General features: G+C 68.5%; 37 protein-coding genes, 1 tRNA gene and 2 pseudogenes (2 of these 40 cut by a window edge). 17 read left to right on the top strand and 23 right to left on the bottom strand.

Going from position 1 to position 57,671, the window contains the following annotated elements:
* On the bottom strand, positions 1-16,673 hold the 5' portion of the coding sequence (locus tag ACQ4L4_RS28315; protein ID WP_431102088.1) for a C80 family cysteine peptidase. 91 nt of this gene lie to the left of the window's left edge; the window shows 16,673 of its 16,764 coding nt (coding positions 1-16,673); its start codon is at positions 16,671-16,673; its stop codon lies off the left edge, out of view.
* A 271-nt stretch (positions 16,674-16,944) separates the two neighbouring features.
* On the opposite strand from ACQ4L4_RS28315, the gene ACQ4L4_RS28310 reads away from it, so the two are divergent.
* From ACQ4L4_RS28310 to mdoH, 5 genes are all read left to right on the top strand, one after another.
* Entirely contained in the window at positions 16,945-18,393 is a 1,449-nt protein-coding gene (locus ACQ4L4_RS28310; protein WP_431102086.1) for an ATP-binding protein, read from the top strand.
* Entirely contained in the window at positions 18,351-18,992 is a 642-nt protein-coding gene (locus ACQ4L4_RS28305; protein WP_431102085.1) for a hypothetical protein, read from the top strand. The genes ACQ4L4_RS28310 and ACQ4L4_RS28305 overlap by 43 nt, the downstream gene beginning before the upstream one ends.
* A gap of 79 nt (positions 18,993-19,071) precedes the next feature.
* Entirely contained in the window at positions 19,072-20,433 is a 1,362-nt protein-coding gene (locus ACQ4L4_RS28300) for a sigma 54-interacting transcriptional regulator (protein WP_431102084.1), read from the top strand.
* A 244-nt stretch (positions 20,434-20,677) separates the two neighbouring features.
* Positions 20,678-22,186, top strand: coding sequence for a glucan biosynthesis protein G (locus tag ACQ4L4_RS28295; RefSeq protein ID WP_431102083.1), 1,509 nt, complete (start codon positions 20,678-20,680; stop codon positions 22,184-22,186).
* Between the two features lie 11 nt (positions 22,187-22,197).
* A complete protein-coding gene (mdoH, locus tag ACQ4L4_RS28290) occupies positions 22,198-24,375 on the top strand; it encodes a glucans biosynthesis glucosyltransferase MdoH (protein ID WP_431102082.1) in 2,178 nt (725 codons plus the stop codon).
* A gap of 317 nt (positions 24,376-24,692) precedes the next feature.
* Here mdoH and ACQ4L4_RS28285 read toward each other — a convergent pair whose 3' ends face one another.
* The 6 genes from ACQ4L4_RS28285 to ACQ4L4_RS28260 all read right to left on the bottom strand — a co-directional run bounded on the left by ACQ4L4_RS28285 (position 24,693) and on the right by ACQ4L4_RS28260 (position 31,217).
* On the bottom strand, positions 24,693-25,097 hold the full coding sequence (locus ACQ4L4_RS28285) for a GFA family protein (RefSeq protein WP_431102080.1): 405 nt from the start codon (positions 25,095-25,097) through the stop codon (positions 24,693-24,695).
* Positions 25,098-25,264: 167 nt separating this feature from the next.
* Positions 25,265-26,161 carry an urease accessory protein UreD gene (locus tag ACQ4L4_RS28280; protein ID WP_431102078.1) on the bottom strand — a complete coding sequence of 299 codons (897 nt, stop codon included), beginning with the start codon at positions 26,159-26,161 and terminating at the stop codon, positions 25,265-25,267.
* A 28-nt stretch (positions 26,162-26,189) separates the two neighbouring features.
* Positions 26,190-27,788 (bottom strand): ABC transporter substrate-binding protein, encoded by a 1,599-nt coding sequence (locus tag ACQ4L4_RS28275; protein ID WP_431102077.1) that lies wholly within the window; start codon positions 27,786-27,788, stop codon positions 26,190-26,192.
* Positions 27,789-27,971: 183 nt separating this feature from the next.
* Entirely contained in the window at positions 27,972-28,889 is a 918-nt protein-coding gene (locus ACQ4L4_RS28270; protein WP_431102076.1) for an SDH family Clp fold serine proteinase, read from the bottom strand.
* 189 nt (positions 28,890-29,078) lie between these two features.
* A complete protein-coding gene (locus ACQ4L4_RS28265; protein WP_431102075.1) occupies positions 29,079-30,350 on the bottom strand; it encodes an HD-GYP domain-containing protein in 1,272 nt (423 codons plus the stop codon).
* A 144-nt stretch (positions 30,351-30,494) separates the two neighbouring features.
* Positions 30,495-31,217, bottom strand: coding sequence for a c-type cytochrome (locus tag ACQ4L4_RS28260; protein WP_431102074.1), 723 nt, complete (start codon positions 31,215-31,217; stop codon positions 30,495-30,497).
* Positions 31,218-31,304: 87 nt separating this feature from the next.
* Between ACQ4L4_RS28260 and ACQ4L4_RS28255 the strand changes: the two genes are divergently transcribed.
* The 4 genes from ACQ4L4_RS28255 to ACQ4L4_RS28240 all read left to right on the top strand — a co-directional run bounded on the left by ACQ4L4_RS28255 (position 31,305) and on the right by ACQ4L4_RS28240 (position 35,385).
* A complete protein-coding gene (locus ACQ4L4_RS28255; RefSeq protein ID WP_088406056.1) occupies positions 31,305-32,147 on the top strand; it encodes an AAA family ATPase in 843 nt (280 codons plus the stop codon).
* A gap of 112 nt (positions 32,148-32,259) precedes the next feature.
* Complete coding sequence (locus ACQ4L4_RS28250) at positions 32,260-32,484, top strand: hypothetical protein (protein WP_431102073.1); 225 nt, start codon at positions 32,260-32,262, stop codon at positions 32,482-32,484.
* A gap of 73 nt (positions 32,485-32,557) precedes the next feature.
* Positions 32,558-33,166 carry a GNAT family N-acetyltransferase gene (locus ACQ4L4_RS28245; protein ID WP_431102072.1) on the top strand — a complete coding sequence of 203 codons (609 nt, stop codon included), beginning with the start codon at positions 32,558-32,560 and terminating at the stop codon, positions 33,164-33,166.
* Positions 33,166-35,385 (top strand): prolyl oligopeptidase family serine peptidase, encoded by a 2,220-nt coding sequence (locus tag ACQ4L4_RS28240; protein WP_431102071.1) that lies wholly within the window; start codon positions 33,166-33,168, stop codon positions 35,383-35,385. The genes ACQ4L4_RS28245 and ACQ4L4_RS28240 overlap by 1 nt, the downstream gene beginning before the upstream one ends.
* On the opposite strand, the gene ACQ4L4_RS28235 is transcribed toward ACQ4L4_RS28240, so the two are convergent.
* Positions 35,294-36,043 (bottom strand): MHFG family PEP-CTERM protein, encoded by a 750-nt coding sequence (locus ACQ4L4_RS28235; protein WP_431102070.1) that lies wholly within the window; start codon positions 36,041-36,043, stop codon positions 35,294-35,296. The two genes, ACQ4L4_RS28240 and ACQ4L4_RS28235, sit on opposite strands and share 92 nt — an antisense overlap.
* A gap of 482 nt (positions 36,044-36,525) precedes the next feature.
* Complete coding sequence (locus ACQ4L4_RS28230; protein WP_431102069.1) at positions 36,526-37,818, bottom strand: EAL domain-containing protein; 1,293 nt, start codon at positions 37,816-37,818, stop codon at positions 36,526-36,528.
* A 131-nt stretch (positions 37,819-37,949) separates the two neighbouring features.
* On the opposite strand from ACQ4L4_RS28230, the gene ACQ4L4_RS28225 reads away from it, so the two are divergent.
* From ACQ4L4_RS28225 to ACQ4L4_RS28210, 4 genes are all read left to right on the top strand, one after another.
* Entirely contained in the window at positions 37,950-39,143 is a 1,194-nt protein-coding gene (locus ACQ4L4_RS28225; protein ID WP_431102068.1) for a vWA domain-containing protein, read from the top strand.
* 59 nt (positions 39,144-39,202) lie between these two features.
* Positions 39,203-41,110: an autotransporter assembly complex protein TamA gene (locus tag ACQ4L4_RS28220; protein ID WP_431102067.1), complete on the top strand. Its 1,908-nt coding sequence runs from the start codon at positions 39,203-39,205 to the stop codon at positions 41,108-41,110.
* Between the two features lie 4 nt (positions 41,111-41,114).
* Entirely contained in the window at positions 41,115-45,437 is a 4,323-nt protein-coding gene (locus ACQ4L4_RS28215) for a translocation/assembly module TamB domain-containing protein (RefSeq protein WP_431102066.1), read from the top strand.
* Positions 45,438-45,653: 216 nt separating this feature from the next.
* Positions 45,654-45,728: transfer RNA gene (locus ACQ4L4_RS28210), tRNA-Arg, on the top strand.
* Between the two features lie 53 nt (positions 45,729-45,781).
* Here the strand turns inward: ACQ4L4_RS28210 and ACQ4L4_RS28205 are convergent.
* The gene (locus tag ACQ4L4_RS28205; RefSeq protein WP_431102065.1) at positions 45,782-46,129 is read right to left on the bottom strand and encodes a cupin domain-containing protein; all 348 of its coding nucleotides are present in this window, start codon (positions 46,127-46,129) and stop codon (positions 45,782-45,784) included.
* A gap of 359 nt (positions 46,130-46,488) precedes the next feature.
* On the opposite strand from ACQ4L4_RS28205, the gene ACQ4L4_RS28200 reads away from it, so the two are divergent.
* Positions 46,489-47,934, top strand: coding sequence for a S41 family peptidase (locus tag ACQ4L4_RS28200; RefSeq protein ID WP_431102064.1), 1,446 nt, complete (start codon positions 46,489-46,491; stop codon positions 47,932-47,934).
* 295 nt (positions 47,935-48,229) lie between these two features.
* Here ACQ4L4_RS28200 and tatC read toward each other — a convergent pair whose 3' ends face one another.
* From tatC to argB, 13 genes and pseudogenes are all read right to left on the bottom strand, one after another.
* Entirely contained in the window at positions 48,230-49,024 is a 795-nt protein-coding gene (gene tatC, locus ACQ4L4_RS28195; protein ID WP_431102063.1) for a twin-arginine translocase subunit TatC, read from the bottom strand.
* Positions 49,021-49,170: pseudogene (gene tatB / locus ACQ4L4_RS28190) on the bottom strand (Sec-independent protein translocase protein TatB); the annotation flags it as partial. The pseudogene tatB (ACQ4L4_RS28190) and the gene tatC, both read right to left, overlap by 4 nt.
* A 143-nt stretch (positions 49,171-49,313) precedes the next feature.
* Positions 49,314-49,506, bottom strand: a pseudogene (gene tatB / locus ACQ4L4_RS28185) (Sec-independent protein translocase protein TatB); the annotation flags it as partial.
* 11 nt (positions 49,507-49,517) lie between these two features.
* Complete coding sequence (gene tatA / locus ACQ4L4_RS28180; protein ID WP_431102062.1) at positions 49,518-49,748, bottom strand: Sec-independent protein translocase subunit TatA; 231 nt, start codon at positions 49,746-49,748, stop codon at positions 49,518-49,520.
* Between the two features lie 193 nt (positions 49,749-49,941).
* A complete protein-coding gene (locus tag ACQ4L4_RS28175; protein WP_431102061.1) occupies positions 49,942-50,289 on the bottom strand; it encodes a histidine triad nucleotide-binding protein in 348 nt (115 codons plus the stop codon).
* A 64-nt stretch (positions 50,290-50,353) separates the two neighbouring features.
* Entirely contained in the window at positions 50,354-50,755 is a 402-nt protein-coding gene (locus ACQ4L4_RS28170; protein ID WP_377157015.1) for a DUF4870 family protein, read from the bottom strand.
* A 10-nt stretch (positions 50,756-50,765) separates the two neighbouring features.
* Positions 50,766-51,122 (bottom strand): phosphoribosyl-ATP diphosphatase, encoded by a 357-nt coding sequence (locus ACQ4L4_RS28165; protein ID WP_431105034.1) that lies wholly within the window; start codon positions 51,120-51,122, stop codon positions 50,766-50,768.
* 92 nt (positions 51,123-51,214) lie between these two features.
* Positions 51,215-51,607 carry a phosphoribosyl-AMP cyclohydrolase gene (gene hisI, locus ACQ4L4_RS28160; RefSeq protein WP_377157018.1) on the bottom strand — a complete coding sequence of 131 codons (393 nt, stop codon included), beginning with the start codon at positions 51,605-51,607 and terminating at the stop codon, positions 51,215-51,217.
* Positions 51,608-51,665: 58 nt separating this feature from the next.
* The gene (locus ACQ4L4_RS28155) at positions 51,666-52,151 is read right to left on the bottom strand and encodes an NUDIX domain-containing protein (protein ID WP_377161521.1); all 486 of its coding nucleotides are present in this window, start codon (positions 52,149-52,151) and stop codon (positions 51,666-51,668) included.
* A 7-nt stretch (positions 52,152-52,158) separates the two neighbouring features.
* On the bottom strand, positions 52,159-53,118 hold the full coding sequence (locus ACQ4L4_RS28150; protein ID WP_431102060.1) for an ATP-binding protein: 960 nt from the start codon (positions 53,116-53,118) through the stop codon (positions 52,159-52,161).
* A gap of 57 nt (positions 53,119-53,175) precedes the next feature.
* On the bottom strand, positions 53,176-53,814 hold the full coding sequence (slmA, locus tag ACQ4L4_RS28145; protein WP_297525826.1) for a nucleoid occlusion factor SlmA: 639 nt from the start codon (positions 53,812-53,814) through the stop codon (positions 53,176-53,178).
* Positions 53,815-54,039: 225 nt separating this feature from the next.
* Entirely contained in the window at positions 54,040-54,729 is a 690-nt protein-coding gene (locus ACQ4L4_RS28140; protein WP_067276757.1) for a response regulator, read from the bottom strand.
* 277 nt (positions 54,730-55,006) lie between these two features.
* Complete coding sequence (gene argB, locus ACQ4L4_RS28135) at positions 55,007-55,921, bottom strand: acetylglutamate kinase (protein WP_431102059.1); 915 nt, start codon at positions 55,919-55,921, stop codon at positions 55,007-55,009.
* A gap of 95 nt (positions 55,922-56,016) precedes the next feature.
* On the opposite strand from argB, the gene ACQ4L4_RS28130 reads away from it, so the two are divergent.
* The 3 genes in view from ACQ4L4_RS28130 to ACQ4L4_RS28120 are tightly spaced (at most 46 nt apart) and all read left to right on the top strand, a layout consistent with a single transcriptional unit that may run on beyond the window.
* Positions 56,017-56,985, top strand: coding sequence for a cation diffusion facilitator family transporter (locus ACQ4L4_RS28130; protein WP_431102058.1), 969 nt, complete (start codon positions 56,017-56,019; stop codon positions 56,983-56,985).
* Complete coding sequence (gene dtd, locus ACQ4L4_RS28125; protein WP_431102057.1) at positions 56,982-57,419, top strand: D-aminoacyl-tRNA deacylase; 438 nt, start codon at positions 56,982-56,984, stop codon at positions 57,417-57,419. Before ACQ4L4_RS28130 ends, dtd begins: the two co-directional genes overlap by 4 nt.
* A gap of 46 nt (positions 57,420-57,465) precedes the next feature.
* Positions 57,466-57,671, top strand: the 5' portion of a protein-coding gene (locus tag ACQ4L4_RS28120; protein WP_377157031.1) for a VOC family protein. The gene runs 178 nt beyond the window's last position; 206 of the gene's 384 nt are visible here — the first part of the coding sequence; it begins with the start codon at positions 57,466-57,468; its stop codon lies off the right edge, out of view.

Below are 57,671 nucleotides of genomic sequence, written 5' to 3'. Positions count from 1 at the left end.
GACGACATGGCCTGCTTGAGCAGGTTGGCCTGGCGCGCGGAGTCGCCACCATGGGCGTGGTCCGACGCCGCATCCTCCGCACCGTGCGTGCTGTCCCCGTCCTGAGCTTGAGCGTCAGGTGCATCGGAGACGGACGGCTCGTCGGTCGCTCCGGCGGAGACATCGGCCAGGATGCTGGCCTTGAGCAGTCCCGACGACTGGAGCTCTTCCAACGAACGGCGAACCGACCCCGCCCTCTCCTGGAGATCACCGACTCCCTGGGGACCGACCTCCGGTGGCTGCAAGTCGACCCGCTGGCCCAGCGCGGCGGCGCGCAGCACCTGCAGATGGAGATAGGACCTGTTGAGCATCGCGCGGAAGCCACTGTAGGCGTGCGGTTCGATGGGCAGGGAACCGACCGCATCGATGAGACGCTTGAGACCCTGGAGAACGATGTAGTCCGAAGCCGTCATCGTGACGCCCTTGACCTGCTTGTCGGCGGCGACGAGCTTCGCATGGCGAGCCACGGACTCCGGCACCCAGTCGCCCGCGTCGATCACGGTGGCCTGACCCTGATGCCGCAGCTGCAGTCGCCTGCCGCTGACCAGTGCCGCCGTCAGCGCGCTCAGGTCCCCCTTCACCGCGAAGTACACGTTGGAAATGAGCGTGCTGATGGACGCATCGTCGGACGACCACTCCGGAGACTGGCACTCCGACAGCCAGTCGCGGAACTGCTCGCGAAGGCCACTTTCAGTCTTCTCGTCGAAGTAGAAGCGCCAATCTGCAAACGGCATTGCGTTGGCGATCAGGACCACTGGTGCGATCCCGTCCACGCCGCCGCGGACGAGCCCCAGCGCGTCGACCTCGTAATGCCGCGACAGCTTGCCAAAACGCCACGCCAGATCGAGCTCCCGCGGGCTGAAGGGCGCAATGGTCAGCACGTCCTGCAACACGTCCCTGGTCGGCAGACCACCGAAGAAGCCGCGCAGCTGAATCGCACGCTCGACCTGCTCCACCGTCCGGATGCCGCCGTCAAGCAGCGCCTGCGCGTCGTCCTCGCCGTAGCCTGCGGCCATCAGTCGCGGTATCGCCTGAGCCGCCTTGGCGCCGCCCCACGCTGCCTCCAGCGGCACGTCCGGCGACAAGTGCCAGGTCTTGCCGTCCACAGCCTCGATCGTCCACGGTTCAAGCGTTTCGGCGGGAGGCATCGACGAGGCGATCTTCACGTCGAGGAGCTTCCTCTCCTTCGCAGTTTGAAGTGCCGGGAATCTCGCTTCGAGCATGGTCTTGAACGCCTGCTCCTGCGTCGACTCTCCCGGCGGCACGTGCAGCCGAAGCTGATGGCCACTCGCGGCGGCGCGGAGCACGGCCAGATCGAGATACTTCGGTCGCAGGGCCTCGGCCACCTGCGCCTCGCCATGCCCCTGCTTCCGGAGCTTGCCTCCCAGCGCCTCGAGGAGGCGCTCGTAGACGGCAAGGACGATGTAGAGCGGCGCATCGAAGGACGCCTCCGGCGTGGCGCCTCCCGTCGGTGCCAGCGAGGCGAAACCATGCAGCACTTGCGGCGCCCAGGGCGACGATTCGACCACCGTCGCCTCTCCGAGGCGGCGCAACTTCGCCTGGGCGGCGAGCTCGACGGCGTCCTGCAGCGCCCGGTGGAACCCGCCCGCGGCCTGAGCCAGGCGCAGTGCGATCGAGCTGTTCGCGGACGACATGGCGCTTCGCGGATCGGCGCTCTGAGCCTCATGCAGCCATGACTTCGCCTCCGCCACAAACGGCAGGAGCATGGACATCGGAATCAACCGATGCATGCCGCCCGGCAGCAGTCCACCGATCAACTCGGTGCGTTGCTCCGGCGTGAAACCGTCGCGGACGGCGGTGACGCCGGCCTCCGGTCGACGGTCCCACGCGGGCAGCGAGCCCAGGTAGCTCGCCAGGTTGCGCTGCTCGTCATCGAGGGGGCGCCGGTGAAGCACATCCTCGGCAATGATCTTCCAGGACAGGCGCTTGAAGAGCTTGCGCCATTCGATCGCACGGGTCACCTGGTCCAGCGTCCGGACGCCGCTGGCGAACAAGGCTTTCGCATCCGACCCGGTGAAGCCGCCGGCCGTCAGACGCGGCAAGGGCAGGCCAGCCTGCCCCGCGCGGTACTCGGCCGCGAGGTCTGTTCCGGGGGACACGTACCTGGCCCTCCCTTGCAGCGTGGGCGGCGTCCACGGTGCCGCTTCGCCGACAGGGGGCAACCGCGATGCGATCGCCACCGCGATCAGGCCCTCGTCCATCGCGGCCTGCAATCGGGGAAGGGCGTCCTCTATCACGGCATGGACGACCACGTCTGTGCGGGACATCAGGGGCTGCACCGGCAGACGAAGTGTCTGGTCGCCGGCAGCGGCCTCCAGCGCGGCCACCTGGGCATACCACGGCACGGTCATGCGCAAGGCTTTCTCCTCTCCGTGGCGCGCCTGAAGGGTCTCGCGCACCTCGTCCAGAAGGAGCCGGGCGGATTCGAAGGAGAAATGAGCGGTCTTGCCACCGGTGGTCGCATCCCCATGGCCCTCCTCCGCGGACGGCTCACGCCTGAGCGCCAGGGCGTCCTTGATCCGCGACACGACCTGGCGATGTTCATCGTCCTCGATCGAGGCGGCATTGAAGAACGGCAACTGCGCGTTGAGCAGATCAATCTGTCGCTCCGCGGCGCGAACCCGCACCGCATTGAGCAGGCGCTGCGGAGACCATCCCCCCGCATCGCTCGTGCTGCGCTTCACCTCGCTCAAGATCCTGATTTCCGCCTCGCTCAGAGCATCATGACTGCGCACGTCGTCCATGAGCACGGGCAGCGGCAGTCGGCCGAAGTGGCGGCGCAGGTCGATCGCCCGCGCGGCCTGTGCTTCGGTACTCAGGCCAAGCAGGAACAAGGACCGGACATCCTCGTCACCAAAGCCGGCGCTTCGCAGCACATCGACGACGGCATGCGGGCTCGCGCCGGCGTCGACGGTGGTGAAGGTGACCTCGCCGAACCAGGCTTCCAACGGAAACGCGCCGCTGACTCCGGTGAGGCGGTAGTGGCGGTAGGGAACGCCTCCCGTGTCGATCTTCGTCATGCGTTCCTGCTGACCGTGCTCGATGTCGCGAAGGATCCAGGTGGGAGAGACACGGACCCACTGCCCACCAGGACGCCGGGCCTCGACCACCCATTCAGGGTTGGAATGAAGCACCTCGGACCAGACGGGGGACGCCAGCGTCGACGAGGAACTCAGCGTCAGACTGTCCAACGCGATCGGGTGCGCAAAGTCGAACTGGATGAACTTGCCGGGATCCAACAGGATGCGCGGCTTGCCTTGATCGCCCTTGAACAGATGCTTTGTCGCGGCCGGTCGCCACGCGGCGACCTCGTGATGCCCCTCGAAGCCGTCGACCAGATTCCCTGGCGTGGACCGCCCATCCCAGGCGGCTTCCATCTTGAGCTCCTGCACGGTGGCGAATCCTTGGTGCTTGAGGCGCACCACGGAGGAGAGCGGAGGGATGTTCTCGGCAATCATCATCGCTTCAACGAGCGACCCGCCCGAGGGAGCGCCTCCGACGGTCGGTATTCTTGCCTTCTCGTCGAACGCGGCGGCCTTCTTCCGCTCCTTCGCCCTCAATTCTTGGTAGGTCCGTTCCCACTTCTCATAAGCCGCATCGGGGTCCGGTGACTCACCGTTCTGGTCGACGATGATGCCGGGAACAAGGTCGTACTCAATGCCGGCCAGAGGCGTCTCGTCGGCTCTTTCAAAGTCGGTACCCGCAGGGTTGAGCTTGAGGTAGCGCGTCAACGTGTACTGGAAGGCAATGCCCGGCGCGCTTTTGAAGGACTCCGAGGTTTCGACGGCGATCAACGCCGAGCGATCTCCCGACCCCTCGTAATGCCGGCGATTCGCATTGCCAAGCGCCACGTCCCGCGGCGACACGCGGGCCTCCCAAAGGCGTTGCAAGGCGCCGTGATGGACAACACCCGCCTGCAGCATGCCTGCCGTCCACTCGTCATTCATGGTCTTCGCGGCCAGCATCGCGAGTGCCAGTTCTCGAGCCACGGCGGCCGGGCGTCCTTTCAATTCGAGGACCATCGTCAGCAATGGCAGGTCGGGCGGTGTCAACGGCATCTCGCCATCCAGCAGACGGATGAAGTCGTCCAGCGCCGCGAGAGCGTCTTCCCCCCACCGCTCCCGGAAACGGGCCGCCCCCCACGATTCGAAGACCTCGAGCTGCGCCATGGCGAGGTTGCGGCGCAGGACCCGCTCGTCATAGGCCCACGGCGAGCGGCGTGACGCCAGATGCCTGAGCATGGGTCCCTGGGACGGAGACGGCATCAGGTCGCTCGACGCGTAGTCGTTGATGAAGGTCGTCGGCAGATTCCAGCCATTCCTGTCGAGCGCAACGGCCAGCAGCGCATGCAGGCGCCGCAACTGGTCTGTGGTGTTGATGCGAAGCGCCGTGGCGATCTTCCCCGGCATCCCGCGGGCCTTCAGATAGGCCACGACGTCATCGGACGAATGGTTGGCAGACCCGACGAATCGGACCGCACGGCCAATGTCCTTGACCGATTGGGGAAGCGCGTCGGCGTGCTCGACGACTTCTGGGAGGTCCAGAGTCATCGAAGGATCGGACCGCCACAATGCCCACCCCTCCGGGTTGAGGTAGTAGTCCTGCAGCAGGACGGTCGCAGGGCGGGCTCCCTCGATGATGGCCTCTGCCATCGCACCGTGCCTGCGCCACGCGCCGACCTTGCCCAGCCGGACAGTTCTCGTCGGTTGACGGAAGTTCCACGGCGCATCGTCGGAAGGGAGGATCAGGTGTGTCCCGGGCGCCGTTGCCAGCACGGTCCCTTCAGTGTCGGAGGGTCGATGCACCATGACGCCATCCTGGATGACGGGCAGTGCATAGCGCTGGCCGGCGATGGCCAATGACAGGTGGCGCGCATGCGGCATCGTCGCGTGCCTGCGGATGAGGATCGTGGCGCCGGCCAAGTGGATCCGGAGATCGTCCTCCAGTCGCGAGAACCGGATGTCCTCCAGCAGCGAACGCAGCTTGATCACCAGATCGTTCGGAGCCGCGGAGGCTCGATCGTCCGGCAACGACAGGCCGGGAAGACCCTCGACCTCCACCGCCAGGACATCCAGCATCGCATCGGACGCGCTGTTGTCGATGATGACCGACTGCCCCGCCCGGATCCGATAGGTATCCGCACCGCTGCCGCCGCGGAGGACGGTGCCGTCCGGGAAGTCCCAGGCGTCGATCACGTCATCCTTGTTCGTGCCGTGGCCTGGGATCGCCTTCGGAACGGAGGTCTTCGACGAGGCCGTCCCAGGCTTGTCCTTCGCGGGAGTGCTGACCGCCTCGAGCCCGGTGTCAAAGCGGACCGGTCCATCGACGACCGGTTCGCCACGCCCCGGCAGCACCAGGATGACGGGCGTCTGATCCTTGCCCTTCGCCCACACCGTGATCCCCGCCGGCCCCACCTCCATGGAGGAACGCCGCTGCCCCGACAACCTCAAGCGCAACGGAGCGAAATCGGTGCCGGGATCGATCGGCGGCGTCTCGACGATGATCAGGTCTTCGCCCTCCGCGAGTTGCGTCAGGCGTTCCGCGGGAATGTCCAGGGAGAGGTCCATCGGCAGCCCCGTCATTGGCAGGACGCGGATGTCACCTGCACCGGAAGACAGGTGGAAACGGCTGTAGGCGTTGTCGCCGGAGAGTGTCCTGCTCGACGCGGGAAGCGCGGTGCTGAACACCACGTGCTTGTCGAGCTCCGTGAGGGCGACCTCCTCCTTGATCACCTCGGGATTGATCAGGGTGATGACCGTCCCGAACGCGTCGACGACCACCACCGCCGGCGCGGAGGGTTGGCGCGACGGCTCTCGCACCGCGCCGGTCTCCGACGCAGAGGTCGCGGGCGGCGACTTGAGCCGGTCGAAGTAGCGCTTCAGCTTCAGCGACTCCTCTCCGATGAGAACGTTCAGATCCTGCCCACTGCGGCGCAAGGACAGAGACTCATACGGCACGTGGACCTTCAGCAGCAGACTCGACCTGCTGTCTGCCCCCAGGTCCACGCTGGCGTCCTTGACGCCTCGCGTCCAGATGGCCACGTCGCTCGATGTCGACAAGATCTTGTTGCCGTCGCGCACCAGATAGGTGTTGCGTCCTCCGTTGCCACGGATGTCCGCGTCCTTGGCCGAAATGTCGAACCGTTCGTCTTGCTCGGAGCCGCTCACCTCGGCCTTGGCGGCGTTGCGGACCACGAATCGACGAATGCCGACGAGCTGGGTCTCACCGCTGCCCCAGTACTTCAGCTTCATCGGACTGAAGGGCCGCGGCGCCACCGGCGATATCTCCAGAGTAGCCCCCTCGGCATCGATCTGGATCTCGTCCTCTTCGTCGCGAAGCGGGTCTGCCTCTTGGTTCCCCCAGATTGAGCCCAGATTCGTCTTCTTCACCTGGAAGACATCGGCCTTGTCGCCGCCCACCACCGCGCCCCCCCTGGCCAGATTGCCTATCTGGAACAGTTGGCGATCTTGCCTGTCGCTGGTTGAAAACAGCCGACTGTCCACCATGTGCACCTTGTCCATCGACAGCCAGGCCGTGCCCGGCGGGAGATCCGGCCGCTTGCGCGCCATGACGACCTCGCCAAACTTCTCTGCCGTTGCCGGCTTCGGCTGAAGGGCGTAGTTGAACTTCTGACTCGATTGATGATCGGCGAAGACCACGTGCTGCACCGGATGCGTGGTGTCCGGCACCATGAACCTGTCGTAGCCCTGTTTCGCCAGTTGTCCGGCCTCGAAGGTCGTGGAATCCGAGAACTGTCCCTTCAGCGCGCTGGACAGCTGGGCCGCAGCATCGCGGGCGGCCTTCTCCACCTCGGCCCGCAGCGTGACATCGGTCGAGAAGCCGAAAGCCTTGGCGAATGCGGCCAGGACGCTGTCCCCCACGGTGGTCGACTCGCGGATGTACTGGCCGAACGCGTCGAACCAGAGCGAGGCCTGGGTCACCGCAGTGGCGACGAGCATCACGATCGCGATGGGACCCGCCACCTTGCTCATGATGGCCGACGCTGCGGCGAGGGCGGTGCTGACGATCGCACCAGTCATGCCCGCCACGAACACCGCCGTACCGATGATTGCGCTCGTCAGCATGATGGCGGCGGAGAGTGCCGTCATGGCCGTGCTGGCGATCAGGGACTTGCCGGCATAGCTGTCGAGTGACTGCCCGCTCGCATTGAATTCCTCCCACTGCAGGACACATGACGCCATGTTGACGGCGGCGAAGGCGACATTGGCCGCGCCGCCCGCCAATCCCGCGCTGATCCCGCGCAGCACCCCGGAGCGCACGACCGGAGAGAGCTTGCTCAACGCCCTGCCGGCCATCATGGCCAGTGGCGACACGACGAGGCTCAGGCTTTGCGTAACGCTCAGGCCCTTCACGGCAGGGGTCATCTGATCCCAACTGGAGAGGATCTGATACATGCCCATCAGCGTGTCCACATAGTCGATCGCACCGTCCAGCTTGTCGGCGAAGACGGCCACGGATTTCCGGCTCGCCGACGGCCGCTCGCGTGCCTGCGTCATGAAGGGCCGGACGCTGTCCGGCGCCGCGTCGACCAGCGTTCGATAGACCTTGTCGGGCAGCTTGTGCAACGCGAGATACGCATGGGTGAGCTTGACCCCATCGCCCCTGTCGATGAACGTCTGGAGCCGCCCTGGATCCAATCGCAGCCCGCGGCCGTCGGCCGTCACCACGCCGATCTCCTGGAGACTGGCGAGCGAGTTGCTCCTGTTCAGGCCCTGCATCTTGTCGAAGTCGATGCCATCGTCGTTGCTGGCTCGTCGGCCGATCTCCCTGGCGACTTTCTCGATGGGCGTGTCCGCCGCGTGGGAGCCCCTCGGCGGCGCCATGCCCGCCACGTCGTCGATGCGCTGACCGGTCCTTGCCAGCCAGTCGTCGAAGCCCGCGCGCGTCTCGGGCGACAGGTCCCGCAGGATGTCGCCGAGCAGGCTGGTGGGGGCGGCGTCGTCGCCGCGCGCCGCCTTGAGCAGCTCGGCATCGCTCGCGAAGATCCCATCGGCGTCGGGGGTCGTGGCCGCCGTCAACCTGTCCGCGATCTCACGGGCCGTCGGCGAGGGCTCGTCGATGAACGCCGATCCTGCGCCGGACTGCGTCTCCCGCGCGCCGATCCATTCGCCCATGGCGCGCAGCCGGTCGGCGATCCCGGCGTCGGGCCGGTCGGTCAGCAGCGTCACCCATTGCTCGAAGAGGTCGGCATCGATCTTGAGGCGAGCCACGGGATCGCCCGGCAGATCGGCGATCGCGCGCAGCAGATCTCGCGTCAAAGGCTCGCCGTCGATCTGCGCTCCCAGCGTGGCCAGGAAGTCCATCGGCACCTCGATGCCGTCCACATGCAGCACGCGACCGGCAAGTCCGTCCGCCACCGATGCCCGCGTCCCCGCGTGCCGGTCGTCCAGATGCTCCGCGAGGCGGTTCCACGCCCAGTCCTCATCGTCGGCCTCAGCCCCGGCTCCCGGCCCGCCGTCCGGATACTTGTCGATCCGCTCGATCCGGCCCGTGTCGGGATCCTTCCTGAACATCCACGTCACGCCGCGCGCATGGTTCGTGGCCGCGCCCCCCGGATACCTGACAGTCCTGCGGGACGGCTCCTTCCCTTCGAGCTCGAGCTTGCGGGTCAGCACTTCGCCGTACGCCACCATGGTCGCGTCCTTGCGAAGGATGCCCTTGTCGATTGCCGCCGCCATGAAGGCGTCGGCGAAGCTGTCCGCCAGCACCGGCGTCTCGATCGCGCAAGAGACGAGCGTGAGCTTGCCTGCCCTCGACGTCAGCCCGATGTCCTCGATCACCGAGGCCACCCGATCCGCCAGCGCCGTGGCGCCGTAGCCCGACAACTGCTGCGTCCGCGTGGCGTGATCGTGGCTGCCGTGGCCGCTGATCTCGATCTTGACGGGCAGGGCGGCGTCGGCCCGTTCCAGGAGGTCCTTCCCGTACCGGATCACGTGATGGCCGGCCCGATCCACCTGGATCCACACCGTCTCGTCGGGATGGCTGCGGAGGGTCCGATGCGCGCCCTTCCACATGACGAGGTCGTCCTCCATCTGCAGGTGGACGAGCAACCTGGCCCCTTCGCCGGCGCCGCGCATGTCCGGCAGCGCGCCGTCATCGGCGGGGCGCCACGACGTGGCCGGTTCCAATGCCCTGATCGGCAACTCCCGTGGGTCCAGAATTCCGTGAAGCTCCTGCAGCGCCGGGACGTCCCACCGCCACTGCCCCTCCTTGCGTTCGGCGAGCACGGACCGCCCCGCCGTCACCCGGTCCTCATGGATCGTCAGTTCGCCGGGCACGCCATTGCGCACCAGGCCAGGCGAGTGGCCGAACTCGGCGACGATGAACTCATCGAGCATCCGCAGGTCGGCGTCCTGCAGCCGTCGGCTTTCCGGGCCGCTCCCGGCATCGGACGGCCTGAACCTCAGCAGCGAGTCGGCCTGCGGGCCGTCCTTCATCCCGGGCCAGACGATCCGTATCGTCCCCGCCGCCCGGTCGAGCGTCTGTGTCGCCTGGGGCATGAACCGGGCCAGGCGCGCCAACGGGGTCGACTCGTCCACGCCGACATCGATCGGGGTCCGCAGCGAGGCCATCCTCGCCTGCCGTTGTGGCAGCAGGCTGGCCAGCAGATCGCCGCGATGGACCCGGCTGCCATCAGGATACGAGGTCCATCCCACGCCCGGGGCCGGGGCCGGGGCCGGGGCCGGGGCCGGGGCATCACTCAGATAGATCGGCGTCTGCAGCAAATGGCCGCGGGCCAGTTGCATCGCCGTGCCGTGCACGACGTCCAGGACGTCCAGTGCCGCGTGGTCATTCGCGTCGTCCGACAGGGACATCCGGATCACGGCGTCCGCGTCGACGGCGAACGGGCGTTCGCTCAGCATGACCTCCAGGAGCGCCAGGGTCTGCCGCGCATAGGACCGCCCGACGGGATCGGGCCGGGTCTCGAGGGGCAGCCTGTCCATGGCGCTCACCGCGCTTTGCACACCGAAGAGCAGGGCCGCGTCGTGAAGCGGGACGTCCATCGACGGGTCGAAGCGCTGGAGCAACTGCGACGGCATCCGCGCCCGTTCGACCAGACCCGTCGGGAGGCCGCTCCAGGACAGCTCCGCAACATCCCGGCCAAGGGGATCGCCGATGTCGGACAGCTGGAGGTAGGCCGCGCGGAGCTTCTCTGGATCCCGCTGCCAGACGCCGTCGGCGATCAAGCTCGCCACAGGGGGCAAGGCGCCGACCGGGATGTCGTCGTCCAGTTGGGAGAACAGCGCTGCCAGGTTGGCCCGCGTGTTCTCGACCACGGCGTCGGGAGCGCCGGCCGTCAGTGTCATGAGGCCGCCCCTGGCTTGAGTCGATGCCAGCGTGGAGAACAGCTCGGAGAGCCTGCCGGCCGCGCCCGGTCGAAGATCCCGGACCTCGGACGGCTCGACGGTCTGGATGGCGGCCAGTCCGTAGGAATCGCCCTCCCCGGCGGGGTACTTGTCGGTCCGGACGATCTCGCCCGTGCCGGGGTCCTTCTTGAAGACCCAGGTCACGTCGGGCGCACGGGTCGTCTCGTCCGCGCCCGGATACCGTCGCGTGAACCGGGACCGCGCCTCTTCGCCGGCCTCCAGGTGCATCTTCAAGTGCTCGCTGTACGAGACCAGTGCGGCGTCCGGGCGGATCACGCCCTGGCGGATTGCATGATCCAGGAATTCGGCGCCGAAGCTGTGCTGGACCGACGGCGTCTCGAGCGCGCAGGAGACCAGCGTGACCTGTTCGGCCCGGCCCTTCAGCTGGAGCTGGTCGAGCACCTGGGCTACCCTGTCCACCAGCGTCGTGGAGAGATAGCCCGACAGGGCCTGTGACCGTGTCGCCAGGTCATGTCGTCCATGGCCTGTGATCTCGATCTTGACGGGGAGATCGGCGGCGGCCTGCCGCAGCAGGCGCGCTCCCCACCGGATCACGTGGTTGCCGGCGCTGTCCACCTGGATCCAGACCACCTCATCCCGATGGCGGACGATGCTCCGACGCGCATAACGGAGCATGACCGGATCGTCCTCCATCTGCAGCAGCACGCGGAGCTTCGAAGCGCCTCCGCGCGGGAGTCTTTCCTTCGGCCAGCGCAGGCCGTGGAGATCGAAGTCCCACGACGACACCGGCTTCGATCGATCCGCCGAACCTCCGCCGTGCCCCACGGCCGACCCATGTTGGCGGAGCGCTTCATGGACCGGCACCCACCCGCCGTCCTTCCGCTCGGCAAGGGTGGCGCGGCCGGCGGTCAGCGCGATCCCGTCGAACCTCAAGTCGCCGGGCACGGCGTTCAACGACGACACGGACGAGTCGAAGAACGCGCCGACGAGGAACTCGTCGATCGCGCGGATCTCGGCCTCCTGAAGGCGCTGGCTGTGCGAGCCGGGCATGGCATCGGCCGCCGCGAACCGCAGCACCGAATCGGCCTGCGGTCCCTCCGGGGTCCTGGGCCAGACGATCGTGATCGTGCCCGCGCCCCGGTCAAGCTGCTGCTTCGCGTCCGGCATGAACGCGAACAGGCGGGACAGCGGATGAAGCTCGTCGAAGTCGGCGCTGCCGTTGGTCCGCGCTCGCGTGATCTGCGCTCGACGCCCCGCCAGCAGGTCCGGCAGGAGATCACCGTGATGGACGCGACTGCCGTCCTCATGGCGCGCCCATCCGGCGTCGGATTGCTCCCGCGCGAAATCCGTCAGGTAGACCGGCGCTGGCATGACGCCCTTGCGGGCGAGCTTCATCGACGTGCCGTGCACGATCTCGAGGACGCGCAGTCGCGCGCGATCAGCGGCCTCTCCGGACGCGGCCAGGGCATCCAGGTGATCCGCATCGACCGTGAACGGCCGTCCGCTCAGCGTGGCCTGCAGCAAGGCCAAGGTCTGTCGCCCCAGCTGAAGACGGACCGGATCGTTCGCGGTCCCGGCGGCCCCCCCGTCCAGCGCGCGCACGCCGGCGTCCACGCTTTCCATGAACGCGAATTCCTCGATCGGGAGTGCCAGGGTCCTGGGGGAGCGCGACAGCAGCACCGACGGCATGCGCCCTCGATCGACGACACCCATCGGGCGATCGTCGACCTGCCAGTGACCAGGCGCCTGCGGGAAAGGGTCGTACGCACGGGAGAGCGCGACGAACCCGTCGTGCAGCAGGTCCGGGTCCTGTCGCCAGAGGCCGTCGGCGATCAACCGCGCGGCGCGCGGCAGGAGGTCGGCGTCCGCCTGCGGCTGCTCGGCGCCCAGGTCCCCCAGGCGGCGCAGGACCGCCGTCGCGATCGCATCGGGCGTCTCGCCGAGGAGCACGGCCTGGAGTTCCTGCGTCGCGTCGATCGGCACCTTCTTCAACGTGCCCTTCAGCGTCGAGAACAGCTCGAACAGCTTGCCGGCCTGACCGGCCTGGGGAATCCCGCGTGCTCGCTCCGGGGCGACGTCGACGTCATCGGCACCGTCGAACGACAGGGCCGATCGCTGATGTTCCGGTGAAAGATCATCGACCTCTCCCCGCCCCAGCCCCAGCCCCAGCCCCAGCGCCAAGGCTGGGACCGGCATCGCCGGATACTTGTCCCGGACCGTGATTTCTCCGGTCTCCGCATGCCGCTGATAGATCAGCGTCACATCGGGCGCGCGATGGCGTCTCTCCGCGCCCCTGAACGGCGACGAGGTGCGCCGCCGGTGTCTCTCGGGGACGTACATCAAGTGCCTGTAGGCGGTCACGGACGCCGAGGGGGTCACCAGCCCGTCGCCGTAGGCACTGCGAAGAAACGGCTCGGCAAAGCCGGTATCGGCTGCCAGGGATTCCAGAGCGCAGGAAAACAGGACGACATGATCCGCCGGCCGGTGTATCCCGTACCCGCGCAAGGTGTCCGTGGCCAGTCGCGACAACGCCGTCGGGCCGTGGTTGCCCACGGTGATGGTTCCACCGTCGTTCCACACCCGGAATCCGTGACCGGCGATCATCAGCTTGATGGACGTTTCGGGTCCGACAAGCTGCGCGAGCGCCTCGCCGTGAACGATGCGCGACTCCCCGGAGGGGCCGCGTTGAATCCAGATCGTGAAGGCGGGCGCCTTGTTGGCCAGCGCGGTGCCCAATGCCTGGCTGGCGTCGTCCGCCTGGACCTGAAGGACGATGCGCAACTCGTCCAGGATCCCTGCCGTTCGCGTGACACCCGGCGACTTGCCGGGCAACGACCATTCCGACAGCGCAGGTTCCTCCGTGATCCAGTACGTGCCGAAGGAGGAGATGGCTTCCCGGACTGCCGCTCGATCGAGGCGCCAGCCCGCAGGGGAATGCTCGGCCAGTGTCAGGCGCCCGGCCCTGATGCGTCCGGCCTCCATGACAAGGTGGTCGGGCAGGTTCCAGGTACCGTCGAAGTGAGCGACGGCGAACGCCTCCATCGAACGGAGCGTCTCGTCCTGGCGCATTCGCGCAGCTTCTCCGTCCTCCGCTTGCCAGGGTTCGAACCGGATGGTCTTGGTATACGGTGCGCGCGCGTCGGTCAGTGCGAGCGTGGGCGTCCCCTTGCCGCGATCCAGGATCTGATCTGCTTCGGAAGAGCGCATCGCAAAGATCTTCCAGGGCTCGCGGTCGTCGATGAGCGGTGGCTCACGCCGGACCGGCTGGCCATCGGGTCCGGCGGCACTGGACACCACCGCGCCATCCTTCCAGGACATGATCGCCGGCGGCGCCAACGCGCCCTGCCCGGCTGCCCATTGCGCGTCTGGAAAGACCTTCCAGAACGCCTCCAGACGCGCCTGATCACGGGGTGCCGAGGAGCCGGTCAGCGCCTCGATGGTCTCCGCGTTGACCCTGAGCGTGTGTCCGGCCATGGCGGCTCGGAGGACCTCCTCGATCAGGTGGGACAGCTGCCCCCGCACGCCGGGTCCGGCAGCATCGGCCGGAAACTCTCCCGACGATGCCAAGTCACGGATCCGTTCGTTCACGGCCTGCACAGCCTGGAGGAAGAAGGCGGTGACGCTCGACAGCTTCGCACTCTTCGGTTTGTGCGATGAGAACGCGTATTTGACGGATTCAGGATCCACCTTGGCACTCACGTCGGTGCCGCTCAACATCTCATCGGGCAGCAGATTGACGTACTGTTCGGACGTCGTGCCGATGGCGTACGTCTCCGGATGGCTCTTCCCGACGATCTGCCGGATGACGTCGTACGCCCGATGGAGTTGTTCAGGATCGGCTTCCCAGAGCCCTCGCGCGAGCGCCGAAGAAGCCTCTTCCAGCAGCCGCGCATGCGAAGGCCCCGAACGGGTCACGTCCCGCTTCGGTCCGAGGATCTGCCGGGCTGCCTCCACCAGCGCCGGTGGGCAGAGGGGGATCGTGGTGGACGACGCCCCGGTCGCCCACGACGCCTTCCATCGCTGCGTCAACAGGAGCAAGGCCCCTTCCGCCTCGATGCCGGACGGCCCGTTGTCGTACGGGTTGGTCCGGTGCATGAAGCGCGCCCCGGTATCAGGCAGCCCGTCCCAGTCGTCCTTGAGGACCGGGAGCCGACGCGACCCCTGGTCGGCGGCGCCGTCCGTCCGATCGCCCGGCGGCATCGACGGTCCGCCGATCGGTTCAACCTCGGGGGGGAACTTGTCGCGCCGGGTGACCTGCCGCGTGGCCGGATCGAACTCGTACACGAAGGTCCCTTCCGGGGCGTGCGTTTCGTACGGGCCGCCCATGTAGGACTGCATTTCGCGCGATCCGCCCGTCGCCACCCGGAGCGCATGGGCATAGGCGGTCAGCGTCGTGACGCCGGGGCTGAGCAGGCGCTCGCCGTGCGCCGCGCGGAGGAACTCGCTGCCGTAATCATGCGGGAGGACCGGGGTGGCAAGGACGCAGGCGTCCAGGGTGATCTGGTCGACCAGCCCGGTGGGCAGTCGCAGCTCCCAGAGTGCCTTGCGCACCCGCTGAGCCAGCGCCTTGGGCGAGTAGCCGGAGAGCGCCGCTTGCGCCCCTCGACCTCGCCGGCCGCCGTGACCGACGATCTCCAGCTTGACGGTGCCGTCCTTCGCCAGATCGCCGAGGAGTTCCTCGCCGGACACGACCCGCACACCGTGGGCGCGATTGAGCTGGACGTGGACCGACTCTCCCGGGTGCTTCGCGATCAACGCCGCGGCAGTGCCCTGCATGTCGACTTCGCCGCGCCCGTCGGGTTCCAACTGCAGGATGAGGCGCAGACGGGGCAAGGCGGGATCTCGAGAAGGGCGCCTCCGGGCCACGCGCGACTGCATGTCTGCAAAGGACCCGGCGACATCGTGCGAGGCCAGCACGGTGAGGGCCTGGTTGATGGCGGCGGCATCGGCGGACCAGCGTCCCCCTGTCCGGGTGGCGACGACCAGTTTTCCCGCCAGGATCCTGTCTCCGTCCAGTTGCATCTCCGGAGGGAAGACGACCGACGGATCGACGATGTCCGGCGTGAAATGCGCTCGCACGAAGTCGTCGAGCAGCCGGATCTGACGATTCTGATTCGCGCGCGCTTCGGCGGAGCCCTTGTCGGGCAGAGGATCGAATCGCACGATCGACTTGAACGCGCCGATGCCCCCGGCGGCGCCACGTTCAACGACGATGCGCCCCTTGGCGCGATCGAGTCTCTGCGACACGGTCCCCTGATCGGCCCAGAACGCGCGCAGGGGGGTCTTCGGATCGACCGGCGCATCCGGTCTCATCGGCAGCGGCGGCGACAACGGCGCCGACAGCGTGCCCAGGATGTCCGCGTCCGTGAACATCAATCGGCTGCCAGGGAGTTCGCTCCACCCTGGCCGGTTGAAGTCGGAAACGAAGCGCGGTGCCTTCGACAGGCCACGCCTGGCCAGCCGTTGCAGCATCGGATAGACCGACCGCAGCGCGTCGAGCCGGGACCGGTCCACGTCCGCCGTCGAGGCGGCCATGGCCGTGACGGCTCCGGCGTCGATCATGAACGGTTCGCGCAGAATGGCCGCCCTGAACACCTGAGACATCACGCGCGCCGACTCCAGCCTCGCGCGATCGACGCCCGGGGCGGTGGCCAGCATTTCCAGCGCGTCAGACATGGCGACGAGCCATGCGGCCTTGTCCCGTCGCACCGCGCGTCCGACCTGCAGTGCCGCTCGATCGACGAGCTCGAGTTCAGGTTCCGCCGCGAACCATCCCGGGGCCTCGCTGCGCAGCATCACGAGCGCCCTGAACTGGTGGCGCGTCATCCTGAAAGCCGACTCGACCTTCAGGTAAGCGTCGTAGAGCTTGCGTGGATCCACGTCGCGGAGCGCCTCGACGAGGATTTCGCCCGCTTGGCGCAACTGCGCTTCCATCTGCGCCGCGATCGGCATGTCCGGCTTGGACCTGGAATTCGACTTCGTCCTCGACGTCATGTCCGCGATGGCCGACCGCGTCGCGACCTCCGGAGAAGCGTCCGCCTTCACATCCGCATCGAGGGTCAGGACGTTCCAGAGCGCGGCGACCGAGCGATCGACGGCCGTCGATTCGAGGCCGCTGCCGCCCGCGAACTTCGGAAGCACCCGCTCCAGATCCTGCGAGAGCAGGTCGAGCAGACCCTGGTTCGCCCGGGCTTCGAGCCGATGCGGCTCCGTGCCCGCCGCGCGGATCAACGCTTCCGTCTTGCGGCCGAGGTGGCGTCGCATCGGTGGCGTCCACGCCGTGGCGCCGGTGAGCGACGGCGTAACGCCTTCCTGCTGGGGAAGGGGAGACGGCGCGTCGAGGGCAGCAGTCGACGGAGCGGAGGGGTGCGTTTGGGAAGTCATGAAAGCTGTCGCAGGAAATCTGAACGGCGCTTCAGTGACAACCCCCGTCGTCCGGTTGTCGTGTTCGCCGACGGTTGCCGACGGCGAACCCGCGCATCCGCAAACCGGACCTCAGACCGGGCCTCAGACCGGCCCACTACACTGCCGCCCGATGCTCAACCGCATTTCCTTCCGCCAGATGCTGCTGATCGGCTTCCTGTCGATCGCCGGCCTGCTCGCCGCCGCGTCGCTGGGCGGCCTGCTGACGCTCGAGCGGCTGACCGTGCAGAGCCGCGAGGCCGTCGTGCGCGCCGCGCGCATGAGCAGCGAGGTGCAGCAGCTCGGCGACCGCGGCGTCAGCATGGAACGCGCCGCGCGGCAGTACGCCGTCCTGGAGGACCACGTGCTGCGCCAGCGCTTCGAGGAGGACGCCGACGACGCCGAGCGGCTGCTCGGCCTGCTGCGCGCGCAAGGCCTGACCCCCGCGCCGCTGGACGCCTGGAAGACCAAGCTCGACGAGATCCGCGCGCTGATGGACACGCCCCGCGGCGCCAATCCGCGCAAGCGCGAGACCGACCTGATGACGCGCTTCCGCGAGCTCGGCGGCCAGACCGGCGGCCTGGCCGAGGACGTCCGCAAGCACGCCGAGACCAGCAACCGCGTGCTCCAGGACAAGCTCGAGAACGGCCGCGTGCTGCTCGGCCAGCAGGTGCTGGGCGCGATCGGCGTCGCGGCGCTGCTGTCGCTGGTGTTCGGGATCTTCCTGACCCGTCCGCTGCGCCACCTCGCCCGCGCCATCAAGGGCCTGGGCGAGAACCGCCTGGACGACCGCATCGAGATCCGCGGCCCCGCCGACCTGCGCGTGATCGGCCAGCGCCTGGACTGGCTGCGGCTGCGGCTGGCGGAACTCGATGCCGACAAGGCGCGTTTCCTGCGGCACGTCTCGCACGAGCTCAAGACCCCGCTGGCCGCGCTGCGCGAAGGCACGGCGCTGCTGGAGGACGAGGTCGCCGGACCGCTCAACGACAAGCAGAAGGAAGTGACCCGCATCCTGCGCGACAACACCGCCGTGCTGCAGCGCCAGATCGAGGACCTGCTGCGCTTCAACGCCGCCGCCTTCGAGGCGCGCGACCTCAAGCCGCAGCGCACCGAGCTCATGTCCCTGATCCAGGGCACGATCGACCACCAGCGGCTGCAATGGCAGGCACGCGGATTGCATCTCTCGCTCAACGGCGGACCGTTGGAGGCGGACGTCGACCCGGCCAAGATCGCGGCCGCCGTCGGCAACCTCCTCTCCAATGCGATACGCTTCGCCCCGCCCGGCGGCCACGTCGACATCGACCTCGCGCGCCAGGGCGGCCAGCTCACCATCGACCTGCGGGACGACGGACCGGGCGTCGCGCCGGCGGACCAGGCCCGGATCTTCGAGCCCTTCTACCGCGGCGAACGCCAGCCCGACGACGCCCTGAAGGGCACGGGCATCGGCCTGTCCATCGTCACCGAATACATCGCCGCCCACGGTGGTCACATCGACCTGCTGCCCGCCGACCAGGGCGCCCATTTCAGAATCACGCTGCCATGCGCCCACACGCCCCGGTTCCTCAAGTCCACCAACGCCTGACGGCCCGCGCCGCGCCGGCCGGCCCGCGCGGGTCCGCGCCCGTCGCCGTCCGCCTTGCCGCCTGCTTCGCCGTGGGCCTGTCGACGATCGTGGCCGCCGGCTGCGCGCAGCAGCCGCCCCGGACCATCGTCAAGGAAGTGCGCGTGCAGGTGCCGGTGCAGGTGCCCGTCGTCGCGCCCACGGACAACGCGGCGCGCATCGTGCTCAACCTCAACGACCGGCTGCGCCAGATGAGCCCGCTCGAGCTCGCGCAGGAAGTCGCCCCGCGCGACGACGGCGCGCTGCCGCCCGGCAACGCCGTGCAGCTCGCGCTCGCGCTGATGTTCAGCCATGCCAACGGCGAGACCTTCCGCGCCCAGACGCTGCTCGACCAGGTCTTGCGCGACGCGCGTCCCGAGGCCGACGAATGGCGCCCGATGGCGCAGTTCCTCGTCGACCGCGTCGCCGAGCAGCGCCGCATGGAAGGCGAACTCGACAAGACCCGCCTGGCCCGCGACGACCTGCAGCGCCGCCTCGACGAGGCGAACCGCAAGCTCGAGGCGCTGAAGGCCATCGAACGCAGCCTCGGCGGGCCGCGCTCGGCGTTGGACAAGCCATGAGCGCCGCGCAGGGCCGTCCCAGGCAGGCTCGCCTCCCCTCGGTGGACCGGCCGCGGCGTGCCGCGGACGAGGGGCACCCATGAGCGGCGGCGCGCGCCTGCTGATCGTCGACGACGACGCCGACCTGCTCAAGCTGCTGTCGATGCGGCTGGAGGCCGCCGGCTACGACGTCACCGCCGTCGGCAGCGCCGAGGCCGCGCTCGCGCAACTGGACGTGCAGCGGCCCGCGCTGGTGCTCAGCGACGTGCAGCTGCCCGGCATGGACGGCCTGGCGCTGTTCAACACGATCCGCGAACGCCACCCCGCCCTGCCCGTCATCCTGCTGACCGCGCACGGCACCATCCCCGACGCCGTCGCCGCGACCGCGCAGGGCGTCTACACCTACCTGACCAAGCCCTTCGACGGCCGCGCGCTGCTCGACACCATCGCGCAAGCCCTGACCCTCACCGCCGTCCACCAGGACGACAGCCCCGACCAGGCCTGGCGCGAGTCCATCGTCAGCCGCTCCAACGTGATGGCCGAGGTGCTGGCCGAGGCCCGCCTGGTCTCGGCCTCGCAGGCGCCGATCTTGATCCGCGGCGAGAGCGGCAGCGGCAAGGAGCTGCTCGCCCGCGCGATCCACGCGGCCAGCCCGCGCGCGAAGCGGCCCTTCGTCGCCGTCAACTGCGGCGCGATCCCGGAGCCGCTGCTGGAGTCCGAGCTCTTCGGCCACGTGAAGGGCGCCTTCACCGGCGCGCTCGCGAACCACCGCGGCCTGTTCCAGGCCGCCGACGGCGGCACGCTGCTGCTCGACGAGATCGGCGACATGCCGCTGCCGCTGCAGGTCAAGCTGCTGCGCGTGCTGCAGGAACACCAGGTGCGCCCGGTCGGCGCCAGCGCCTCGGTGCCGATCGACGTGCGCATCCTGTCCGCGACCCACCGCGACCTCGAGGCCGCGCTGGCCGAGGGCCAGTTCCGCGAGGACCTCTACTACCGCCTCAACGTCGTCAGCCTGACGCTGCCCACACTGGACGAACGCCGCGAGGACATCCCGCTGCTGGCGCAGCACTTCCTGCAGAAGCTCGCGGCCAAGTACGACAAGCGCGTCAACGGCTTCGCCCCCGACGCGCTGAAGGCGCTGACGATGGCCACCTGGCCGGGCAACGTGCGCCAGCTCCACAACGTCGTGGAGCAGGTCAGCGCGCTGGCCACGTCGCCGCTGATCCCGCTCTCGCTGGTGCAGCGCGCGCTGCGCCTGCCCAGCATTGAAGTACTTCCTTACGCCGAGGCGCGACAGCGCTTCGAACGCGAGTACCTGATGGGCCTGCTCAAGCTCACCGACGGCAATGTCGCCGATGCTGCGCGGCTCGCCGACCGCAACCGGACCGAGTTCTACCGCTTGCTGCAGCGCAACGGACTGGAGCCGTCGATGTTCCGCGCCGACGGGCCTGTCGCCGATTAGCGACAAGAAAATCCCTTTCAAATCAACGACTTGGAAGAAGAGGCGGCAATCCCGTCGCCTCACGGCGACAGAAATTCCCGTGTGCGGCACCGCACCAACGACGCAAGTCGTTGATTCATAACGGAATTCCCATGTGGCACAGGCCTTGCAGTAGGTCTGTCACATGAGAAATATTCACTCCCCCTCCTCTCGGGTCCTCATCCAGGCGGCCAGTGCCCGCCTCCAGGCCGACCAGCGTCGGTGGATGGGGTCGGTTCTCGGTCTCGCGGTCGGCGCGGCGCTGCTGGCGGCCTCCGTCGCGGCGCACGCCTTCGGCTTCGACGAGGTGGCCGAGCGCGCCAAGGCGCTCGCCGCCAAGCCCTACGTCGCGCCGCCGGATTCGCTGCCGGTCGAGTTGAAGAAGCTCAACTACGACCAGATGCGCGACATCCGTTTCAAGCCGGCGCGCGCGCTGTGGCGCGAGGAGAAGCTGCCCTTCGAGCTGATGTTCTTCCACCTGGGCCACTACCAGACCCAGGCCGTGCGCATCAACGAGATCGTCGGCGGCCAGGCAAGACCTGTCCCCTTCAAGCGCGAGGACTTCGACTACGGCAAGAACAGCCAGCTGTCGCCGCAGAAGTGGGGCGACGTCGGTTACGCCGGCTTCCGCGCGCATTACGCGCTCAACAACGACAAGTACAAGGACGAGCTGGCCGTCTTCCTGGGCGCGAGCTACTTCCGCGTGCTCGGCGCCAACCAGCATTACGGCCTGTCGGCGCGCGGCCTGGCCATCGACACCGTCGGCGGCAAGGGCGAGGAATTCCCGCGCTTCAGCGAGTTCTGGATCGAGCGCCCCACGGCCCACGCGAAGACGCTGACCGTGCATGCGCTGATGGACTCGCAGCGCGCCAGCGGCGCCTACACCTTCGTGATCAAGCCGGGCGCCGAGACGGTCGTCGAGACGCGCGCGCGGCTGTTCCTGCGCTCGCCCGTCGCGACGCTGGCGCTGGCGCCGCTGACCAGCATGTACCTGTTCGGCGAGAACCAGCCGCAGAAGGGCGACTTCCGGCCCGAGGTCCACGACAGCGACGGCCTGATGGTCGCCAGCGCGAGCGGCGAATGGATCTGGCGTCCGCTGATCAACCCGAACGGCACGCTGACGACCTCGTTCACGCTGCCCGGCGTGAAGGGCTTCGGCCTGATGCAGCGCGACCGCAAGTTCTCCAACTACGAGGACACCGAAGCCCGCTACGAGATGCGCCCCTCCGCCTGGGTCGAGCCGACCAGCGACTGGGGTCCGGGCCGCGTGGAGCTGATGTCCCTGCACACCCCCGACGAGACCCACGACAACATCGTCGCCTACTGGGTGCCGGCGAAGCAGCCGGCCCCGGGCCAGCCGCTGGACTACTCGTACCGCCTGCACCTGCAGGGCGAGCAGCAGCAACGCCCGCCCGGCGCCTGGGCCGTGCAGACGCGCACCGGCTACAGCTACGCCAAGCTGGACAAGAACGAGCAGCAGTTCATCGTCGACTTCGAAGGCCCGTCGCTCGCCGCGCTGCCCGCCGGCGCCGAGGTCAAGGCCATCGCGAGCACGAACGGCAACGGCGAGGTCACCGAGGTCAACGCCTATCCGAACCCGGTCACCGGCGGCTGGCGCATGGCCGTCCGCATCAAGCAGCTCCGCCCCGGTCAGTCGACCGAGCTGCGCGGCTTCCTCCAGACAAAGCAACAGGTCCTCACCGAGACCTGGAGCCTGATTCTTCCTCCCCAGTGAAGGAGCACGACATGACCGCATCCCTGCCCACCGGCACCCTGCATCAGGCGGCTTCCGCGCCGGGTCCCGTCGGACCGAGCGCCCCGGCGATCAAGCGCGGCGCGATGGTGCCCCGCGCCTGGGGCCAGCGCACGCCGCCGGTCGAGTCGCTGCCCGCGGCCCAGCCTCCCGAGGCCTGGGAGACCGCCGCGAAGAACCGCCGCAACGCGCTGAAGCTGTCGATCCTCGGCGCTACCGCGCTGGCGACCAGCGTGCTCTGGCGCACGCACAACGGCTGGGCCTCCGATCCGTGGGCCTTCGCGCTGCAATGCGTGCACCTGGCGCTGTTCGCGCTGCTGTTCGCCTGGGTCAGCGCCGGCTGCGTCACCGCGGTGATGGGCTTCTGGGTCATGCTGCGCGGTGACCGGCACGCCATCAGCATCAAGGACGCCGGCAATGACGCGCTCGGCGCCGACGCGCGCACCGCGCTCATCATGCCGATCTGCAACGAGGACGTGACCACCGTCTTCGCCGGCCTGCGCGCCAGCTGCGAGTCGCTCGCGGCGGCGGGCGCGCTGCGCCTGTTCGACGTCTACATCCTGTCCGACAGCAGCGACCCCGAGCGCCGCACGCAGGAGCTGGCCGCCTGGGCCGAGCTGCGCGCGCAGTTCGCCGGCCGCGGCCGCATCCATTACCGCTGGCGCCAGCGCCGGGTGAAGAAGAAGGCCGGCAACGTCGCCGACTTCTGCCGCCGCTGGGGCCGCAACTACCGCTACATGGTGGTGCTGGACGCCGACAGCGTGATGAGCGGCGACTGCCTGCTGGGCCTGGTCCGTCTGATGGAGAAGCATCCGCGCGCCGGCATCCTGCAGGCCGCCAACCAGGTCTGCGGTCACGACACGCCGCATGCCCGCGCGCAGCAGTTCGCGAGCCGCGTGACGGGTCGCCTGTTCGCCGCCGGCATGCAGTTCTGGCAGCTGGGCGAGGCCCACTACTGGGGTCACAACGCGATCATCCGCGTCGAGCCCTTCATGAAGCATTGCGCCCTGGCCCCGCTGCGCGGCAAGGACATCATGTCCCACGACTTCGTCGAGGCCGCGCTGATGCGCCGCGCCGGCTACCAGGTGTGGCTGGTGGCGGACCTGCCGGGCAGCTATGAGCAACAGCCGCCGCACCTGCTGGCCGAGCTGCAGCGCGACCGCCGCTGGTGCCAGGGCAACATCCAGAACGCCGGCCTGATCGCCGAGCCCGGCCTGCACGGCGTGCATCGCGCGATGCTGGTCACCGGCGCGCTGTCCTACCTGGCCGCGCCGCTGTGGCTGCTGTACGTGGGCCTGGGCGTGCTGCTCTGGAACGTCGGCGGCAGCGAGGCCTTCCAGCCCTTCCTGGAAGACGGCTCGCTGGCCCCGGGCGTGGCCGCGCTGTGGTTCGGCACGATCGGCATGCTGGTCCTGCCGCGTCTGCTGTCGGTGGCCGCGCTGATCCTGCGCGGCGAGCAGTCGCAATACGGCGGCTCGGTGAAGCTGGTGGCCTCCTGCGCCACCGAGGCCGGCATGTCGCTGCTGCAGGCGCCGCTGCGGATGGTCGCCCACTCGATCTTCTGCGTGGTCGCGCTGACGGGCATCTCGCTGGACTGGAAGTCCCCGCCGCGGGCCGCCGAGGACGTGTCCTGGCGCGAGGCCTTCGCCGCCTATGGCCGAATCAGCGCGGTGACGCTGGTTCTCACGGCACTGATCGGCGCGCTGAGCCCGTCGACGCTGGTCTGGATCGCGCCGATCGCCCTGCCGCTGCTGCTGGCCGCGCCGATCACGGTGCTGTCGAGCCGCTCCCGTCTGGGCGAACGCATGCGCCGCGCCGGCCTGCTGGTGATCCCGGAGGAAAGCCGCACGCCGACGGTGCTGCGCAATGCCTGGGCCTATGGTCGCCAGGAGCGTCATCTCCCCGGCTTCGCCGACCTGCTGGCGAGCCGCCGCCTGACCGCGCTGGCGGCCGAGGCGATGGGTCGCCGCGACGTCGGCCAGGGCACGCGCGCCAAGGTGCGTGGGCATCGCATCAGCGAACTGACGGCGCAACCGGGCGCGCTCGACACGATGTCGAATGCCGATCGCATGCGCTTCCTGAGCGAGCCGGGTCACCTGCTGCGCCTGGCGCAGCCGCTGCGCCCCTCGACGTTCACCGAGGTCCGCCCGGACCTGCGACTGGCGGCCTGATCAGAGAAACGCTCCATCGGCCCGGGCACCCGTCGACGAGTCATGGCGGAGGCGCGGCGCCCGGGACCGGTGGTTGCGTTGCGCGTGCGGGAGGCCAAGCGCGGGCACTCCACGGTGCAGGGGGCATCCCTCCGGGAACCCCCAGCACCATTCCGGCCCCAGCAGCGCTCGCGGTGTGCCCGTTCGTGGGGTGCCACGGAATCGCAGTCAGCGAGATCCCGTGGGGCCGGAATGATGCGGGAGGTTCGCGGACGCGAGGCCTCCTGCATCGTGGAGTGCCCGCGCTCAACATCCCGCAGTGATTCGCGGATCACCCGCTACATCGGATCCTTGTCATAGGTTCTGACCTCCTCGGGCAATCGGACCCAGCCGTGCATGCGGCAGGTGTAGACCGAGTCCTGCGGAGGCGGGAACGTCGGATCGGCGAAGGCGCCGACGGCGACGCCGACCGAGCCCTCGACGCCCTCTTCCGTGTGGAAGACGTTGCTGCCGCAGACCGGGCAGAAGTGGAAGCGGAAACGGGCGCCCTGGTCCCCGGCGCGCACGAACTCGGTGGCGATGCCGACGACCTCGTAAGGCTCGGCAAAAGCCGCCAGCGTCGCGAAGACACTGCCCGTGCGACGCTGGCACGCCAGGCAATGGCAGAGGCCGGTTCCCAACGGCTCTCCCTGCACCACGATCTTCAATTGGCCGCAACTGCACGAAGCGGTACGTGAAGCCATGCGATCACCTCCCTGGAGACCGTCTGTGGAACGGCCATGCTAAGCGCTGCCTTAGTGTGCTGGCTACAACTCTGAGACATCGTTGCCACAACGACATGAACGGCGTCCCCAGAGTGGGGGATGCGCGCGGGCCGGAAGATTGCCCTGGCATCGCCCCGATGCGGGGCCTACATCGCCCAGAGGCGGGGCGATGTGCCGTCCAGGCCCCACAAGACCTGACGCCAGGCGGCCCAGCAGCGGCGCAGCAGCAGCGACACCGGCTCGACGACCGGTCCCAGCGCCCGCACCACCAGCACGCCGTCCTGCGCCGCCGTGGCGCCGGTGGTGAGGCGCAGCGGATCGGCCTCGATCAGCGCGCGGACGGCGTCCAGCGCCTGCTCGCGACGTTCGCGTCCGATCGCGCTGCCGGCGGCGAACACCAGGGTGCCCAGGCAGTGGTGGCCGGCCAGTCCGAGGTCACCGTCCATCAGCAAGGCGTCGTCCGCATCGAGCAGGCCGCGTTCGAGCCAGACGCCCGGGATCTCCAGATGCTGCTGGAAACGTCCTGACGCATACGGCTGCCCCGCGCCGGGCAGGCCGAGCGCGGTGATGTCCCAAGCGAGCAGTTCCGCCGTCGGCGCGAGCGTGAAGCGGGCCTCGTTGAGCGCCTCGCAGCCGGGATAAGCGATCGCTTCGAGGGGCAGCCATTCGAGCCGCGCGTGATCGCCCAGTTGCGCCCGCACGCGCTGCGTCGCGAGCGCGCCCGACGGGCTGCGATAGAAGCGCGTCGCGCCCGGCGTGGTCACCAGCGCGTGCGCGCCCTCTCCCACCGTCACGGCAATGTCCAAGGTATCCCCGCCGACCAGACCGCTGGGCGGATGCACCAGCACGCTGTGGCAGATCCCGTCGCCTTCCGGATAAAGGCTCTTCAGCAGGCGCAGCGGCCCCTCATGCTCATGGCTGACGACGCAGCGGCCGCGCTCGACGCGGTAGTCGGCGCGCAGGCGGGCCAGCCACTGCTTGGCGGCCGGGTCGTTGGAGGAGGTGGAAGCGGAGGAAGGCGAGGACTCGGGAGGCGCGGTCATGGGCGCGGATGTTAGGGGCATCCGCCCCTCATTTCGGCAGCGTGACCCAGGCGTAGTCCAGCCAGTTGTCGGCGCGGTGCACGGCCTTCACGCCCTGGCGCACCGCCCATGGCGCGGCCTGCCGATGCAGGGGCAGGACGTGGATCTGCTCGCGATACTCCTGCAGCGCGGCCCGGATCAGCTGCTCGCGCTTGACGGGATCGGCCTCGGTCGAGGACGCGCCCGCGAGTTGATCGAACTTCGGATTCCTCGACCGGCCGTAGTTGTAGTAGCCGGCGCCGGAAGGCTTGTCGTCGCTGCGGTAGACCGGCGTCAGGATGGTCTCCGCGTCGGTGATCGCGCCGCCCCAGCCCATCAGGTAGAGGCTGGTCTCGTAGCGCTCCAGCTTGGGGAAGTACAGGACGCGCGGCATCGCGTTGACCTTCACCTTCACCTTGATCTGCGCCCACATCGACGCCAGGGCGAGGCAGATGGCCTCGTCGTTGACGTAGCGGTTGTTGGGGCAGTCCAGCGTCACCTCGAAGCCGTCCGCATGACCGGCGTCGGCCATGGCCTTGCGCGCGGCGGCGAGGTCGAACGGCAGGCGCGTCTCCAGCGCCGGATCGCCGAAGGCACCGAGCGGTGACGGCGTCAGCCCGCCCGTGGGCTGCGACAGCCCGTTCATCAGCCGCTTGTGGATGGCGTCGATGTCGATGGCCTGGTACATCGCGCGGCGCACGCGCAGGTCCTGGAACGGGTTCTTGCCGTTGGGCGAGCGGCCGTACACCAGCGTGTCGCGCGCCTGGTCCATGCCGATGAAGATCAGGCGGTTCTCCAGCCCCTCGATCACCTGCACGCCGGGGGTCGCGCGCAGCCGCGACACGTCGCGCGGCGCCGGATCGAGCAGCAGGTCGATCTCCCCCGACACCAGCGCGGCGAGCCGCGTCGCGTCGTTCGAGATCGGCGTGAACTGCACCTCCTGCACGTTGCCCTCGAAGCGGCCCCACCAGTTGGGGTTGCGCTTGTAGACGGTGCGGATGCCGGGCTGGCGGCGGACCAGCATGAAGGGGCCGGTGCCGTTCGTGTTGAAGCTGGCGAAGCTCTCCTCGTTGTCCTTGAAGCTGAGCGGCTTCGTCACCTTGTGCTGTTCGCTCCAGGACTTGCTCATGATGAAGAGCAGGTCCAGGTGCTGCAGGAAGATCGGGTTGAAGCGCGGCTGGGTGATCTCGACGGTGAGCTCGTCGATCTTGCGCGCGGTGCCGACCGCGTTGGCGTAGACGGCGACCTGCGAGGTCGGCGCCTTGGCGCGCTGCAGCGAGAAGACGACGTCGTCGGCGGTGAATGCCGAGCCGTCGTGGAACCTGACGTTGGGACGCAGCTTGAAACGCCAGACGAGCGGGCCGACCTGCGTCCACTCGGAGGCAAGACCCGGCACGATGTTGAGCTGGCGGTCGCGGGCGGTGAGGCGCTCGTAGACCTGCGAGTTCATGCCGTTGGTCAGGCTCTCGTTCTGCGAGTGTGGGTCCATCGTCTGGGCGTCGCCTTGGCTGGCCCAGCGCAGCGTCTGCGCGTGGGCCGCCGGCGCGCCGCCGACGGCTCCCCCGACCACGCCGGCGCACAGCGCCAGCAGCATGAGCAGTCGTGTCATCCCGCGCTCCCCGACGTCGTGTGATGTCGGGGAGTGTAGGGAGCACGGGCTCAGCGGGAGGTCGGGGTCTTTCCGGACGGGTCAGGGATTGCCCGCGAGCCCACAGCCCCCGGGCTCGCCTCAGGCCTACGGTTGAGGTCAAGCACGCTGGCGTAGCGCTTTACGACGGCCAGGACGATAAGCCTACGCCGTTCCCGAATTCGGATGTGAACTGGAATTTGGTGCATGCAACTTCTCCGTATGAATGAAGGGAAAGGACTGAATGTTGACGAGAGGGGCCCCTGCTTGCGACCACACGTCGAGCTGCTGTCGGCACCACTGAGCGACCTGTGCAACCGCCCCACAGGGGGATCGGACATCACGGAAGAGAAGTTGCGCTTCCTTGCGATCAATCACGAAGGCATGGGACGGATAGCCGTGCACCAGGTCAGAAACTCCGGACATGGTGATGTTCCGCCCCTTGAGCGCCAATCGCTCGCCGTAGGCGACGGCAATCCCAGTGGCGCGGGACATGGCGGTGAGCATCACGGGATCAATCTGCTGGGCGATAGGATGGAAGGCATCTCCGACCAGTCCTGCAGCCGCCATCGCGGCCACATCCGAGGACATTCCGTATTCCGTCATTTCACGCATCAGGTCTGCGAAGCTCAGCAGTTGGTGAGCCCACAGCATGCCCATCGTGTCGCTGACTTCCAGTGCGGAACCCTGGCGAGCGATCTCATTGACCCGCCGCACCTGCATGTCCAACGGACCTAGTTCGCCACGATCGTCCATGTGCAGCACTGACGCGCCGAGCACAACCAGTGTTCCTGCACTCTTGCAGTAGCGCGAAATCAGCGCCTCGACCCGGTCGTAGTGAAATCCCAGCGCCCGCGCGATACGGAATGCTGCGTGCGGATCGCCGCCAGGCGTTTCCAGAACGACGAGTACCTCGTCGTTCGTTCGTCGTTCTTCGAGCAGCGTGCTCAACTGCTCGTAGCCTTCCATCGTGATCGGTCCCGCATAGGTCACCACGTCGAACGGTGGTGCCAGCGGACCGGATTTCAACGAACTTGCCGGCGCCTCGTCAGCCGGGCTCGCCTCTTTCAACAGGACTGCCATCAGATGCCCTCCAGCGCCATTCATCAGCGCGAGGTCTGCATCTTCGAGCGGACGCGTCAGGCGAACCATTGCCTGAACTAGGAGACTTTCACCTCAAAGATTGAGGAGCGCCACCGCTCTGAGTCAGCGGCAGCCACCAAGACTTGCTGTCATCGCGTGGATCGTCTCTCCCGAGACGATCCCCCGGCCTCACTTCGCCGGCGCCTGCCAGAGCTCGTCGAGCCGCTGGAAGCCCCAGGTGGCCGGATCCTCGCGGCCGACGATGCGGTCCGACGCGTGGTTCGCCGACAGGTCCAGCACCTGCGTCGGGATCGGCATCTGCGACTTCGTCGAATAGAACACCCGCACCCGCGGCGCCGTCAGCGCCGTGGCGTTCTGCTCCAGCACCACCCCCAGGCGGCCCGACTGCAGCTTCACCAGCGTCCCCACCGGATAGATGCCCACGCACTTCACGAAGGCCTGGAACACCCGCGGATCGAAATGCCCCGTCCACTGCGCCATCCGCGCCAGCGACGACGCCGGATCCCACGCGTTCTTGTAGGGCCGGTTCGAGGTGATCGCGTCGTACACGTCGCACACCGCGCCCATGCGCGACAGCAGGCTGATCTGCTCGCCCGCCAGCTTGCCGGGGTAGCCCGTGCCGTCCATCTTCTCGTGATGCCTCAGCGCCACGTCCAGCGCCGCCTCGGGCACCGACGTGCCCTCCTTGAGCATCTCGAAGCCGCGCGTCGGGTGGTCGCGCATGATCGCGAACTCGGCGTCGGTCAGCGCGCCCGGCTTGTTCAGCACGTTCAGCGGCATCATCATCTTGCCGACGTCGTGCAGCAGACCGGCGAGGCCGGCCTCGCGCGTCTGCGGCTCGTCCAGGCCCATCTGCCGCGCCAGCGACACCATCAGCGCGCACACCGCCACCGAGTGCATGTAGGTGTAGTCGTCCTTGGTCTTCAACCTCGCCAGGCTGATCAGCGCCGACGGATTGCGGACCACCGAGCTCGCGACCTCCTCCACCAGGGGCAGGCATTGCTCGGCGTCGATCGCCTTGCCCAGCCGGGCCTCGCCGAACAGCGTCATCACCGCGCGCTTGGAGCGCTGCATCACCTGCGTGGCGCGCTCGAGCTCCTCGCCCATCGACGCGGGCGCGGTGCCCAATTCAAGTCGGGGCGCCGCGGCAATGACGGCGGGGGCGGCGGGAGGCTCCGGTGCCGCAGGTGCCGCGGACGGGGCGGGCGCGGCAGCGGGCGGAGCCAGGACCGCCTTCGGCGCCTCGGGGGCGTCGACGTCCAGGCCCTTGGACGCGTCGATCCAGCAGAACGGCACGCCGCTGGCCTTCAGCGCCTTCAGATCCTCGGGATCGGTGAGGACGAATTTCGTCTTCCAGAAAGGGTGCGACAGCCACGACCCTTCCATCCCTTGCAGATACATGCCCAGCTTCACCTGGGCGGTGGGGACCTTCTTCAGCATGACTGGCGTTTTCGTCCAGGGCAACACAGTATGGCGCCCTCCCCGGCGCACGCACAGTCAGTACAGGCAATAAAAAACCGCCCTGGCGGGCGGTTGGCTACTGCTCTTCGCTTGCACCGAGGCTGGCTCACAGCCTGCCACGGATCAACGGAACCGCGATTGCGGGACTGTACGGAGTTCGGATGGCAAGCCTGCCAAATATTGCGACAGAAGCTTCAGTTCGGCGTGACTGAATTGCTTCACCTGGCCCGCCATCACCGCATTGGTGCGCCCGTGATAGGGCTTGCCCTCGATCTGGTAGGACTTCAGCGCCACGTAGAGGTAGTCGGCGTGCTGGCCGGCGATCTTGGGGTAGCTGCCGTCGATCGGCTTGCTGAAGTTGGCGCCATGACAGCTCGCGCACGCGCCCTTGTCCAGCAGCTTCTTGACGTCGGCCGGCGCCTCGACCGTCGCGGGCACCGCGTCGACCTTGGCCAGGCCGGCGTAGTACTCGGAGATCTCGGTGATGTCCCGGTCGCCCAGCGGCAGCGCGATGCCGCGCATGGTCGGGTGCTTGCGGTCGCCCTTGGCGTATGCCGTCAACGCGCTGGCAATGTACTTGGCGTTCTGGCCCGCGATCATCGGGACCTTGTGCACTTCGGGGAAGGTGGCCTGATAGCCGGGGATGCCATGGCAGCCGATGCACATGGCCACCTTGGCCTGCACCGGGGCCTGGGGGCCAGGTGTTGCCGCGGACGTCGCGGCAGGGGTGGTCGTCGACGGCGCTTGTCCCGGCGCGGGCGACGAAGGAGCGTTGGACTGAGCGGCTACAACAAACGCACTTCCGGCCAGCATCAACGCGAGGGAGATCTGCAGTTGTCTTCTCATGGTCCCGATCTTCTAGGATTTGGGGCGGCGCGATTATAGGGGGGGCCCTATATACTGGTTTTCACCCCTGCGCTAGAGAAGCCCCTCATGAAATTCCAAGGTTCCCAGGACTACGTCGCCACGCCCGACCTGATGCTGGCGGTCAACGCGGCCATCACGCTGACGCGGCCGCTGCTGGTCAAGGGCGAACCGGGCACCGGCAAGACGCTGCTGGCCGAGGAAGTCGCCAAGGCCCTGGGGCTGCCGCTGCTGCAGTGGCACGTGAAGAGCACGACCAAGGCGCAGCAGGGCCTGTACGAGTACGACGCGGTCAGCCGGCTGCGCGACAGCCAGCTCGGCGACGACAAGGTGCGCGACATCGCCAACTACATCGTCAAGGGCACGCTGTGGGAGGCTTTCGCGTCGGACACGCCGGTGGCGCTGCTGATCGACGAGATCGACAAGGCCGACATCGAGTTCCCCAACGACCTGCTGCGCGAGCTCGACCGCATGGAGTTCTACGTCTACGAGACCCGCGAGTGGGTCCGGGCGAAACACCGGCCGCTGGTGTTCATCACCTCCAACAACGAGAAGGAGCTGCCGGACGCCTTCCTGCGCCGCTGCTTCTTCCACTACATCAAGTTCCCCGAGGCCGACACGATGCAGGCCATCGTCGACGTCCACTTCCCCGGGCTGAAGAAGGACCTGCTGGCCGCCGCGCTGAAGACCTTCTACGACGTGCGCAAGCTGCCGGGGCTGAAGAAGAAGCCCTCCACGTCGGAACTGATCGACTGGCTCAAGCTGCTGCTGGCGGAGGACATCCCGCTGGAGGCGCTGCAGACGCAGGACGACAAGGTCGCGATCCCGCCGCTGGTGGGCGCGCTGCTGAAGAACGAGCAGGACCTGACGCTGTTCGAGAAGCTCGTCTACATGCAGAGCCGCAATCGCTGAGCAAGACCAGCTGAGCAAGACCAGCTGAGCAAGACCAGCTGAACAAGACCAGTTGAGCAGAATCCGCCGAAGCCCCCGCCCGGAACAAGAACGGAACAAGGATGAGACAGGCATGAGCCAAGACTTCAACGCCGCCTGGCGTGCCGCGCTGGCCGACGCGCTCGGATTCGTCGGCGGCGGCGTGATCGGCCTGCTGGTCGGCCGCTCGCTGGGATGGGAATTCATCGGCGAGCCCGGCTGGGGGCCGACGCAGATCCTGGGCCTGCTGACCATCCTCGTCGGCATGGGCGGCTGCCGCTGGCTGCTGCGCCGGCTGCTGCTCGGCAACAAGGGCTGAGGTCCGCCCTGCCTTCGCCCTGCCCGCGCCCTTCCCTTCTCCTCGCACCGCCGGCCGAGGGTCGGCTCGACTCATGAGCGCACCCACCCCCTTCACCACGCCGGTCACGCTGACCGGCCCGCATGCGCGGCTCGAGCCGCTGTCCAAGGATCACCGCGAGGCGCTGGTCGACGCGGTCGCCGACGGCGAGCTCTGGAAGCTCTGGTACACCACCGTGCCCGCGCCCGACCGCATGGGCGCGGAGATCGACCGGCGCCTGGGACTGCGCGAGGCGGGCTCGATGAACCCGTTCACCGTGTTCGATGCCGACGGCCGCGTCGCCGGCATGACGACCTACATGAACATCGACGCGCCCAACCGCCGCGTCGAGATCGGCTCCACCTGGACCCGCGCCTCCAGCCAGCGCAGCGGCTTGAACACGCAGTGCAAGCTGCTGCTGCTGCGGCACGCCTTCGAGACGCTGGGCTGCATCGCGGTGGAGTTCCGCACCAACCGCCTCAACACGCAGAGCCGGCGCGCGATCGAGCGCCTGGGCGCGCAGCTCGACGGCGTCCTGCGCTCGCACGTGATCATGCCCAGCGGCCTGCCGCGCGACACCGCCGTCTACAGCATCACCGCGGCCGAATGGCCGACCATCCAGACCCACCTGCAGTGGCTACTCGACAAACCCCGGAGCGCCTGATGCCCGCCGTGAAGAAGACTCCCGCGAAGACTCCTGCCAAGACGCCCGCGACGGAGCCCGCGATCCGGAAGCCCGCCGCCACGAAGAGCGTGTCGAAAAAGCACGCTTCCGCGCTGAAGACCTTCGACGTCGACGCGCTGTGGGCGCTGGCGCGCATCGGGGCGCCGAGCCTGTCGCCGGACGGCGCGCAGGCCGTCGTGCCGGTGACGCGCTACGACATGGAGAAGAACAAGGGGGCGACCTCGCTGTGGCTGCTCTCGACGCTGGGCGGCGAGCCGCGCGTGCTGACTTCCGCCGGCGAGAAGGACGGCCAGCCGCGCTGGAGCCCGACCGGCGAGTCCGTCGCCTTCATCGCGCGCCGCGAACAGGAAGGCGACAAGGACGACGCACCGCAGCTCTACGTGATCCCGCCCGACGGCGGCGAGGCCCGCCGCGTGACGAAGCTGCCTTTCGGCGTCGAGTCCTTCAAGTGGTTCCCCGACGGCAGGCGCCTGGCCTTCGTGTCCTGGGTCGATCCGGGCCTGAAGGGACAGGCCGCGCAGGCCGAGCGCCGCAAGGTCGAGAAGGACCGCAAGGAATCGGCCTACGTGACCGAGGAAGGGTTCTACCGCTTCTGGGACCACTCGCTGCCGATGAACCGCGTGCCGCATCTGCACGTGATCGACCTGGCCAGCGGCGAGGTCCGCGACCTGTTCGAGGGCACCGACTTCGAACTCAGCCGCGCCGAGCCCGATGCCGACACCTTCGACATCTCGCCGGACGGCCGCCGCATCGTGTTCAGCTTCGACCCGAACACGCCCAAGACGCTGGAGCACCGCAACGCGCTGGCCGAGATCGACGTCCGCTCGGGCCGCGCGCAGGTGCTGCTGCACGAGCCGGGCTGGGACCTGGTCGCGCCGGTCTACAGCCACGCGGGCCAGCACATCGCCTTTATCGCCACCCACCAGGGCCTGAAGCACACGATGCCGCAGCAGTTGGCGGTGCTCGACACGCACGGCAACTGGGCCGTGCTGTCGGAAGAATGGGACCAGGAAGTCGCCGCCCCGCTGCGCTGGGACGAGGACGACCTCGGCGTGCTCTTCTGCGCCGAGGACCAGGGCAGACGCCATCTCTACCGCTTCGACGTGAAGACGCTGCACGCGTTCCCGCTGTGCGAGGGCGGCCATGTCGGCGCGTTCGCGCTGGAGGCCGGCACGCTGGTCGTCCTGCACGACAGCGCCTCCTTCCCGCCGCAGGTCTCCGTCGTCGATCGCGAAGGCGACGCCGAGGAGCAGGTGCTGCACCGCATCGAGTCCTTCAACGACGAGGCGCTCGCCTCATTGCGCTTCGGTGAGGTCGAGGAACTCTGGTACGAAGGCGCGCTGGGCGAGCTCGTCCAGATGTGGCTCTACCACCCGCCCGGCTTCGACCCGAAGCAGAAGACCAAGGTGCCGCTGATGCAGCTGATCCACGGCGGTCCGCACACCGCCATGGGCGACAGCTGGCACTGGCGCTGGAACCACCAGGCGATGGCGTCGCAGGGCTACGTCGTCGCCTGTGTGAACTACCACGGCTCGTCGAGCTTCGGCAACCGCTTCGCCGACTCGATCACCGGGCGCTGGGGCGAGCTGGAACTGCAGGACGTGGAAATCGCGACCGACCTGCTGCTCAAGCAGCCGTGGGCCGATCCGAAGCGGGTCTTCGCCACGGGCGGCAGCTACGGCGGCTACATGGTCGCGTGGATGAACGGCCACGTGCCGGCGGGCCGCTACCAGGCCTACGTCTGCCACGCGGGCTGCTTCGACTGGACGGCGATGTTCGCGAACGACGCCTACCTGTGGCACGCCAAGGAGCTGGGCACGGCCTACTGGAAGGATCCGGCCAAGGTCGCCGCGCAAAGCCCGATCGGCTACGCGCAGCACTTCAACACGCCGACGCTGGTCATCCACGGCCAGCTCGACTACCGCGTCCCCGATGCCCAGGGCCTGGCCTACTACAACACGCTGAAGGCGCAGGGCATCGACGCCCGGCTCGTCTGGTTCCCCGACGAGAACCATTGGGTCATGAAGCCGCGCAACTCCAGGCTCTGGTACGGCGAGTTCTTCGACTGGCTCAAGCGCCACGACACGACCGGCACGAAGACGGGCATCAAGGCCGGCGCGAAGGCGGGGGCGAAAGCAAGAGCGGGCGCGAAGGCGAAAGCGGGCGCAAGGAGCGGCTCGAAGAAGCAGCGCGCCTGAGGAGCAGCACCAGCAACGCGAGGCCCGCCGCGGCCATCGCGAGCGTCGAGGGCTCCGGCACCGCCGGCGGCGGCGGTTGCTCGGTACGCGGTGGCAGCACGAACAGCGGCGGCGTCGGCACGGAGAACGGCGGCGGTCCCGCGGGCGGTGGACCGATCGACACGCGCGGCGGACTCGAGAACGAACCCGGCGGCGTCTCCGGCACGCCGGTCAAGGGCGTCGGCGGCAATGTCGACAAGGGCGGCGTGTCCGCCGGCACCGGTGTCGGTGCACCGGCGCCAGGCGGATCGAAGAGCAGTTCGCCTTCGCCGGGTGGCGTGGCGCCGCCGCCTCCGCCGCCGCCCGGCACGCGGGCGATGCGGCTCACGTTGCGGCACACGGTGGGCACCATCACGCAGGCCGTGCCTTCGCAATAGACCAGCGCACGCTCGCGCTGATCGTCGGACCAGCGATCGCGCGTGACGCTCGCACAGACGCGTCCCTGGCCGAAATGCATGTCGCGGATCTGCGGCTCGTAGCCCGCGTTCCCCTCGATGCGATCGCGCGAGATCTCGACGACGTCGTCGTATTCGTGCGCCCGCATCCGCGTCTTGAGGCGCTCACGCACCGCCGGCGCCAGATCGGTGTAGCGGTCGACGGCCGCGGGCACGTCGCCCATGAAGCTGTCGTGGCCCGGACGGTCCCATGAACAGGCGGCAGGCGCGGCAGCCCGCGCCGGCACATGGGCGAGGAACGCCCCAGCCGCAAAGGCGGCAAACAGGTACTGCAGTCGTGACATGGGAGGGCGACGGCCCTGTGGGACCTCGGCAAAGTTGAACGCGAGCTTCCTTTGGCAAGACCGGGACCCGGGGACAGGTGTTGCGCAAGGCGTACTGCGTATCGCCGAGAGCGTCGCGCGACTGCGGGTGGCGCGACTGGGTGTGCGCGACTGGGTGTGGCGCGACTGCGTGTGGCTCGACTGCGTGTGGCTCGACTGCGTGTGGCTCGACTGCGTGTGGCTCGACTGGGTGTCGCGCTACTGCGTGTCGCCAAGCGCGGGCACTCCACGGCGCAGGGGGCATCCCTCCGGGAACCCCCAGCACCATTCCGGCCCCAGCATCGCTCGTTGACTGCGGGCCTGGGCGTGCGAGGTGCTGGCTGCTATACCTCGTCCCAGTCGAGGTCGCCGCAGAGGACGCGCAAGCGGCCATCCTGCCAATAGGCGACGGATACGGTCACGCACATCCTGGCGCCATGCAGGCTCAGGTAGGGGCGCGTGGTCTGGATCTCGCCGACCGTCTCGACCGCGCGGCGGAAGTAGGGCCGGCGCGCCCAGCGGGCATCGCCCGCACGCTCCATCGGGAGGAAACGCGGATCGATCTCCGCCGGGCCCGAGGCAGGCACCGCGCGCGCGCCGATCTCGCGGCCGTCGTCGTCCAGCAGGTAGCACATCTGCGCCCCCTCCAGCTTGAGGAAGGGCTGGCTGGCCTCGGCCAGCGGACGCCCCTGCTGCACCGTCTGCAGCGCCAGCGCCAGCGCCGTGCGGAACGGCGTCAGCCGGTCCAGGTGATCACGCCGCAGTTGCGCCTGCCGCTCGTTGAACAGCCGCCAGACATCCTCCAGCGCGGACACGCCCTCGCCGTCGCGCAGGAACGGCGCCGGATGGCCGAAGGCGAAGCCCTGCACCAGGTCCACGTCCGCATCCATCGCGAGCTGCGCATCCTCGACGGTCTCGATGCCCTCCAGCAGCACCAGCGAACCGCACTCGTGCAGCAGCGCCACCATCTGCGAGAGAACCCTCGCCATGCGCCGCGAGCCGCGCGAACGCATCAGCAGCGACCGGTCCAGCTTGACGATCTCCGGCCGGATCCGCCAGATGCGATCGAAGTTCGAGTGCCCCACGCCGAAGTCGTCCAGCGCCAGCAGGCAGCCGGTGGCGCGCGCGGCCTCGACCGCCTCCTCGAAGCTGTCGTCGCGCGCCATCACGTCCTCGGTGACCTCGAAGACCAGGCGGTGCGTCGGCAGGCCCAGCTGATGCACGACCTCGACCGCGCGCGCCAGCATGCGCACCTGCAGCGCCGCATGCATGAAGACGGCCGGATGAATGTTCAGGAACAGCCAGCAGTCCGGCTGCCGCTGCGCGACGAAGTTGTGCACGTGCAGCAGCCGGCACAGGCGGTCGAGCCAGATCTGCTGCTCGAAGCTGCCGACGCCCTCGAAGGCGGTGACCGGGGTGATGGGACGGCCGCGCTCGTCCTCGACGCGGATCAGGCCCTCGTAGCCGACCGGCCGGCGGTGCGGATAGCTGTAGACCGGCTGGAACGCGCTGGTCAGCCGGTAGTTCTGGAAGCTGCCGACCCAACGGCCGCGCTCCTCGCCGACGGCGCCGTACAGCGCCTGCAGCATGCCTTCGACCTCGGCGTTGTCGTCGCCGCTGCCTGTCCCGTGATCCATTCGCCCGACCCCAACGTTGGAGGCTGCGCGGTTCCGCGACCGCGGAGCCGTGTTTGACGCCGATGCTACGCCTGGGACCCGCCGGCCGGCATGGATAATGCCCTGATGCCCCGGAGTCCAGGGGGAGGCCCATGCTGATCCAGTTCTTCTACACGCTGCGCGCCGCCAAGCTGCCCGTCTCCGTCAAGGAGTACCTGACCCTGCTCGAAGCGATGAAGGCCGGCGTGCTCGACGACACCGACATCGGCGGCAGCGGCCCCACGGTGGACAAGTTCTACGCGCTCGCCCGGACCTCGCTGGTCAAGGACGAGGCGCTGTTCGACAAGTTCGACCGCGCCTTCGCCGCCTACTTCAAGGGCGTCGAGCTGATGGGCGACCTGTTCAAGGCCTTGCCGCAGGAATGGCTGACGAAACAGCTCGAACGCGAGCTGACGCCCGAACAGCTCGCGCAGCTGAAGGCGCTGGACTGGGACGAGCTGATGGACACGCTGCGCCAGCGGCTCGAGGAACAGCAGGAACGCCATGAAGGCGGCAGCCGCTGGATCGGCACCGGCGGCACCAGCCCCTTCGGCAACGGCGGCGCGAACCCGCGCGGCGTGCGCATCGGCGGCCCCGGCGGCCAGCGCAGCGCGGTCAAGGTCTGGGACCAGCGCGCCTACAAGGACTACGACGACAACATCGAGCTGGGCACCCGCAACATCAAGGTCGCGCTGCGACGGCTGCGCCGCTTCGCGCGCGAGGGGTCGGAGCTGGAGCTCGACCTCGACGACACCATCCACAAGACCGCCGCCAACGCCGGCATGCTCGACATCCGCATGATCCCGGAGCGTCACAACAAGGTGAAGCTGCTGCTGCTGATGGACGTCGGCGGCACGATGGATGAGCACGTGCACCGCGTCGAGGAGCTGTTCTCCGCGGTCAAGAGCGAGTTCAAGCACCTGGAGTTCTTCTACTTCCACAACTGCGTCTACGACTTCGTGTGGAAGAACAACCGGCGCCGCTTCAGCGAGAAGACCTCGACCTGGGACCTGATCCACAAGTACAACCGGGACTACAAGCTCATCTTCGTCGGCGACGCCACGATGAGCCCCTACGAGATCCTCCAGCCCGGCGGCAGCGTCGAATACAACAACGAGGAAGCCGGCGCCGAATGGCTGCAGCGGCTGACCGCCCATTTCAACAAGCACGTCTGGATCAACCCCGAACCGGCCGGGGTCTGGCAATACCGCCAGAGCATCTCGCTGATCCAGCAGTTGATGCAGCAACGCATGATGCCACTCACCATGGGCGGCCTCGAACAGGCGATGCGCGTGCTCAATCGATGACGGCGACCCTTCCGACGATTGCGGCGCCTCCGACGCTTCCGACGATTGCGACGCCTCCGGTGATTCGGTGGCTGCGGCGCGCGCTGCCGATCTTCACGATCGGCACGGCGCTCGCGCTGCTGGGCGGCTGCTCGCTGTTGCCCACCGACCGCAAGGCGCAGCTGAAGGTCGCGGCGACCGAAGAGGCCGATGCCAACAATCCCTACGTGACCAGCACGCGCAAGATCTCGGCCTACGAGCTGACCGTCGAGGCGCCGCCCGAGCTGCGCTCGCTGCTGATGGAACACCTGGACCTGGCGCGCTTCCGGGACACGCCCGAGGACATGCGCCTGACCGCGGGCGAGTTGCGCCGGCTTGCCGCCGTCGCGCCCGAGCAGGCCACCAAGCTGCTGGAGACCGCCGGCTACTTCAATGCCAAGGTCCGGACCGAGGAAGTGGGCGACCTGTCCGACGGCGTGCGCAACCTGCGGCTGATCGTCGACACCGGCCCGCGCGCGCTGGTCCGCCAGATGGACCTGCGCATCGAGGGCCCGCTGAAGACCGCCACCGAGCGCGGCGACAAGCTCGCGGTCGCCCTTGACCGCACGTTGACGCAGAGCTGGCTGCTGCCGCCGCAGACGGGCTTCAGCCAGGGCGACTGGGCGGCCGCCAAGAACGCGCTGCTGACGCGCGCGCGGGCGCAGGGCTATCCGCTGGCCCGGATGACGCACAGCGAGGCCGTCGTGCAGGCCGACGACAACCAGGTCGACATCGCCGTCACGCTGGAGAGCGGGCCGCTGTTCACGCTCGGCGAGCTGACCGTCGAGGGCCTGAACCACCAGCCCGAGGAAAGCGTGCGCCGGCTGGCCGGCTACCAGCTGCACCAGCCCTACAACGAGAAGCTGCTGCTCGACTTCCAGGAGCGTCTGGTGGGCACGCAGTTGTTCGACAGCGCCAGCGTCGAGATCCAGCCCGAGAGCGTCACCCCGGCGCCCGGCGCCGAGACCGTCGAGGTGCCGGTGACCGTGAAGATCCGCGAGGCCGCGCGCCAGCAGGTCACGCTGGGCGTCGGCTACCGGACCGTCGACGGCCCGAGCGCCAACATCGAATACACGCACCGCAAGCCCTTCGGGCTCAACATCCGCGAGCGCAGCAAGCTCGAGCTGTCGCGCGTCCGCCAGGCGCTGGACACGGAAATCAGCTCCCACCCGCAACCCAACATGCAGCGCAGCCTGGCGCTGGTGAAGGTCGAGCGCATCGACGACAACGACCAGGTCAACCTCAACCTCAGCACGCGCTTCGGTTATGCGAAGGAGACGGAGCCCGAGGACCGGCTGACCTACGTCGAGGTCATCCGGTCCTGGGAACACAAGCCGGAGGTTCCGACGACGGTGGCCGGCGCGGTGTCGCTGAACCAGCAGATGACGTGGCGGCGGCTGGACTCGCGCGTGCTGCCCACCAGGGGCTGGAGCGCCACCGCCTCGGTCGGCGGCGGCTGGGCCGACAGCTCGTCGGAGAAGAACGGCCCGTTCGCGCGGGCCACCGGCAAGGTCTACTGGTACTCGCCGCTGTCGGGGCGCTGGCTGTTCTCGACACGGCTCGAAGGCGGCCAGATCCTGGCCAAGGGCAAGCTGGGCCTGCCGGAGGCGCTGCGCTTCCGCACCGGCGGCGACGACAGCGTGCGCGGCTACGGCTACAACGACCTGGGTCCGGTGAACTCCACCGGCGCGCAGACCGGCGGCCGCGTGCTGCTCAACGGCAGCGTGGAGGTCTCGCACCCGCTCACGCCGCGCATCCCGCAGCTGATGGGCGCCGTGTTCATCGACGCCGGTCAGGCCGCGCAGAACTGGGGCGACTACCACCCCGCCTGGGCCTACGGCACCGGCCTGCGCTACCGCAGCCCGGTCGGCGTGCTGCGATTCGACTTCGCCAAGGGCAACCTGGTCGACAAGTGGCGCCTGCATTTCAGCGTCGGCATCAACCTGTAATCCGATGAGCGACCCGCGCGACGACCTTCCCACGCCCTCGTCTCCGGACGCGGCGCCCGGTGGCGTGCCCGCGCCGGCGCCGGCCGCGGCATCCGCCGCTTCGGCTTCGGCTTCGGCTTCGGCTTCGGTCGAGGCAGAGGCCGCGCCGCGCCGCCGCCGTCGCGGCCGGGGCCTGCTGTGGGTGCTGCTCACGATCCCGGTGCTGATCGGCCTGATCGCGCTCGCCCTGACCTGGGCGCTGAAGACGGAAAGCGGCACCGCCTACATCCTGGCGAAAGTGCCGGGTCTGTCGCTGCAGAACGCACGCGGCCGGCTGCTGGGCGACTTCGATGTCGACCGCGCCGAGCTCGTGCTGCCCGGCACCGAGGACCGCATCGTCCTCGAGCAACTGCAATGGCGGAACGTGCGGCTGGTCTGGAACCGTTCGCCGCTGCTGTGGGGCGAAGTCCGGGCGGACCGGCTGGCGATCGCACGCCTGCGCGTGCAGGTCGCGCCGAGCGCTTCGACCGAACCGGCCAAGCCGCCGCCCAGCCTGCTGTCGCCGGTCGCGATCACGATTGCGGACCTGGAGATCGGCGAGGTCTTCGCTCCCGGCCTGGCGCAGCCGCTGCGCGGCCTGCGAGGCAGCGCGGCGCTGGGCACCGACGGCGGCAGGCAGCATGCGCTGACCGTGAAGTCGCTGGGTTGGCAACAACTGACCCTCGCCGGCGAAGCCCGGATCGCGACGCAGGACGACCTGACGCTGGCGAGCCGCTGGACGCTGAGCCAGCCGACCGGCGAGCTGCCGTGGACCGCGCCGTTCCAGCTCGACGGCCCGATCGCGGACCTGACGCTGAAGGGCTCGCTCGAAGCGGCGAAGCAGCGTCTTCAGGTGCAGGCGCGGCTGCAGGCGTTCGCGCCCTTCCCCGTCGCGCAGCTGGAGACGCAGGCCAAGGACCTGGACCTTGCCGCGCTGCTGCCCGGCACCGACGGCGTGCCGCACACCGGCCTCAGCGGCAAGGTCACGATGACGCCGAACGCGGACAAGTCGCTCAGCGTCAAGGCGGACCTGGACAACAGCGCCGCCGGCCGGCTCGACCAGGATCGCCTGCCGCTGCGTCAACTGCAGCTGGACCTGCTGCTCGATCCGTCGAACTGGGCCCGGCTGCGCCTGCCTCGACTGGACGCGCTGATGACCGGCGGCGGCCGGCTGCAGGCGGTGGGCCAGACCAGCCAGGCCGACGGCAGCGTGCTGACGCTGCGCCTCACCGGCCTGGACAGCCGCCAGATCGACGCGCGCTGGCCGGTGGTCCAGGCGCGCGGTGAGCTCAAGCTCAGCACCAAGGCCAACCTGGTGAAGGCCTCCACGGACCAGTCGCTGCAGGTCGAAGGCGACCTCACCGGGCAACTCGGACAAGGCAAGCTGCAGGCGCCGCTCGCGGTCACGCTGGCTGCGGAGCTGCGCACGCAGTCGATCGACGTGCAACGCCTGCAGGCGCGATCCGGCGCCGCCACGCTGAACGCCGAGGGCGAGTTCACGCTGAACGAGGCCCTCGACTTCGCCTCGGGCTGGAAGACCCGCGTGGAGGCCTCCGTGCAGGGCCTGGATCCGCGCCGCCTCAGTCCGGAGCCGCTGCCCGCCGGCGCCGCGCCGCAGGCGATCAACGGCCGCTTGAAGGCCGCGCTCCAGTCGGTGCGGGGCAGCCTGTGGCCGCAAGGCAAGGCCGATCTCGACCTGCAACCCAGCCAGTGGCAAGGCCTGCCCCTCAGCGGCCAGATCCGCTACAGCCGCAACGGCACCGCCGCGCCGGACCTGCTGGCCGATCTGCGACTGGCCGACGCGACGCTGCAGGCGCGCAGCCGCATCAACGCCGCGGCGCGGCGCGAGCAGGTCGATCTGTCGATCAATGCGAACGCCCCCAGGCTCGCCAGCCTGCAGCCGATGCTGCGCGCGCAGTTCCCGCAGGCGACGATCGTCGGCAGCGCGCAGGCGCAGGCGACCGTCGTGCTGATCCAGCCGGGCGCGCGCCAGGCCCAGTACGGCAGCGACGGCAAGTGGCAATTGCAGGGCGTCGGGCTCTCCGGCGTGCCGGGCCTGCCGGCCAACTCCGGCAGCCGGCCGGCGCTGCAGCTGGACAACGCCTCGGGCCAATGGACGCTGTCCAGCTTCAAGGACGCGAAGCTCGCGTGGACCACGCAGCTCCGCAACCTGCGGCTGCCGCAGCAGAGCCTGCGACTCGACGAGCTGCAGCTGGACCTCTCCGGCAGTTGGGCGCAGCACCGCCTGACGCTGACGACGCAGGGCCAGGTGCCGCTGCCGCCGGTGCTCACGCAACCGGCGCCGACCAAGGTGGTCGCGCGGGCGCAGGCGGCGAGCGCGAACGGCTCCGCCCTCGCGCAGACGGTGCCGCTGGACCCGCAGGGCGCGCGCGCGCGGATCGCGCTCGACGGCGCGCTGGAAGCCGATCCGCTGCAGGCCTGGCGCCAGGGCGCGGTGTGGAACGCGCGCGGGCTGACGCTCGCCCTGGAAGCCAGCCAGCAGGCCACACCGCTGCTGAAGGCCGGACCGCTGGCGCTCGCGCTGCGGCTGGACCCGGGACTCGATCCGCGCCAGGCGACGCTCGCGCCGGGGCGGATGGAGGTGCTCGGCGCCGGCCTGCGCTGGGATCGCATGATGTGGCAGAGCGCCAACCAGCCCAACCTGCCCTCGGGCGAGTGGGACGTCCAGGCGGTGATGGAGCCGCTGGCCGCCGCGCCGGTGCTGAGCAAGCTGCAGCCCGACTTCGGCTGGGGCGGCGACCTGCAGATCGAAGGCCGGTTCAAGTCTCGGCGCGACGCGCGCGGCCTGACGGTGGACGCGATGCTCGAGCGCACCAAGGGCGACCTGACCGTCACCGACGAAGTCAGCACGCAGCGGCTCGCGCTCACCGACCTGCGGCTCGGCGTGCTCGCCGACCAGGGCGTGTGGCACCTGGTGCAGGGCGTGGCCGGCGAGAACATGGGCGCCATCGGCGGCGCGGTGACCTTCCGCACCGCCAATGCGCACGCGCTGCCGACGCCGGGCGCCAAGCTCGAAGGCGGCATCGAGGCCAAGGTCGACAACATGGGCAACTGGGGCCCGTGGCTGCCGGTGGGCTGGCGCCTGGGCGGCAGCCTGGCCGCGACGCTGAACTTCGGCGGCACGCTGGGCGCGCCGGAAGTCCGCGGCCAGGCCGGCGCGCAGAAGCTGTCGCTGCGCAATCCGCTGATGGGCGTGGACATGCAGCAGGGCGAGCTCGCGCTGACGATGAGCGGCCGCGAAGCCAGGCTCGAGAAGTTCACCGCGCGCGCTGGCAACGGCACGGTCAACATGGACGGCACGCTGCGCTTCGGCGCGCAGCCCAGCGCGGAGCTGTCGTTGAAGGCGGACACCTTCGCGCTGCTGCAGCGCGTGGACCGGCGCATCGTCGCCACCGGCGCCGCGCAGCTCAAGGCCAGCGCGCAGCTGCTGGACCTGAAGGGACAGTTCGTCGTCGCCGAGGGGCTGTTCGACTTCTCGCGCGGCGATGCGCCGCAGCTCGACAACGACGTGCAGGTCGTACGCCAGAACGCGCCGCCCAAGGCCGTCGACGGCAGCGGCAAGCCGATGCGGCTCAAGCTCGACCTGGACCTGGACCTCGGCCGGCGCCTGCAGCTCAAGGGCTACGGCATCGACACGAAGCTGCGCGGCCTGCTGCACCTGGCGCAGGACGGTCAGCCGCGGCCGCAGATGACCGGCGAGGTCCGCAGCGAAGGCGGCACCTTCAATGCCTACGGCCAGAAGCTGGTCGTCGAGCGCGGCATCTTCAGCTTCGTCGGGCCGCTGGACAACCCGCGACTGGACGTGCTCGCGATCCGGCCCGACATGGAGAACGAAGCGGTGCGCGTCGGCGTGACGGTCACCGGCACGGCCAGCAGCCCGCGGATCAAGCTCTATTCCGAGCCCGACATGAGCGAGACCAACAAGCTCTCGTGGCTGGTGCTGGGACGCTCGCCGGACAACCTGGGCCGCAGCGACACCGCGCTGATGCAACGCGCCGCGATGGCGCTGATCAGCGGCGACGGCGAGAGCGCCAGCGACAAGCTGATCCACAACATCGGCCTGGACGAGCTGTCCTTCAGCGGCGAAGGCGACGACGCGCGCGGCACCGTGGTGCGACTGGGCAAGCAGGTCAGCCGCAACGTCTTCGTCGCCTACGAGCGCGGCCTGAACGCGACCACGGGGTCCTGGCAGGTGATCTACAAGCTCGCGCAGCGCTTCACGCTGCGGGCGCAGGCCAACGAGTACCAGCAGGGCCTGGACGTGATCTGGCAGTGGAAGTGGGAGTAGCGGTCCGATAGCACGCGCATCGCACTTGCATGGCACGCGCATGGCCGTCGGATAGCGGCGGGGATGGCGGCGGGGATGGCAGCGGGGATGGCGGTCGGAACGGCAGCGGGCGTGGTCGCCTGCACGCCAGCCCGGGCTGGCCCACTGAGGCGCGCGGCTTCATGCGAGAATCCGCCGCTTTCGCGGACAGGCCCCACCGGGGCCGGTTCACGCGGGCTCTCCGTAGTTCAATGGATAGAACGGCCGCCTCCTAAGCGGCAAATACAGGTTCGATTCCTGTCGGAGGGACCAACGCCTGACGTCGGTCCCGACGCCTGGCGCCATGCTTCCCCGGCCCTTGCGCGTCAGCCCTGGCGCTTCAGCACGATCGTCACCAGCGCCGACGCGTCCACCACGCCGGTCACCGTGTGCACCACGCCCCCTTCGAGATAACACAGCTGCCCCGCGCGCAAGGGCTGGCGCTGCTCCGCGCCGTCGCGCTGGACGATGAGCTCGAGTTCGCCTTCCAGGCAATGCAGCGTGATCTCGCCGTCGACCTTGTGCGACGGCAGCGACTTGCCCTTGGGCAGGACGACGCGCATCACCTCCAGGCCCTCGGACTTGAACAGCGCGGAGGACGGTGTCGCGGTGAGCGCGGCACCCAGCGGCGCGACATCGATCGGCTGGGCGGGGGCGGCATGCGGCAGGGCCATGGAACTCCTCCTGGTGGGCGGGCGACTGCGGCGCGTCGAGGTCGCACCGCGGCTGGCATTGCATCGATCATGGCACCGTCCGTGCCCGTTCGCATCCCCGACGCGGCCACACCCTGCCGGAAGTCATTCCCCGCGTTCACCCACCGCGTACCGACCGCATACCCACCGTTTCCACACCGCGCCCGGAATGCGCGCAAGATGCTCGCGATACGCGTAAATGCGGGGTAAACCGGCTTTTCATGCCGGGCCGCTTTTTTGCCTCACGCATATACTGGGAACGCCTTTGTTCCGTCCCGCACAACGGGGACGGACCATGCGGCGCCAAGCAGCCAGGCTGTACTGATTCAAGGTTTTTCATCATGGGCGCCAAACTGAAAGTCGCGGGCTGGGTCGCATTGGGTGCGATGGCCGGCGTCATGACGACGATGCAGCTGCAGGCCAATGCCCGCAGCACCACCAGCCCCCTTCCGCTCGAGGAACTGCAGCAGCTCGCCGCCGTCTTCGGGATCGTGAAGTCCGACTACGTCGAGTCCGTCGACGAGAAGAAGCTGATCAACGACGCCATCTCCGGCATGGTCAGCGGCCTGGACCCCCACTCCCAGTTCTTCGACAAGAAAAGCTTCAAGGAATTCCGCGAGAGCACGTCCGGCAAGTTCGTCGGCGTCGGCATCGAGATCGGCATGGAAGACGGCCTGGTCAAGATCGTCTCGCCGATCGAAGGCAGCCCCGCCTTCCGCGCCGGCCTCAAGAGCGGCGACCTGATCAGCAAGATCGACGACACGGCCGTGCGCGGCCTCACGCTCGATCAGGCGGTCAAGAAGATGCGCGGCGAACCGGCCACCAAGGTCACGCTGTCGATCTACCGCAAGTCGGAAAGCCGCACCTTCCCCGTCACGATCAGCCGCGAGGAAATCCGCGTGCAGAGCGTGCGCGCCAAGCTGGTCGAACCGGGCTACGCCTGGATCCGCGTGAGCCAGTTCCAGGACCGCACAGTCGAGGACTTCAGCCAGAAGCTGGCCGAGCTCTACAAGCAGGACCCCAAGATCAAGGGCGTCGTGCTGGACCTGCGCAACGACCCGGGCGGCCTGCTCGAGGGCGCGGTCGCGATCTCCGCGGCCTTCCTGCCCAAGGGCGTCGAGGTCGTGTCGACCAACGGCCAGCTCGCCGAATCGAAGGCCAGCTACCGCGCCGATCCTGACTTCTACGCCCGCCGCGGCTCGGGCGATCCGCTGCGCCGCCTGCCGGACGCGGTCAAGAACGTGCCGATGGTGGTGCTGGTGAACGAAGGCTCCGCCTCGGCCAGCGAGATCGTCGCCGGCGCGCTGCAGGATCACAAGCGGGCGACCGTGATGGGCCTGCAGACCTTCGGCAAGGGCTCGGTGCAGACCGTGCGCCAGCTGGGTCCGGACACGGCGGTCAAGCTGACCACCGCGCGCTACTACACGCCGAGCGGCCGCTCGATCCAGGCCAAGGGCATCGTCCCGGACATCCCGCTGGACGAGACCGCCGAAGGCAACGTCTTCGCCGAACTGCGCATGCGCGAGGCCGACCTGGAGAAGCATCTCCACGGCTCGGACGAGAAGACGGAAGAGTCGCGCTCCAAGGAACTGGAGAAGATCCGCGAGGAACGTCGCCAGAAGCTGGAAGCCGACTACGCCAAGCGCGCCGAAGCACCGAAGCCGCTGCCCGAGTTCGGCAGCGCGGAAGACTTCCCGCTGCGCCAGGCGCTGAACCAGCTGCAAGGCAAGCCGGTCGCGGTCTCCAAGGTCGCGCAGGAACGCAAGGCGGAAGCGAAGACCGAATAAGTCTCCCCAGCCCCAAAGACAAACGCCCGATGCTTGCATCGGGCGTTTTGCTTTGTGCGTGTGGGGCAGTGAGGCTGCTCAACTTCGCTGGGCCAAGCGCGGGCTCTCCACGCAGCAGGGGGCGTCCCTCCGGGAACCCCCAGCAGCATTCCGGCCCCACTCCCATCAGCGGACTTCAATGGCTTGGGGTGGAGGACTTCAACGGCTTGGGGTGGAGGACTGCGGAGGGATTCTGAGGGCCTCAATGAGAAACGCCCGATCGTGATCGGGCGTCTGCTGGGAAGCGCTTCGTGCTTCAGCCGGTCGTGCCGTTGCTTTCTTCGGCTTCGGCGTCCGGCGCCTTCGAATATCTCGCGAAGGCGTTGGCGGCCCAGAGGCCGACTTCGTAGAGCAGGCACATCGGGATCGCCAGCGCGAGCTGCGAGACGATGTCCGGCGGCGTGATCACCGCCGCGATGACGAAGGCCAGCACGATGAAGTAGCCGCGGAACTGCTTGAGCTGCGGCACCGTGACGATGCCCATGCGCGCCAGCACCACCACCACCACCGGCACCTCGAAGGCCGCACCGAAGGCGATGAACATGTTCATCACGAAGCCCAGATAGGCCTCGATGTCCGGCGCCGCCGTGATGCTCTTGGGCGCGAAGCTCTGGATGAAGGTGAAGACCTTGCCGAACACGAAGAAGTAGCAGAACGCCACGCCCGCGAAGAACAGCAACGTGCTCGACACCACCAGCGGCATCACCAGGCGCTTCTCGTGAGAGTACAAGCCCGGCGCGACGAAGGCCCAGACCTGGTACAGCACCACCGGCAGCGCCAGCATGAAGGCCGCCAGCAAGGTGATCTTCAGCGGCACGAGGAAGGGCGACAGCACGTTGGTCGCAATCATCGAACTGCCCTGCGGCAGGTGCGACACCAGCGGCATGGCCAGCAGGTCGAACAGACTGCCCGGACTCGGCCAGATGCACAGCAGGCCGAAAGCCACCCCGACCGCCACCAGCGCCCGGATCAACCGGTCGCGCAGCTCCATCAGGTGGGACACAAAAGGCTGTTCGGTGCCGGCCAGTTCGTCTTCTTGAGGGCTGCTCATGGGGCTCGGCGGGAGGGACGGAAGCGCGCCACGCGGGCCGCGCCGGATTGGGCGTGGCGACGCACGCCCTGCCGCTGCTTGTACCAGACCGGCGTGGCGCCGCGCTTGAGGCGCCAGTTCTTCTTCGGATGCGCGTAGACAGGGACCTGCCCGCCGTAACCACCGATCGTGCCGTCCACGTTCGTCCCGTCCACGGACAGGTCGGACCAGGTGGACTGCAGCGACTGGTTGGCGGCGTCCATCTGCTCCTGCACGCTGGACTGCACGTCGTTGACGGCGGTCTGGAACTGGCCCTTCATCTTCTGGAGTTCCTCCAGTTCGATGGACCGGTTCACCTCCGCCTTCACGTCGGACACGTAACGCTGCGCCTTGCCCAGCAGCGTGCCCACCGTGCGGGCGACGCGCGGCAGGCGCTCAGGGCCGAGCACGACCAGCGCCACGGCGCCGATCAGCACCAGCTTGTCAAAGCCGAAATCGACCATGCGGGCCGCGCTCAGGAGCGCGTCTTGGCGTCGACGTCGACGGTGTTCGGATCAGCCGCCTTGTTGGTGTTGGCCACCTGCTGCGGCGGCGTCTCGGACGAGGTGCCGTCCTTCATGCCGTCCTTGAAGCCCTTGACGGCAGCACCCAGGTCGCCGCCCACGTTGCGCAGCTTCTTGGTGCCGAAAACGGCGATCACGACGACCAGCACGATCAGCCAGTGCCAAATACTCAAACCACCCATGACAATCTCCAGAGTCGGAAGCCGAAATTCTACGGTGCGCGCATGACAGGCATGTCGGCGATCAATGCCCGTCCATGGCCGCATCAGCGGCTTATGAACCTCGTGCTACCCGCGGAGCGAACAGCGAACCTCACTGTTCGCCACGGTTGCGCTGCGGATTGCTGCAGCGGCGGCCAGTAAATGAGGCCGGCGCTCAGCCTTTCAACCAGGGACGCGGACCGCCGATGGCGTGCATGTGGAGGTGGAACACCTCCTGGCCGCCATCCGGCCCGGTGTTGATCACGGTCCGGAAACCATTCGTGACGCCGAGTTCCTTCATCAACGTCGGCACCAGCACGGACATCTTTCCGAGCATCGGCGCATGCTCGGGTTGCAGATCGACCATGCTGGCGATGTGCTGCTTGGGAATCAGCAGGAAATGCACCGGCGCCCACGGATGGATGTCGTGGAAGCCGATCAGGTCGTCGTCCTCGTAGACCTTCTTCGCGGGAATCTGGCCTTGGACGATCTTGCAGAAGATGCAGTTGGGGTCGTGGCTCATGGTCGGCGGCGGTCGGAAGCGGTCGAAAAGCGGTCGAAAAGCGATCGGAAACGGTGAACGGTTGTCAGATCGGCATGGGCCGGCGGTCATTCATGGCCAGCCAGCCGCGCACGATGCGGTAGAGGAACCAGATCGAGATCAGGCACCAGGCGATCCAGCCCGGGATGATGAACAGGAACCACAGCGGGATCGTGACGACGTACAGGATGCCGCACCACAGCACGCTGCGCAGCCGCCAGGAGAAGTGCGTGGCCTGCCAGGTGCCGGCGGCCTCGTCGCGCTTCACCAGGTCGACGATCACCGCGACGATCAGCAGCACGATGCTGGCCTGCACGCCGGGCAGCAGCGCGCCGATCGCGACGACGGCATGCAGCGCATAGCTGATGATCCCGACGGTGCGCAGGCCTGCTTCGCGCTGCGGGTCGAGGACCACGTCGGGCGGCTGCGGTTCGAACGTTTGGGTCATGCGTTCTCCTTCATGCGTCCCCCGGACGGGGGCTTCGACGGGCGAATTCCTCGAGGCCGGACAGCCCTTCGCGACGGGCCAGCTCGGCCAGCACCTGCTCGGGGCGCAGGTCGAAGGCGGCCAGCGCGACGATCGAATGGAACCACAGGTCGGCGACCTCGTAGACCAGCTTGTCCGGCGCGCCGTCCTTGGCCGCGAGCACGACCTCGGTCGCTTCCTCGCCGACCTTCTTGAGGATCTGATCCAGACCCTTGGCGAACAGCTTGGCGACGTAGCTCTTGTCGGGATCGCCTTCGGCGCGGCGTTGGGCGACGACATCGCCCAGATGCGCCAGGACATCGGTCCCGTTCAGCGGAGCCGTTGCCACGGCAGTCAGCGGTGCCGTCACCGCGGGCGACGGGCTGTCGGGCGGGAACGGCGTGTCGGGCGCGGCGGTCAGGTCAGGCGTATCCATGGCGCTCATGCCTTGTAGATGCTGGCCGGGTCCTTGAGGACCGGCTCGACCGCCGTCCACACGCCGTTCTCCAGCTTCTGGAAGAAGCAGCTGTGGCGGCCGGTGTGGCAGGCGATGCCCGGTTCGTGGCCGTGCTGCGTGACGCTCAGCAGCACGACGTCGTTGTCGCAGTCCAGCCGGATGCCGTGGACCTGCTGCACGTGGCCGGACTCCTCGCCCTTGTGCCACAGCCGCTGGCGCGAGCGGCTCCAGTAGACCGCCTCGCCGACCTCGGCGGTGCGGGCCAGGGCCTCGCGATTCATCCACGCGAACATCAGGATGTCGTTCGAGCCCTGTTCCTGGGCGATGACAGGCACCAGCCCGTCGCGGTCCCACTTGATCTGATCCAGCCAGTCCATCGGGGCAGTGTAGTCCGCGGTCGCTGCGGCGGCGTCGTTCGCACCATCGGTCGTGCCTTCAGACGACATGGGTCGCCCCGACGTGGAAACGCTCTGCGGCGAACCACTGCAGCACCGGGATCGTGCCCGGCAGCACCGGTTGCACCTGCACCGGCAGATGCTGCCAGCTCATCGACTGGCCTTCGCGCATCTCGAACTCGCCCTGCCACTCGTACACCTTGCAGAAGTGCAGCCGCACCTTGGCGTGCGGGTACTCCATCAGCTCGATCTTCCACGGCTGCGCCGCGCCGATCGTGATGCCGAGCTCCTCGTGCAGTTCGCGACGCAGGGCCTGCTCGACGGTCTCGCCGGCCTCGAGCTTGCCGCCCGGAAACTCCCAGTAGCCGGCGTAGACCTTGCCCTCGGGGCGCGAGGTCAGCAGGAACTCGGTCTCGCGGCCGTTCGGCTCGCGGCGCACCAGCACGCCGACGGCCACGTCCACCGGCACGCGATCGCTCGCGGCGGAGGGGCTGTGCGGGTTCGCGGATTCGTTCTTTGAAGACATGGACTTGTCAGACATGGTCGAGGCCCTCCGGCGCATCGCCGTCCCGGGCCGGGGCCGCGGCGCCGTCGGCGGCACCGCCCGCAGCAGCCCCCTGCCCCGCCAGATCGCGGGCGAACTGGTAGGCGACGCGCCCCGAGCGCGATCCGCGTTCCAGCGCCCAGACCAGCGCCGGCTGGCGCGCGGCCTCGATGCGGGCGGCATCCAGGCCGAAATGCGTCAGCCACTGCGCGACGATCGCGAGGTACTCCTGCTGGCTGAAGCTGTAGAAGCTGATCCACAGGCCGAAGCGCTCGGACAGCGAGATCTTCTCCTCCACCGCCTCGCCCGGATGCACCTCGACGTTGCCGTCGCGCTCCGAGTAGGTGGAGGCGAGGTTGTCCTTCATCTGCTCGGGCAGCAGGTGCCTGCGGTTGCTGGTCGCATAGATCAGCAGGTTGTCGGTGGCCGCGGCGACCGAGCCGTCCAGCATCGACTTCAAGGCCTTGTAGCCGGCCTCGCCTTCGTCGAAGCTGAGGTCGTCGCAGAAGATCACGAAGCGTTCCGGGCGGTCGGCGACCAGGTCGGCCAGGTCCGGCAGGTCGACCAGATCGCCCTTGTCGACCTCGATCAAGCGCAGGCCCTGCCCGGCGAATTCGTTGAGACAGGCCTTGATCAACGAGCTCTTGCCGGTGCCGCGCGCGCCCGTCAGCAGCACGTTGTTGGCGGGCTGGCCCTGCACGAACTGGCGCGTGTTGCGCAGCAGGCGATCCTTCTGCGGCTCGACCTCCTTGAGGTCGGCGAGGCGGATCGTGGAGAGGTGCTTCACCGGCTCCAGCCGGGCGCTCGCGCCGCGCTTGCGGTAGCGGAAGGCGACCGCGGCGTCCCAGTCGGGCGGCGTCAGGGGCTGGGGCAGCACGGCCTCCAGGCGGTTCAACAGCGCGTCGGCGCGCCGCAGCACGGCATCAAGGGCGTCGGTAGCATGGACCATAGACGCCGAGTGTAGGTCGCGCCCGGAGACGTCCGGGGCGGTTGGCATCGCGAAAGCTCAGGCGAGCATTCGCATCGCGGCATCCAACTGTTCGGTCGGAAGCCGCTTGAAGCCGGAACGCGCATAACGCTGCAGCCGGCCGATGATGAAGCTCACCAGGACCGAGGCCTGCGCCTGGGCCTCGACGGTCGGCGTGGTCGATCCCGAGGCTTCCGCGGCCGTGCGCAGTCCCTGCCGCAGCGAGGACTCGACCTTGTCGAAGAACTGGTTCATGCGCGCGACCAGGCGCTCGTTCTCGTAGACCAGCGCGTCGCCGACCATCACGCGGGCCATGCCCGGGTTGCGCTCGCCGAACTGCAGCAGCACCGCGACGATGCGCTGGGCCTGCGCCAGGCCGTCGGTCTCGCGTTCGGCGATCTGGTTGAGCAGCGAGAAGATGCTGGTCTCGATGAATTCGATGAGGCCCTCGAACATCTGGGCCTTGCTGGCGAAGTGGCGGTAGAGCGCCGCCTCGCTGACCTCCAGCCGCGCCGCGAGCGCGGCGGTGGTCACCCGTTCCGCGCCGGGCTGCTCCAGCATGCTGGCCAGCGTCTGCAGGATCTGCACCCGGCGCTCGCCCGGCTTGAGCCGCTTGCGTGGCAGCTCCGCCGGCTTGGCAGCGGCGGAGTCCGGGGTGTCCGAGGAGCTGGGGTGCATGGGAGGGGCCGAAGTGTGCGGCGATTCTGGCACAGCCGGAACGCCGTCTTGACGTCGATGCCGGACGTCGTACGCCAACTCCCCGAGACTGCCCCCAGGTCGCCCCGAGGTCGCCCCGAGGTCTCCTCTAGGCCGGTCTCCGGCTCATGTCGGGAAGACCGTCCCCCCCTGCGAGGTGGCAGTCCTTGCCCGTCCAGTCGTCGAGCGGTCCCGGCCGGTCCGCGCTCAGTCCCGCAGCCAGCCGAGGCGACGCGCCTCGTAGATCGCCTCGACCTTGGAGCGCACCTGCAGCTTGCGGTAGGTGCGCTTCACGTAGGTCATGATCGTGTGCGGCGACACGTTCATGAACTGCGCGATCTCGTCGAAGGTGAACCCCTTGGCGGCCAGGTGCAGCACGCGCGATTCCTGTTCGGACAACGCAACGACCTGCTCGTCGACCAGCGGCATCGGGGCCGAATCGCCGAAGCCGCGCGGATGCGCGCCCGCGCCTTGCGGTGCCAGGCGCAGCAGCAGCCGCCGCGCGATCACCGGCGAGATCGGGCTGCCGCCCGCGCGCAGCGAGCGCAACTGGCCCGGCAGGTCCAGCGCCAGCGAGTCCTTGAGCAGGTAGCCGGTCGCGCCGGCTTCGATGCTCGACAGCACATGCTGCTCGTCGCCGAAGACGGAGATGACCATCACCTCGCACTCGGGCGCGACGTGGGCCGCATGGCGGATCAGTTCGATCCCGCTGCCGCCGGGCAGGTCGAGGTCGACCAGCAGCACGTCGGGACGCGTCTGGTCGAACATCTTCCGGCCCTGCTGGAGATCGGTGGCCATGCCCACCAGACGGATGTCCGGCGCTTTCTCAAGGGCATGGGCGAACGCTTCGCGGAAACGAAGCTGATCCTCGACGATCAAGACGCTGAAAAGTGACATGCAATCCCTCACGGCCTGTGCAGCCGTTTCGTGGCGCATTCTGGGATGTCGCGTGTTTCAGCGGCAATCCCCAGCTTGCAGTGGTATGACCTTCGACCAAGCCCGGTGGCCAGCGGGACACGGAAGGGCAAGCATCGATCCTGCGATCCCCCCGAAAACGACCGAGCCCCCTCGTTCGGAGGGGGCTCGGTGGGCGAATCCACCCATCGGGGGGGATCCCAGGCGCGTCCTTCGGTCGCTTCTGCCGTGCAGACGCGGCTCAGGCGCGTCCGTTCGCTCAGTGCGATCGGATCATCGTGCCGTAAGCCTGTTCGGAAAGGATCTCCAAGAGCATCGCGTGCGGCACACGGCCGTCGATGATGTGGACGGCCTTGACGCCGCTGCGGGCGGCGTCCAGCGCGGAGGCGATCTTGGGCAGCATGCCGCCGGACAGCGTACCGTCGGCGAAGAGCTCGTCGATCTCGCGCGCCGACAGGTCGGTCAGCAGCTTGCCCTGCTTGTCGAGCACGCCGGGGGTGTTGGTCAGCAGCACCAGCTTCTCGGCCTTGAGCACCTCGGCCAGCTTGCCGGCGACGACGTCGGCGTTGATGTTGTAGCTCTCGTTGCTCTCGCCGAAGCCGATCGGGCTGATGACCGGGATGAACTGGTCGTCCTGCAGCGCCTTCACGACGCTGGGGTCGATGGCGACGATGTCGCCGACGGAGCCCACGTCGTGCTCCTTGTTCGGGTCGTCCTTGTCGATCAGCTTGAGCTTCTTGGCGCGGATCATGCCGCCGTCGCGGCCGGTCAGGCCCACGGCCTTGCCGCCGGCGACGTTGATCAGGCCGACGATGTCCTGCTGCACCTCGCCGGCGAGCACCCATTCGACGACGCTCATCGTCTCCTCGTCGGTGACGCGCATGCCCTGGATGAAGTGGCCCTTCTTGCCGAGCTTGTTGAGCGCGTCCTCGATCTGCGGGCCGCCGCCGTGCACCACCACCGGGTTCAGGCCGACCAGTTTGAGCAGCACCACGTCCTCGGCGAAGTCCTGCTGCAGCGCGGGGTCGGTCATCGCGTTGCCGCCGTACTTGATGACGATGGTCTTGCCGTGGTACTTGCGGATGTAGGGCAGCGCCTGGGAGAGCAGCTCGGCCTTGTCGCGCGGCGGGATGTGGCTCAGATCGGCGTCGTGGACGGGAGGGGTGTTGCTCATGGTGCTGTCCGGAGGAGGCTGAGGGGGTGGGACGTGGTTGGATCTGGAACGAGGAATGGATCGGGCGCCATTCTAGGACCGGCAAAATCGACGCCATGCAAGTGCAGCAATATCTGAAGCTGTCCGCCGGCGTGGCCGTGCTGACCATCGCCCTGAAGACGGCCGCCTGGTGGTGGACCGGCTCGGTGAGCCTGGCCTCGGACGCGCTCGAATCGGGGGTGAACCTGGCGGGGGCGCTCTTCGGTCTGGCGATGGTGACGGTCGCGCGGCGGCCGCCCGACGAGGACCATCCCTTCGGCCACCACAAGGCGGAGTACTTCTCCAGCGCCTTTGAGGGCGCGCTGATCCTGATCGCGGCGCTGGGCATCGGCTGGGCCGCGGTCGAGCGGCTGCGCGCGCCGCAGCCGCTGGAGCAGCTCGGCCTCGGCATGGCGCTGTCGGTGGTCAGCACGGCAATCAACGGCGCGCTGGCGTGGAAGATGCTGCAGGCCTCGCGCGAGCATCGCTCGATCGCGCTCGAAGCCGACGCGCGCCATCTGTTCACCGACGTCTGGACCTCGGTCGGCGTCGTCGCCGGCCTGATCGGCGTGATGCTGACGGGCTGGACCTGGCTAGACCCGCTGCTGGCGATCCTGGTCGCGCTGAACATCCTGCGCGAAGCGGTGCATTTGATGTGGAAGTCCACCGGCGGGCTGATGGACATGGCGCTGGACCCCGAGGATCAGCAGGCGATCGCCGAGGTGCTCGCGCGTTTCGAGGCGCCCGAGCTGCGCTTCGATCACGTCGCGACGCGCGTGGCCGGGCAGCAGCGCCATGTCGATTTCCATCTGCACGTGCCGGCCCGATGGACGCTCGGCGAAGCCGCCGCGCTGCGGGGTCAGGTCGAGCAGGCGCTGATGCGCGCCCTGCCCGGCCTGCGCGCCAGCATCCAGCTGCTGCCGGTCAATGTCGAGACGCGCTTCGCCGAAATGGCGGCGCGCGAAACCGCCACCTCGGGGGCCACCTCACCCGTCACCTCAACGGCCGCGACCGCGGCCACCCCCCACCAGGAAGGACAAGGATGATCGCGCTGCTGCAACGGGTGAAGGAAGCCCGGGTCGATGTCGGCGACCGCTGCACCGGACAGATCGGCGCGGGCCTGCTGCTGCTGATCTGCGCCGAGCCGCAGGACACCGAGGCGGTGGCGGAGAAGCTGCTGCTGAAGATCCTGAAGCTGCGCATCTTCAGCGACGACGCCGGCAAGATGAACCGCAGCGTGCAGGACGTGGGCGGCGGCCTGCTGATCGTTTCGCAGTTCACGCTGGCGGCGGACACCTCGGGCGGCAACCGGCCGAGCTTCACCGGCGCCGCGCCGGCGGAGCTCGGTCGCCGGCTCTACGACCATGCGGTCGAGTTCGCGCGGTCGCAGCACCCGGTCGTGGAGACCGGCGAGTTCGGCGCGGACATGCAGGTCGCGCTGATCAACGACGGGCCGGTCACGATTCCGATGCGGATGTGATGAGAATGCGGTACTACCACTGCACATCGAAGCAAGGACACCCACCATGATCAGCTACGTCACTCTGGGCAGCAACGACCGCCGCGCGGCCAAGGCGTTCTATGACGCCGCGCTCGCGCCGCTGGGTCTGAAGCCGGGCTACTCGGACGACGAGATGGTCGGCTACGGCCCCGAGGGCGGCGAGACGCAGCTGTGGGTGGTGCAGCCCTTCAACGGGCTGGATGCGACGCCCGGCAACGGCACGATGTTGGC

Origin of the sequence: Roseateles noduli (genome assembly GCF_050626985.1) — a bacterium.
Taxonomy (GTDB): Bacteria; Pseudomonadota; Gammaproteobacteria; order Burkholderiales; family Burkholderiaceae_C; genus Roseateles; species Roseateles noduli_A.
The sequence above is the reverse complement of the archived record's forward strand: the minus strand, read 5'-3'. Positions and strand labels throughout refer to the sequence as shown.

What these genes read in the sequence shown, in the direction of transcription:
- ACQ4L4_RS28150 (WP_431102060.1), bottom strand. Translation starts at nt 53,118, where the DNA reads ATGGTCCATGCTACCGACGCCCTTGATGCCGTGCTGCGGCGCGCCGAC.
- slmA (WP_297525826.1), bottom strand. Translation starts at nt 53,814, where the DNA reads ATGCACCCCAGCTCCTCGGACACCCCGGACTCCGCCGCTGCCAAGCCG.
- ACQ4L4_RS28130 (WP_431102058.1), top strand. Translation starts at nt 56,017, where the DNA reads ATGCAAGTGCAGCAATATCTGAAGCTGTCCGCCGGCGTGGCCGTGCTG.
- ACQ4L4_RS28295 (WP_431102083.1), top strand. Translation starts at nt 20,678, where the DNA reads ATGGGGTCGGTTCTCGGTCTCGCGGTCGGCGCGGCGCTGCTGGCGGCC.
- ACQ4L4_RS28240 (WP_431102071.1), top strand. Translation starts at nt 33,166, where the DNA reads ATGCCCGCCGTGAAGAAGACTCCCGCGAAGACTCCTGCCAAGACGCCC.
- ACQ4L4_RS28270 (WP_431102076.1), bottom strand. Translation starts at nt 28,889, where the DNA reads ATGGCAGTCCTGTTGAAAGAGGCGAGCCCGGCTGACGAGGCGCCGGCA.
- tatA (WP_431102062.1), bottom strand. Translation starts at nt 49,748, where the DNA reads ATGGGTGGTTTGAGTATTTGGCACTGGCTGATCGTGCTGGTCGTCGTG.
- mdoH (WP_431102082.1), top strand. Translation starts at nt 22,198, where the DNA reads ATGACCGCATCCCTGCCCACCGGCACCCTGCATCAGGCGGCTTCCGCG.
- ACQ4L4_RS28155 (WP_377161521.1), bottom strand. Translation starts at nt 52,151, where the DNA reads ATGTCTTCAAAGAACGAATCCGCGAACCCGCACAGCCCCTCCGCCGCG.
- ACQ4L4_RS28225 (WP_431102068.1), top strand. Translation starts at nt 37,950, where the DNA reads ATGCTGATCCAGTTCTTCTACACGCTGCGCGCCGCCAAGCTGCCCGTC.
- ACQ4L4_RS28230 (WP_431102069.1), bottom strand. Translation starts at nt 37,818, where the DNA reads ATGGATCACGGGACAGGCAGCGGCGACGACAACGCCGAGGTCGAAGGC.
- dtd (WP_431102057.1), top strand. Translation starts at nt 56,982, where the DNA reads ATGATCGCGCTGCTGCAACGGGTGAAGGAAGCCCGGGTCGATGTCGGC.
- ACQ4L4_RS28300 (WP_431102084.1), top strand. Translation starts at nt 19,072, where the DNA reads ATGAGCGGCGGCGCGCGCCTGCTGATCGTCGACGACGACGCCGACCTG.
- ACQ4L4_RS28170 (WP_377157015.1), bottom strand. Translation starts at nt 50,755, where the DNA reads ATGACCCAAACGTTCGAACCGCAGCCGCCCGACGTGGTCCTCGACCCG.
- ACQ4L4_RS28255 (WP_088406056.1), top strand. Translation starts at nt 31,305, where the DNA reads ATGAAATTCCAAGGTTCCCAGGACTACGTCGCCACGCCCGACCTGATG.
- ACQ4L4_RS28265 (WP_431102075.1), bottom strand. Translation starts at nt 30,350, where the DNA reads ATGCTGAAGAAGGTCCCCACCGCCCAGGTGAAGCTGGGCATGTATCTG.
- ACQ4L4_RS28200 (WP_431102064.1), top strand. Translation starts at nt 46,489, where the DNA reads ATGGGCGCCAAACTGAAAGTCGCGGGCTGGGTCGCATTGGGTGCGATG.
- ACQ4L4_RS28175 (WP_431102061.1), bottom strand. Translation starts at nt 50,289, where the DNA reads ATGAGCCACGACCCCAACTGCATCTTCTGCAAGATCGTCCAAGGCCAG.
- ACQ4L4_RS28310 (WP_431102086.1), top strand. Translation starts at nt 16,945, where the DNA reads ATGCTCAACCGCATTTCCTTCCGCCAGATGCTGCTGATCGGCTTCCTG.
- ACQ4L4_RS28235 (WP_431102070.1), bottom strand. Translation starts at nt 36,043, where the DNA reads ATGGGCGACGTGCCCGCGGCCGTCGACCGCTACACCGATCTGGCGCCG.
- argB (WP_431102059.1), bottom strand. Translation starts at nt 55,921, where the DNA reads ATGAGCAACACCCCTCCCGTCCACGACGCCGATCTGAGCCACATCCCG.
- tatC (WP_431102063.1), bottom strand. Translation starts at nt 49,024, where the DNA reads ATGAGCAGCCCTCAAGAAGACGAACTGGCCGGCACCGAACAGCCTTTT.
- ACQ4L4_RS28245 (WP_431102072.1), top strand. Translation starts at nt 32,558, where the DNA reads ATGAGCGCACCCACCCCCTTCACCACGCCGGTCACGCTGACCGGCCCG.
- ACQ4L4_RS28280 (WP_431102078.1), bottom strand. Translation starts at nt 26,161, where the DNA reads ATGACCGCGCCTCCCGAGTCCTCGCCTTCCTCCGCTTCCACCTCCTCC.
- ACQ4L4_RS28215 (WP_431102066.1), top strand. Translation starts at nt 41,115, where the DNA reads ATGAGCGACCCGCGCGACGACCTTCCCACGCCCTCGTCTCCGGACGCG.
- ACQ4L4_RS28205 (WP_431102065.1), bottom strand. Translation starts at nt 46,129, where the DNA reads ATGGCCCTGCCGCATGCCGCCCCCGCCCAGCCGATCGATGTCGCGCCG.
- ACQ4L4_RS28250 (WP_431102073.1), top strand. Translation starts at nt 32,260, where the DNA reads ATGAGCCAAGACTTCAACGCCGCCTGGCGTGCCGCGCTGGCCGACGCG.
- ACQ4L4_RS28275 (WP_431102077.1), bottom strand. Translation starts at nt 27,788, where the DNA reads ATGACACGACTGCTCATGCTGCTGGCGCTGTGCGCCGGCGTGGTCGGG.
- ACQ4L4_RS28285 (WP_431102080.1), bottom strand. Translation starts at nt 25,097, where the DNA reads ATGGCTTCACGTACCGCTTCGTGCAGTTGCGGCCAATTGAAGATCGTG.
- hisI (WP_377157018.1), bottom strand. Translation starts at nt 51,607, where the DNA reads ATGGACTGGCTGGATCAGATCAAGTGGGACCGCGACGGGCTGGTGCCT.
- ACQ4L4_RS28305 (WP_431102085.1), top strand. Translation starts at nt 18,351, where the DNA reads ATGCGCCCACACGCCCCGGTTCCTCAAGTCCACCAACGCCTGACGGCC.
- ACQ4L4_RS28140 (WP_067276757.1), bottom strand. Translation starts at nt 54,729, where the DNA reads ATGTCACTTTTCAGCGTCTTGATCGTCGAGGATCAGCTTCGTTTCCGC.
- ACQ4L4_RS28260 (WP_431102074.1), bottom strand. Translation starts at nt 31,217, where the DNA reads ATGAGAAGACAACTGCAGATCTCCCTCGCGTTGATGCTGGCCGGAAGT.